The 57,671-nt window shown below is 52.7% G+C and carries 53 protein-coding genes and 2 pseudogenes (1 of these 55 running past the window's edge); 36 read left to right on the forward strand and 19 right to left on the reverse strand.

The window, feature by feature from the left end; translation table 11 throughout:
• A pseudogene (locus tag J4613_RS06090) lies at nucleotides 1-229 on the forward strand (IS110 family transposase); the annotation flags it as partial.
• 45 nt (nucleotides 230-274) lie between these two features.
• On the opposite strand, the gene J4613_RS06095 reads toward J4613_RS06090, so the two are convergent.
• Nucleotides 275-712 carry an acetyltransferase gene (locus tag J4613_RS06095; RefSeq protein WP_000973246.1) on the reverse strand — a complete coding sequence of 146 codons (438 nt, stop codon included), beginning with the start codon at nucleotides 710-712 and terminating at the stop codon, nucleotides 275-277.
• 156 nt (nucleotides 713-868) lie between these two features.
• Here J4613_RS06095 and metA point away from each other — a divergent pair, with 156 nt between their 5' ends.
• The 4 genes from metA (at nucleotide 869) to aceK (ending at nucleotide 6,857) form a co-directional block, all read left to right on the forward strand.
• On the forward strand, nucleotides 869-1,798 hold the full coding sequence (gene metA, locus J4613_RS06100; RefSeq protein WP_001122767.1) for a homoserine O-succinyltransferase: 930 nt from the start codon (nucleotides 869-871) through the stop codon (nucleotides 1,796-1,798).
• A gap of 268 nt (nucleotides 1,799-2,066) precedes the next feature.
• A complete protein-coding gene (gene aceB, locus J4613_RS06105) occupies nucleotides 2,067-3,668 on the forward strand; it encodes a malate synthase A (protein WP_001069371.1) in 1,602 nt (533 codons plus the stop codon).
• A gap of 31 nt (nucleotides 3,669-3,699) precedes the next feature.
• Entirely contained in the window at nucleotides 3,700-5,004 is a 1,305-nt protein-coding gene (aceA, locus tag J4613_RS06110) for an isocitrate lyase (RefSeq protein ID WP_000857884.1), read from the forward strand.
• Nucleotides 5,005-5,105: 101 nt separating this feature from the next.
• A complete protein-coding gene (gene aceK / locus J4613_RS06115; protein ID WP_001137259.1) occupies nucleotides 5,106-6,857 on the forward strand; it encodes a bifunctional isocitrate dehydrogenase kinase/phosphatase in 1,752 nt (583 codons plus the stop codon).
• On the opposite strand, the gene J4613_RS06120 is transcribed toward aceK, so the two are convergent.
• Complete coding sequence (locus J4613_RS06120; protein ID WP_010989091.1) at nucleotides 6,821-7,228, reverse strand: ASCH domain-containing protein; 408 nt, start codon at nucleotides 7,226-7,228, stop codon at nucleotides 6,821-6,823. The two genes, aceK and J4613_RS06120, sit on opposite strands and share 37 nt — an antisense overlap.
• 10 nt (nucleotides 7,229-7,238) lie before the next feature.
• A complete protein-coding gene (iclR, locus tag J4613_RS06125; protein ID WP_000226434.1) occupies nucleotides 7,239-8,063 on the reverse strand; it encodes a glyoxylate bypass operon transcriptional repressor IclR in 825 nt (274 codons plus the stop codon).
• Between the two features lie 304 nt (nucleotides 8,064-8,367).
• On the opposite strand from iclR, the gene metH reads away from it, so the two are divergent.
• Nucleotides 8,368-12,051, forward strand: a complete 3,684-nt coding sequence (gene metH / locus J4613_RS06130) for a methionine synthase (RefSeq protein WP_080083378.1) — start codon at nucleotides 8,368-8,370, stop codon at nucleotides 12,049-12,051.
• A 266-nt stretch (nucleotides 12,052-12,317) separates the two neighbouring features.
• On the forward strand, nucleotides 12,318-13,949 hold the full coding sequence (locus J4613_RS06135) for a Na/Pi cotransporter family protein (protein ID WP_023237622.1): 1,632 nt from the start codon (nucleotides 12,318-12,320) through the stop codon (nucleotides 13,947-13,949).
• An 89-nt stretch (nucleotides 13,950-14,038) separates the two neighbouring features.
• On the opposite strand, the gene pepE is transcribed toward J4613_RS06135, so the two are convergent.
• On the reverse strand, nucleotides 14,039-14,728 hold the full coding sequence (gene pepE / locus J4613_RS06140; protein WP_000421791.1) for a dipeptidase PepE: 690 nt from the start codon (nucleotides 14,726-14,728) through the stop codon (nucleotides 14,039-14,041).
• Between the two features lie 71 nt (nucleotides 14,729-14,799).
• Between pepE and J4613_RS06145 the strand changes: the two genes are divergently transcribed.
• The 3 genes from J4613_RS06145 to rluF are packed head-to-tail and all read left to right on the forward strand — an operon-like array spanning nucleotide 14,800 to nucleotide 16,391.
• Entirely contained in the window at nucleotides 14,800-14,901 is a 102-nt protein-coding gene (locus J4613_RS06145) for a hypothetical protein (RefSeq protein ID WP_001541281.1), read from the forward strand.
• 34 nt (nucleotides 14,902-14,935) lie between these two features.
• Nucleotides 14,936-15,475, forward strand: a complete 540-nt coding sequence (locus J4613_RS06150) for a DUF2058 domain-containing protein (protein ID WP_001096724.1) — start codon at nucleotides 14,936-14,938, stop codon at nucleotides 15,473-15,475.
• 46 nt (nucleotides 15,476-15,521) lie between these two features.
• Nucleotides 15,522-16,391 carry a 23S rRNA pseudouridine(2604) synthase RluF gene (gene rluF, locus J4613_RS06155; RefSeq protein ID WP_000954619.1) on the forward strand — a complete coding sequence of 290 codons (870 nt, stop codon included), beginning with the start codon at nucleotides 15,522-15,524 and terminating at the stop codon, nucleotides 16,389-16,391.
• On the opposite strand, the gene J4613_RS06160 is transcribed toward rluF, so the two are convergent.
• The 8 genes and pseudogenes from J4613_RS06160 to J4613_RS22595 all read right to left on the reverse strand — a co-directional run.
• Nucleotides 16,388-16,660, reverse strand: a complete 273-nt coding sequence (locus J4613_RS06160; RefSeq protein ID WP_001207628.1) for a DUF3811 domain-containing protein — start codon at nucleotides 16,658-16,660, stop codon at nucleotides 16,388-16,390. The genes rluF and J4613_RS06160 overlap by 4 nt on opposite strands.
• Before the next feature lie 62 nt (nucleotides 16,661-16,722).
• A complete protein-coding gene (locus tag J4613_RS06165; RefSeq protein WP_001068171.1) occupies nucleotides 16,723-17,481 on the reverse strand; it encodes a DeoR/GlpR family DNA-binding transcription regulator in 759 nt (252 codons plus the stop codon).
• Complete coding sequence (locus J4613_RS06170; protein ID WP_000924640.1) at nucleotides 17,468-18,331, reverse strand: Cof-type HAD-IIB family hydrolase; 864 nt, start codon at nucleotides 18,329-18,331, stop codon at nucleotides 17,468-17,470. The genes J4613_RS06165 and J4613_RS06170 overlap by 14 nt, the downstream gene beginning before the upstream one ends.
• A 16-nt stretch (nucleotides 18,332-18,347) precedes the next feature.
• Nucleotides 18,348-19,187 (reverse strand): hypothetical protein, encoded by an 840-nt coding sequence (locus tag J4613_RS06175; protein ID WP_001621518.1) that lies wholly within the window; start codon nucleotides 19,185-19,187, stop codon nucleotides 18,348-18,350.
• Nucleotides 19,188-19,210: 23 nt separating this feature from the next.
• Complete coding sequence (locus J4613_RS06180) at nucleotides 19,211-20,800, reverse strand: PTS sugar transporter (protein WP_198871437.1); 1,590 nt, start codon at nucleotides 20,798-20,800, stop codon at nucleotides 19,211-19,213.
• Nucleotides 20,801-21,229: 429 nt separating this feature from the next.
• Nucleotides 21,230-21,958, reverse strand: coding sequence for a hypothetical protein (locus J4613_RS06185; protein ID WP_000587744.1), 729 nt, complete (start codon nucleotides 21,956-21,958; stop codon nucleotides 21,230-21,232).
• A gap of 578 nt (nucleotides 21,959-22,536) precedes the next feature.
• A complete protein-coding gene (locus J4613_RS06190) occupies nucleotides 22,537-22,824 on the reverse strand; it encodes a DapH/DapD/GlmU-related protein (protein WP_001675416.1) in 288 nt (95 codons plus the stop codon).
• A gap of 30 nt (nucleotides 22,825-22,854) precedes the next feature.
• Nucleotides 22,855-23,081 (reverse strand): annotated as a pseudogene (locus J4613_RS22595) (hypothetical protein); the annotation flags it as partial.
• A 322-nt stretch (nucleotides 23,082-23,403) separates the two neighbouring features.
• On the opposite strand from J4613_RS22595, the gene J4613_RS06195 reads away from it, so the two are divergent.
• Nucleotides 23,404-23,751, forward strand: a complete 348-nt coding sequence (locus tag J4613_RS06195) for a Mor transcription activator family protein (RefSeq protein WP_000615248.1) — start codon at nucleotides 23,404-23,406, stop codon at nucleotides 23,749-23,751.
• Between the two features lie 130 nt (nucleotides 23,752-23,881).
• Here J4613_RS06195 and lysC read toward each other — a convergent pair whose 3' ends face one another.
• A complete protein-coding gene (gene lysC, locus J4613_RS06200) occupies nucleotides 23,882-25,231 on the reverse strand; it encodes a lysine-sensitive aspartokinase 3 (protein ID WP_000136400.1) in 1,350 nt (449 codons plus the stop codon).
• Nucleotides 25,232-25,575: 344 nt separating this feature from the next.
• Here lysC and pgi point away from each other — a divergent pair, with 344 nt between their 5' ends.
• From pgi to psiE, 6 genes are all read left to right on the forward strand, one after another.
• Nucleotides 25,576-27,225 (forward strand): glucose-6-phosphate isomerase, encoded by a 1,650-nt coding sequence (gene pgi / locus J4613_RS06205; RefSeq protein WP_000790028.1) that lies wholly within the window; start codon nucleotides 25,576-25,578, stop codon nucleotides 27,223-27,225.
• 443 nt (nucleotides 27,226-27,668) lie between these two features.
• Nucleotides 27,669-27,911: an exopolysaccharide production protein YjbE gene (yjbE, locus tag J4613_RS06210; RefSeq protein ID WP_001541297.1), complete on the forward strand. Its 243-nt coding sequence runs from the start codon at nucleotides 27,669-27,671 to the stop codon at nucleotides 27,909-27,911.
• A gap of 63 nt (nucleotides 27,912-27,974) precedes the next feature.
• Nucleotides 27,975-28,613, forward strand: a complete 639-nt coding sequence (locus J4613_RS06215; protein ID WP_000824802.1) for a YjbF family lipoprotein — start codon at nucleotides 27,975-27,977, stop codon at nucleotides 28,611-28,613.
• Complete coding sequence (locus J4613_RS06220) at nucleotides 28,610-29,347, forward strand: capsule biosynthesis GfcC family protein (protein WP_000977968.1); 738 nt, start codon at nucleotides 28,610-28,612, stop codon at nucleotides 29,345-29,347. The genes J4613_RS06215 and J4613_RS06220 overlap by 4 nt, the downstream gene beginning before the upstream one ends.
• Nucleotides 29,347-31,443 (forward strand): YjbH domain-containing protein, encoded by a 2,097-nt coding sequence (locus J4613_RS06225; protein WP_000750811.1) that lies wholly within the window; start codon nucleotides 29,347-29,349, stop codon nucleotides 31,441-31,443. Before J4613_RS06220 ends, J4613_RS06225 begins: the two co-directional genes overlap by 1 nt.
• A gap of 142 nt (nucleotides 31,444-31,585) precedes the next feature.
• On the forward strand, nucleotides 31,586-31,996 hold the full coding sequence (gene psiE / locus J4613_RS06230) for a phosphate-starvation-inducible protein PsiE (protein WP_000982749.1): 411 nt from the start codon (nucleotides 31,586-31,588) through the stop codon (nucleotides 31,994-31,996).
• 165 nt (nucleotides 31,997-32,161) lie between these two features.
• Here the strand turns inward: psiE and malG are convergent, their stop codons facing one another.
• The 3 genes from malG to malE all read right to left on the reverse strand — a co-directional run bounded on the left by malG (nucleotide 32,162) and on the right by malE (nucleotide 35,934).
• On the reverse strand, nucleotides 32,162-33,052 hold the full coding sequence (gene malG, locus J4613_RS06235; RefSeq protein WP_001252081.1) for a maltose ABC transporter permease MalG: 891 nt from the start codon (nucleotides 33,050-33,052) through the stop codon (nucleotides 32,162-32,164).
• Between the two features lie 14 nt (nucleotides 33,053-33,066).
• Nucleotides 33,067-34,611, reverse strand: a complete 1,545-nt coding sequence (gene malF, locus J4613_RS06240; RefSeq protein WP_111742516.1) for a maltose ABC transporter permease MalF — start codon at nucleotides 34,609-34,611, stop codon at nucleotides 33,067-33,069.
• A 132-nt stretch (nucleotides 34,612-34,743) separates the two neighbouring features.
• Complete coding sequence (gene malE, locus J4613_RS06245) at nucleotides 34,744-35,934, reverse strand: maltose/maltodextrin ABC transporter substrate-binding protein MalE (protein WP_000695415.1); 1,191 nt, start codon at nucleotides 35,932-35,934, stop codon at nucleotides 34,744-34,746.
• Nucleotides 35,935-36,295: 361 nt separating this feature from the next.
• Here malE and malK point away from each other — a divergent pair, with 361 nt between their 5' ends.
• The 5 genes from malK (at nucleotide 36,296) to ubiA (ending at nucleotide 41,497) form a co-directional block, all read left to right on the forward strand.
• Entirely contained in the window at nucleotides 36,296-37,405 is a 1,110-nt protein-coding gene (gene malK / locus J4613_RS06250; protein ID WP_000179176.1) for a maltose/maltodextrin ABC transporter ATP-binding protein MalK, read from the forward strand.
• Nucleotides 37,406-37,493: 88 nt separating this feature from the next.
• A complete protein-coding gene (locus J4613_RS06255) occupies nucleotides 37,494-38,852 on the forward strand; it encodes a maltoporin (protein WP_000973642.1) in 1,359 nt (452 codons plus the stop codon).
• 163 nt (nucleotides 38,853-39,015) lie between these two features.
• Nucleotides 39,016-39,933 carry a maltose operon protein MalM gene (malM, locus tag J4613_RS06260; RefSeq protein WP_000782497.1) on the forward strand — a complete coding sequence of 306 codons (918 nt, stop codon included), beginning with the start codon at nucleotides 39,016-39,018 and terminating at the stop codon, nucleotides 39,931-39,933.
• A gap of 180 nt (nucleotides 39,934-40,113) precedes the next feature.
• A complete protein-coding gene (ubiC, locus tag J4613_RS06265) occupies nucleotides 40,114-40,611 on the forward strand; it encodes a chorismate lyase (RefSeq protein WP_000019219.1) in 498 nt (165 codons plus the stop codon).
• Between the two features lie 13 nt (nucleotides 40,612-40,624).
• The gene (ubiA, locus tag J4613_RS06270; protein ID WP_000455249.1) at nucleotides 40,625-41,497 is read left to right on the forward strand and encodes a 4-hydroxybenzoate octaprenyltransferase; all 873 of its coding nucleotides are present in this window, start codon (nucleotides 40,625-40,627) and stop codon (nucleotides 41,495-41,497) included.
• Nucleotides 41,498-41,595: 98 nt separating this feature from the next.
• On the opposite strand, the gene plsB is transcribed toward ubiA, so the two are convergent.
• Nucleotides 41,596-44,016: a glycerol-3-phosphate 1-O-acyltransferase PlsB gene (gene plsB, locus J4613_RS06275; protein ID WP_000017360.1), complete on the reverse strand. Its 2,421-nt coding sequence runs from the start codon at nucleotides 44,014-44,016 to the stop codon at nucleotides 41,596-41,598.
• Between the two features lie 170 nt (nucleotides 44,017-44,186).
• Between plsB and J4613_RS06280 the strand changes: the two genes are divergently transcribed.
• The 5 genes from J4613_RS06280 to J4613_RS06300 all read left to right on the forward strand — a co-directional run bounded on the left by J4613_RS06280 (nucleotide 44,187) and on the right by J4613_RS06300 (nucleotide 47,117).
• Nucleotides 44,187-44,555, forward strand: coding sequence for a diacylglycerol kinase (locus tag J4613_RS06280; RefSeq protein ID WP_000002900.1), 369 nt, complete (start codon nucleotides 44,187-44,189; stop codon nucleotides 44,553-44,555).
• Between the two features lie 108 nt (nucleotides 44,556-44,663).
• Entirely contained in the window at nucleotides 44,664-45,272 is a 609-nt protein-coding gene (lexA, locus tag J4613_RS06285) for a transcriptional repressor LexA (protein ID WP_000646079.1), read from the forward strand.
• A gap of 178 nt (nucleotides 45,273-45,450) precedes the next feature.
• On the forward strand, nucleotides 45,451-46,776 hold the full coding sequence (dinF, locus tag J4613_RS06290) for an MATE family efflux transporter DinF (protein WP_111742515.1): 1,326 nt from the start codon (nucleotides 45,451-45,453) through the stop codon (nucleotides 46,774-46,776).
• Complete coding sequence (locus tag J4613_RS06295; protein WP_001575282.1) at nucleotides 46,773-46,886, forward strand: hypothetical protein; 114 nt, start codon at nucleotides 46,773-46,775, stop codon at nucleotides 46,884-46,886. The genes dinF and J4613_RS06295 overlap by 4 nt, the downstream gene beginning before the upstream one ends.
• Before the next feature lie 21 nt (nucleotides 46,887-46,907).
• Nucleotides 46,908-47,117, forward strand: a complete 210-nt coding sequence (locus J4613_RS06300; protein WP_001030592.1) for a CsbD family protein — start codon at nucleotides 46,908-46,910, stop codon at nucleotides 47,115-47,117.
• Between the two features lie 99 nt (nucleotides 47,118-47,216).
• On the opposite strand, the gene zur is transcribed toward J4613_RS06300, so the two are convergent.
• Nucleotides 47,217-47,732, reverse strand: coding sequence for a zinc uptake transcriptional repressor Zur (gene zur, locus J4613_RS06305; protein WP_000416271.1), 516 nt, complete (start codon nucleotides 47,730-47,732; stop codon nucleotides 47,217-47,219).
• A gap of 246 nt (nucleotides 47,733-47,978) precedes the next feature.
• On the opposite strand from zur, the gene J4613_RS06310 reads away from it, so the two are divergent.
• The 3 genes from J4613_RS06310 (at nucleotide 47,979) to pspG (ending at nucleotide 50,785) form a co-directional block, all read left to right on the forward strand.
• Nucleotides 47,979-49,289, forward strand: coding sequence for a conjugal transfer protein TraF (locus J4613_RS06310; RefSeq protein ID WP_001039335.1), 1,311 nt, complete (start codon nucleotides 47,979-47,981; stop codon nucleotides 49,287-49,289).
• Nucleotides 49,290-49,376: 87 nt separating this feature from the next.
• Complete coding sequence (gene dusA, locus J4613_RS06315) at nucleotides 49,377-50,375, forward strand: tRNA dihydrouridine(20/20a) synthase DusA (protein WP_001182233.1); 999 nt, start codon at nucleotides 49,377-49,379, stop codon at nucleotides 50,373-50,375.
• A 167-nt stretch (nucleotides 50,376-50,542) separates the two neighbouring features.
• Nucleotides 50,543-50,785 carry an envelope stress response protein PspG gene (gene pspG, locus J4613_RS06320; protein ID WP_000891414.1) on the forward strand — a complete coding sequence of 81 codons (243 nt, stop codon included), beginning with the start codon at nucleotides 50,543-50,545 and terminating at the stop codon, nucleotides 50,783-50,785.
• Between the two features lie 174 nt (nucleotides 50,786-50,959).
• On the opposite strand, the gene J4613_RS06325 is transcribed toward pspG, so the two are convergent.
• Nucleotides 50,960-51,943: a quinone oxidoreductase gene (locus J4613_RS06325; protein ID WP_000235555.1), complete on the reverse strand. Its 984-nt coding sequence runs from the start codon at nucleotides 51,941-51,943 to the stop codon at nucleotides 50,960-50,962.
• Nucleotides 51,944-52,007: 64 nt separating this feature from the next.
• On the opposite strand from J4613_RS06325, the gene dnaB reads away from it, so the two are divergent.
• The 6 genes from dnaB to J4613_RS06355 all read left to right on the forward strand — a co-directional run.
• The gene (dnaB, locus tag J4613_RS06330; protein ID WP_000918353.1) at nucleotides 52,008-53,423 is read left to right on the forward strand and encodes a replicative DNA helicase; all 1,416 of its coding nucleotides are present in this window, start codon (nucleotides 52,008-52,010) and stop codon (nucleotides 53,421-53,423) included.
• A gap of 31 nt (nucleotides 53,424-53,454) precedes the next feature.
• Nucleotides 53,455-54,534 carry an alanine racemase gene (gene alr / locus J4613_RS06335; protein ID WP_001147297.1) on the forward strand — a complete coding sequence of 360 codons (1,080 nt, stop codon included), beginning with the start codon at nucleotides 53,455-53,457 and terminating at the stop codon, nucleotides 54,532-54,534.
• 185 nt (nucleotides 54,535-54,719) lie between these two features.
• On the forward strand, nucleotides 54,720-55,913 hold the full coding sequence (tyrB, locus tag J4613_RS06340) for an aromatic amino acid transaminase (protein WP_000486910.1): 1,194 nt from the start codon (nucleotides 54,720-54,722) through the stop codon (nucleotides 55,911-55,913).
• A 186-nt stretch (nucleotides 55,914-56,099) separates the two neighbouring features.
• Nucleotides 56,100-56,813, forward strand: coding sequence for an acid phosphatase AphA (gene aphA, locus J4613_RS06345; RefSeq protein WP_000724435.1), 714 nt, complete (start codon nucleotides 56,100-56,102; stop codon nucleotides 56,811-56,813).
• A gap of 128 nt (nucleotides 56,814-56,941) precedes the next feature.
• Nucleotides 56,942-57,358 carry a secondary thiamine-phosphate synthase enzyme YjbQ gene (locus J4613_RS06350; protein ID WP_000270392.1) on the forward strand — a complete coding sequence of 139 codons (417 nt, stop codon included), beginning with the start codon at nucleotides 56,942-56,944 and terminating at the stop codon, nucleotides 57,356-57,358.
• Nucleotides 57,359-57,360: 2 nt separating this feature from the next.
• Nucleotides 57,361-57,671, forward strand: partial view of an MmcQ/YjbR family DNA-binding protein gene (locus J4613_RS06355; protein WP_000155663.1) — the 5' portion only. The gene runs 46 nt beyond the window's last position; 311 of the gene's 357 nt are visible here — the first part of the coding sequence; the start codon lies at nucleotides 57,361-57,363; its stop codon lies off the right edge, out of view.

Consider the following 57,671-nt stretch of genomic DNA (forward strand, 5'->3'; position numbering starts at 1 on the left):
ACATATGTCAAAAACAGGACCGTCAGGAGTGCGGGCTAAGCTGTACGTTGCAGCGCTGACCGCGAGCCGCTGGAACAAACAGGCGAAGGCTATCTATGAAAGGCTGGTCGCAAAGGGCAAGGCGAAGCAAGCCGCGCTGGGAGCTGTGATGCGCAAACTGGTACATTTATGCTTCGGCGTGTTGAAAACGCGGCTTCCGTGGGATGAAAATTATGTAGCTACCGCTTGACGTTCAAGACGGTAGCTACATGCACTTATCAGACAGCGCCGCTACTCACGGATAAATTAAATTCAACAATGGATACGGTTTCCCAAGATCGTCGACCTCCGAACGTCCCGTCACCTTAAATCCCATTTTCTTATAAAATCCAACAGCTTGTGTATTCTGCTCGTTAACATTGGTTGTCAACCTTGGTGCCAGTGTTAACGCATGTTCAACCAGCATCTTACCGATACCCTGACCACGCACGTCCGGATCGACAAACAGCGCATCCATATGTTCGCCGGTAAGCAGCATAAATCCTACCGGCTCATCCTGATCGGTCACGGCAACCCATAGTGGCGCTTCTGGCAGAAAATCGCTCACCAGTTCTTCCAGTTCGGCCCGATAAGCGTTTGACAGAAAATCGTGCGTAGCATCGACTGAGCGACGCCAGATCGCAATCAGTTTTTCCCCTTCCTCATGCCTTGAACGGCGAATGTTAATCATCATCTTCACTCCTTTTTTGCTTACTTCTATTCTAATGCAAATGCTGTCGTGAAACTTTCTCACCTTGAACTTGCAGACTCGACATTCGCCTGATTTCTGAGTATCTTCAGCTATCTGGATGTCTAAACGTTTAAACGTATGTCGTGAGGTTATCAGGTTATGCCGATTCGCGTGCTGGACGAGCTACCCGCCGTCAATTTTTTACGTGAGGAGAATGTCTTCGTCATGACGACTTCTCGCGCATCAGGTCAGGAAATTCGCCCGCTAAAGGTACTTATCCTTAACCTGATGCCGAAGAAGATTGAAACGGAAAATCAGTTTCTGCGTTTGCTATCGAACTCGCCATTGCAGGTCGATATTCAACTACTGCGGATAGATGCCCGCGAGTCGAGGAACACGCCAGCCGAGCATCTGAACAACTTTTACTGTAACTTCGACGATATCTGCGATCAGAACTTTGATGGGCTTATCGTGACCGGAGCGCCGCTGGGTCTGGTGGAGTTTAATGACGTGGCTTACTGGCCGCAGATTAGGCAGGTGCTGGAATGGGCGAAAGATCACGTTACTTCGACGCTATTTGTCTGTTGGGCCGTCCAGGCTGCACTCAATATTCTGTATGGTATCCCTAAGCAGACCCGTACAGATAAACTTTCCGGCGTCTATGAACATCACATCCTCCATCCTCATGCTCTGTTGACGCGTGGTTTTGATGATTCGTTTCTTGCGCCACACTCACGCTATGCCGATTTCCCGGCGGCGCTGATACGGGATTATACGGATCTTGAAATTCTGGCCGAAACAGAAGAAGGGGATGCGTACCTGTTTGCCAGCAAAGATAAACGTATTGCGTTTGTCACCGGTCATCCTGAATATGACGCTCATACGTTAGCGGGTGAATATTTTCGTGACGTTGAGGCCGGGTTAAATCCGGAGGTTCCGTACAACTATTTCCCAAAAAACGATCCGCAAAACATACCGCGCGCAACCTGGCGCAGCCACGGTAATTTACTGTTTACTAACTGGCTCAACTATTATGTCTACCAGATTACGCCATATGATCTGCGTCACATGAATCCAACCCTGGATTAATCTTCTGCTTCTGACGATCCTAAAGCGTTTCAGCATGTTGAATCAGGCACCTTCGGGTGCCTTTTTTATTTCCGAAACGCACCTCATCATGTAATTAAATTTAATTTATATTGTTATCAATAGGTTAATGCATAATTAAATTAAAAATGGAAATTGTTTTTGATTTTGAAATTTAATTGAGTAGTCTTAGTTGTGTTGAACGAAAAGCGCACAGTGATCCTTCGTTCGCATTGGGGATGTATCTGGATCAACAACGAGGAGCTGCATGATGAATCCACAGGCAACCACAACTGATGAATTAACCTTTACCAGGCCGCAAGGCGAGCTGGAAAAGCAAGTCCTGACCGCTGAAGCAGTCGAGTTTTTGACGGAGTTAGTCACCCGTTTTACGCCAAAACGCAATAAACTCCTGGCTGCACGTATCCAGCAACAGCAGGATATTGATAACGGTAAGTTGCCTGATTTTATTTCGGAAACCACTTCCATTAGAGAAAGTAATTGGCAGATTCGTGGTATTCCGGCGGATTTACAGGATCGCCGAGTAGAAATTACCGGGCCGGTTGAACGTAAAATGGTGATTAATGCCCTGAACGCAAACGTGAAAGTGTTTATGGCGGATTTTGAAGACTCGCTGGCGCCGGACTGGAATAAAGTTATTGATGGTCAAATCAACCTGCGTGATGCGGTGAACGGCACCATTAGCTATACCAACGAAGCCGGAAAAATCTATCAGCTCAAGCCCGATCCGGCCGTATTGATTTGTCGTGTACGCGGTCTACATCTGCCAGAAAAACATGTTACCTGGCGGGGGGAAGCCATTCCCGGCAGCCTGTTTGATTTTGCTCTGTACTTTTTCCACAACTATAAAGCGCTGCTCGCTAAAGGTAGCGGCCCGTATTTTTACCTGCCGAAAACGCAAGCCTGGCAGGAAGCAGCCTGGTGGAGTGAAGTTTTCAGCTACGCCGAAGACCGCTTTAACCTGCCGCGCGGTACGATCAAAGCGACCCTGTTGATTGAAACGCTGCCGGCTGTTTTCCAGATGGATGAGATTCTTCATGCGCTGCGTGATCATATCGTCGGTCTCAACTGTGGTCGCTGGGATTATATTTTCAGCTATATCAAAACGTTGAAAAATCACCCGGATCGCGTCCTGCCGGACAGGCAGGTGGTAACGATGGACAAACCGTTTCTGAGCGCCTACTCGCGCCTGCTGATCAAAACCTGTCACAAGCGCGGCGCGTTCGCGATGGGCGGTATGGCGGCGTTTATCCCGAGCAAAGACGTTGAACGCAACAATCAGGTCCTTGCCAAAGTGAAAGCGGATAAAGCGCTGGAAGCGAACAACGGCCACGACGGCACGTGGATTGCGCATCCCGGGTTGGCGGATACCGCAATGGCCGTCTTTAACGAGGTACTGGGCGAGCACAAAAATCAGCTGTTCATTACCCGTGATGAAGATGCGCCGATTACCGCTGAACAGTTACTGGAGCCATGTGAAGGCGAACGCACAGAAGCGGGAATGCGCGCCAATATTCGCGTGGCAGTGCAGTACATTGAAGCGTGGATCTCCGGCAATGGCTGTGTACCGATTTACGGTCTGATGGAGGATGCCGCGACGGCGGAAATCTCACGAACCTCTATCTGGCAGTGGATTCACCATGAGAAAACACTGAGCAATGGAAAACCCGTAACGAAAGCGCTTTTCCGCGAAATGTTGGCGGAAGAGATGCGGGTAATCCAGGACGAGCTGGGCGAGCACCGCTACAGCAGCGGGCGCTTCGACGATGCCGCACGTCTGATGGAGCAAATCACCACCTCAGATGACTTAATCGACTTCCTCACCCTGCCGGGCTATCGCTTACTGGCTTAATTCACCACATAACAATATGGAGCATCTGCACATGAAAACCCGTACTCAACAAATCGAAGAATTACAGAAAGAGTGGACACAACCGCGCTGGGAAGGCATCACCCGCCCGTACAGCGCGGAGGAGGTGGTGAAATTACGCGGCTCGGTTAACCCGGAGTGCACGCTGGCGCAGCTCGGCGCCGCGAAAATGTGGCGGCTGTTGCACGGTGAAGCGAAAAAAGGCTATATCAACAGCCTTGGCGCGCTGACCGGCGGTCAGGCGTTGCAGCAGGCGAAAGCTGGTATTGAGGCGATTTATCTTTCAGGCTGGCAGGTGGCGGCAGATGCCAACCTGGCATCCAGCATGTATCCGGATCAATCGTTGTACCCGGCAAACTCTGTTCCGGCGGTAGTGGATCGGATCAACAACACTTTCCGTCGTGCAGATCAGATCCAGTGGGCATCCGGTATTGAACCCAACGATCCGCGCTATGTGGATTACTTCCTGCCGATCGTTGCTGATGCGGAAGCCGGTTTTGGCGGCGTTCTGAATGCCTTCGAACTGATGAAATCGATGATTGAAGCCGGTGCAGCGGCCGTTCACTTCGAAGATCAGCTGGCGTCGGTGAAGAAATGCGGCCATATGGGCGGCAAGGTGCTGGTCCCCACGCAGGAGGCGATTCAGAAACTGGTTGCTGCGCGTCTGGCCGCTGATGTGATGGGCGTCCCGACGCTGGTGATTGCGCGTACCGATGCGGATGCGGCAGATCTGATCACCTCCGACTGCGATCCCTATGACAGCAGTTTTATTACCGGCGAACGCACCAGCGAAGGTTTCTACCGCACCCATGCGGGCATTGAGCAGGCGATCAGCCGCGGTCTGGCGTATGCCCCGTATGCCGATCTGGTGTGGTGCGAAACCTCTACGCCGGATCTCGAACTGGCGCGTCGTTTTGCCGATGCTATCCACGCGAAGTATCCGGGCAAACTGCTGGCCTATAACTGTTCACCATCCTTCAACTGGCAGAAGAATCTGGACGACAAGACCATTGCCAGCTTCCAGCAGCAGTTGTCGGACATGGGTTACAAATACCAGTTTATTACCCTGGCGGGCATCCACAGCATGTGGTTCAACATGTTTGACCTGGCGCATGCATACGCTCAGGGCGAGGGCATGAAACACTATGTTGAGAAGGTTCAACAACCCGAGTTCGCCGCGGCGAAAGACGGCTACACCTTTGTTTCCCACCAGCAGGAAGTGGGCACTGGTTACTTCGACAAAGTCACCACCATTATTCAGGGTGGCGCGTCATCCGTTACCGCGTTAACGGGTTCCACCGAAGAATCGCAGTTTTGATTGATGCCCGGTGGCGCTGCGCTTACCGGGCCTACAGATAGCGTAGGCCGGATAAGCGAACGCGCCATCCGGCAGGACGTGGTGCCGGATGAGGGGAAAAAATGCCGCGTGGCCTGGAATTACTGATTGCTCAAACCATCCTGCAAGGCTTTGACGCGCAGTATGGTCGATTTCTGGAAGTGACTTCCGGCGCGCAGCAGCGTTTTGAACAGGCCGACTGGCACGCCGTCCAGCAGGCGATGAAAAGCCGTATCCACCTCTATGATCATCATGTGGGTCTGGTGGTGGAGCAACTGCGCTGTATTACCGATGGCAAAAGTACCGACGCGGATTTCCTTTTACGCGTTAAAGAGCATTACACCCGGCTGTTGCCGGATTACCCGCGCTTCGAGATTGCGGAGAGCTTTTTCAACTCCGTTTATTGCCGGTTATTTGACCACCGCTCGTTAACACCCGAGCGGTTGTTTATTTTCAGTTCGCAACCGGAGCGTCGCTTCCGTACTATCCCGCGCCCGCTGGCCAAAGACTTCTTTCCCGATCACGGTTGGGAGCTGCTGTTGATGCGCATACTCAGTGACTTACCGCTGCGTCTGCCCTGGCAGAATAAAAGCCGGGATATCCGCTATATTATCGCGCACCTGACTGAAACACTGGGCGAGGACGCGCTACCTCGCTGCCATGTCCAGGTGGCGAACGAGTTGTTTTACCGTAATAAAGCGGCCTGGCTGGTAGGTAAATTAACCACACCTGACGGTACGCTGCCGTTTTTATTGCCGATTCATCGCACTGATGAGGGTGAACTATTTGTCGATACCTGCCTGACCACCACGGCAGAAGCGAGCATTGTGTTTGGTTTTGCCCGCTCTTATTTTATGGTGTATGCGCCGCTGCCTGCCGCGCTGGTTGAGTGGTTGCGTGAAATCCTGCCGGGTAAAACCACTGCCGAACTGTATATGGCGATTGGCTGCCAGAAACATGCGAAAACCGAAAGCTACCGCGAATATTTATGTTATCTGGCTGAAAGTGATGAGAAATTCATTGAGGCGCCTGGTATCCGCGGCATGGTGATGCTGGTGTTTACCCTGCCAGGTTTCGACCGGGTATTTAAAATCATTAAAGACAAATTCGCCCCGCAGAAAGAGATGTCTGCCGCCCATGTGCGTGCCTGTTATCAACTGGTAAAAGAGCATGATCGCGTCGGTCGTATGGCGGATACCCAGGAGTTTGAGAATTTCGTACTGGATAAACGGCAAATCGATCCGGCGCTGATGGCGCTGTTACGGCAAGAAGTGCCAGAGAAGATTACCGATCTTGGGGAACATATCGTCATTCGCCATCTCTATATTGAACGTCGCATGGTGCCGCTCAATATCTGGCTGGAACAGGTAGAAGGCCAGCAGTTGCGCGATGCGATAGAAGAATATGGTAATGCGATTCGCCAGCTTGCCGCCGCTAATATTTTCCCCGGCGATATGTTGTTTAAAAACTTTGGCGTTACCCGTCATGGCCGCGTGGTGTTCTACGACTACGATGAAATTTGCTACATGACGGAAGTGAATTTCCGCGATATTCCGCCAGCGCGTTATCCGGAAGACGAACTGGCCAGCGAACCCTGGTATAGCGTCTCGCCGGGTGATGTTTTCCCGGAGGAGTTTCGCCACTGGCTGTGTGCCGATCCGCGTATCGGGCCATTGTTTGAAGAGATGCATGCCGACCTGTTTCGCGCCGATTACTGGCGCGCGCTACAGACGCGTATTAAAGAAGGGCATGTAGAAGATGTGTATGCCTATCGACGTCGCCAGCGCTTTAGCGTGCGTTACGGCGCGATCTCAAGTACGGCGAACTCTTCGTAAACCAGTTCCATCTCCGGCGACCAATTACCCTCGCGCTCAAAAAAGGCCCGGTGTGCCGCTTGCCAGTACGCCAGGCTAAGATCGCCTTCGCCTTCCAGTGCGGCGAGATCGGCGCTCATCTCGTTAAAACGGATCAGCCTGAGCGCCAGCGTGCGTATGACGCACACGGCGTCGCCTGTGCCGTTGAGCACAATGTGATATGACCCGGGCGTGACAGGGGGTTGCTCTTTCTGATAGCTAACCAGCGAGCTACAGGTGCCACGCTTTTTACCGGCGACCACTAGCGCCGCCAGCTCGTCGGCCAGCGCCGGCGAATCACCGAAAGACCAACAGAAGGCCTGTGGGTACTTCTCCTGCCAGTATAATTTCAGGCTGCTCATTTCAGCGAGTTCCACCATAGGCCAGCGTCACCTCTTTCGCCGCTTTAATCACCATGGCGCCAAGTTCGGTGACGCGATCGTCGGTAATGCGTGAGCAGGGGCCGGAAATAGAGAGGGCCGCAAACGGTTCGCGGTGTTCGTCATAAATACACGAGGCCACGCAGCGCAGACCGAGCGCATGTTCTTCGTCGTCAAAGGAATAGCCGCGCTTGCGTGTTTGGGCGAGGTCATCTTTCAGATGCAACGGCGACACCAGCGTCGCATGGGTATAAGCGTGCAACCCCTTGCGGTGCAGCAGACTGGTAACCTGTTCCTCACTGAGCTGTGATAAAAACGCCTTGCCCGCGCCAGAGGCGTGCATGGGCAGCTTGCCGCCAATAGGGGCGGACATGCGCATCAATTGTGTGCACTGCACCTGGTCGATAATAATGGCCTGATGGTCGCTCTGGTCGAGTACGGCAAGGTTTACCGTTTCGCCGGAATCCTCCATCAGCTTGCGCAAAATCGGATGGACAATCGCCAGCAGATTACGGCTCTGTAAGAAGCTGCTGCCGACGATAAACGCGTGTGCGCCTACGGCCCAGTGGCCCAGCTCACCAACCTGGCGGACAAAACCCTGCTGCTGCATGGTGGTGAGTAGACGGTGAGTCGTGGAATTAGGCAAACCCGCCTGTTGCGCCAGTTCGGTCAGCGCGACGCTGCCGTTGGACTCGGCAATCCACTCCAGCAGCTTCAGACCACGGGTTAATGACTGAACCTGCCCGGTTACGGGTGCAGTGGTAGCGGCAGGTTTTCTCCCGCGTTTCGCGGGAACAGGGGCAACCATGGCAGACTCCTTTTTCTGTATCGTGGAAATCATTTTCGTTTTATTCAATTATAATGCAAGAGTTCCTGAACTGATCGGATGAGTGACATCACAGGATGCCCGATGGCGCTGCGCTTATCAGGCCTACGCTTTGGGAGCCGCCAAAGTAATTTGTAGACTGGATAAGGCGCTTGCGTCGCCATCCGGCAAAGCGACAGAAGTGGGTGGCAAGCTGAACATGTCTCATGTTGCCCGTTGTTCTCTTTTCCGCCAGCACGCTTTGTGCCAGTATGGCTCGTTACGTGGAGCGTTGTCGGGAGCGAGTGTGAGCAGCAAAGTTGAACAACTGCGTGCGCAGTTAAATGAACGTATTCTGGTGCTGGACGGCGGTATGGGCACCATGATCCAGAGCTATCGTCTACATGAAGAAGATTTCCGCGGGGAGCGCTTTGCCGACTGGCCCTGCGACCTGAAAGGCAACAATGACCTGCTGGTCCTCAGCAAGCCGGAGGTGATCGCCGCTATCCACAACGCCTACTTTGAGGCGGGCGCGGATATCATCGAAACCAACACCTTTAACTCGACAACCATTGCGATGGCGGATTACCGGATGGAATCCCTGTCGGCGGAAATTAACTATGCGGCGGCCAAACTGGCGCGCGCCTGCGCCGATGAATGGACGGTGCGTACGCCGAACAAACCGCGCTACGTCGCGGGTGTGCTCGGCCCAACCAACCGCACGGCCTCCATTTCGCCGGACGTCAACGACCCGGCGTTTCGTAATATCACCTTCGATCAGCTGGTGGCGGCCTACCGTGAATCCACCAAAGCGCTGGTGGAAGGCGGGGCGGACCTGATCCTGATTGAAACCGTCTTCGACACCCTCAACGCCAAAGCGGCGGTGTTTGCGGTGAAAGAAGAGTTTGAAGCGCTGGGCGTTGATCTGCCGATCATGATTTCCGGCACCATCACCGACGCCTCTGGCCGTACGCTTTCCGGCCAGACGACCGAAGCCTTTTATAACTCGCTGCGCCACGCCGAGGCGCTCACTTTTGGCCTTAACTGCGCGCTGGGGCCTGATGAGCTGCGCCAGTACGTCCAGGAACTGTCGCGGATTGCCGAATGCTACGTCACCGCGCACCCGAACGCCGGCCTGCCGAACGCTTTCGGCGAGTACGACCTCGACGCCGACACCATGGCGAAACAGATTCGCGAATGGGCGGAAGCGGGCTTCCTGAATATTGTTGGCGGCTGCTGCGGCACCACGCCGGAGCATATTGCGGCGATGAGCCGCGCCGTTGCCGGTTTGCCGCCGCGCCAGCTGCCGGATATCCCGGTGGCCTGCCGCCTTTCCGGCCTGGAGCCGCTGAATATCGGCGACGATAGCCTGTTTGTCAACGTCGGCGAACGTACTAACGTCACCGGCTCGGCCAAATTTAAGCGCTTGATCAAAGAAGAGAAATACAGCGAAGCGCTGGATGTCGCCCGTCAGCAGGTAGAAAGCGGCGCGCAGATTATTGATATCAATATGGATGAGGGGATGCTCGACGCCGAAGCGGCGATGGTGCGTTTCCTCAGCCTGATTGCCGGTGAGCCGGACATTGCCCGTGTACCAATCATGATTGACTCCTCCAAATGGGAGGTTATCGAAAAAGGGCTGAAGTGCATTCAGGGTAAAGGCATCGTCAACTCTATTTCGATGAAAGAGGGCGTGGAAGCCTTTATCCATCATGCGAAGTTGCTACGTCGCTATGGCGCCGCAGTGGTGGTGATGGCTTTTGATGAGCAGGGGCAGGCCGATACCCGCGAGCGTAAAATCGAAATTTGCCGCCGAGCCTACAAAATTCTCACCGAAGAGGTGGGCTTCCCGCCGGAAGATATTATCTTCGACCCGAACATTTTCGCCGTGGCGACCGGTATTGAAGAGCACAACAACTACGCGCAGGACTTTATCGGCGCTTGTGAAGACATCAAACGCGAGCTGCCGCACGCGCTGATCTCCGGCGGCGTGTCTAACGTGTCCTTCTCGTTCCGCGGCAACGACCCGGTACGTGAGGCTATCCACGCGGTATTCCTCTACTACGCCATCCGCAACGGCATGGACATGGGCATCGTCAACGCCGGGCAACTGGCGATTTATGACGATCTGCCCGCCGAGCTGCGCGATGCGGTTGAAGATGTCATTCTTAACCGTCGCGATGACGGCACCGAGCGTTTGCTGGAACTGGCGGAGAAATATCGCGGCAGTAAAACCGACGAGGCTGCCAACGCCCAGCAGGCGGAATGGCGTAGCTGGGACGTGAAAAAGCGTCTCGAATACTCGCTGGTGAAAGGCATTACCGAATTTATCGAACAGGATACCGAAGAAGCCCGCCAGCAGGCCGCCCGCCCGATTGAGGTGATCGAAGGCCCGCTGATGGACGGCATGAACGTGGTCGGCGACCTGTTCGGCGAAGGGAAAATGTTCCTGCCGCAGGTGGTGAAATCCGCTCGCGTGATGAAACAAGCGGTGGCCTACCTGGAGCCGTTTATTGAAGCCAGCAAAGAAAAAGGCTCCAGCAACGGCAAGATGGTGATTGCCACCGTGAAGGGCGATGTGCACGACATTGGCAAGAACATTGTCGGCGTGGTGCTGCAATGCAACAACTACGAAATCGTCGATCTCGGCGTGATGGTGCCAGCGGAGAAAATCCTCAGAACGGCGCGTGAAGTGAATGCCGATCTGATTGGTCTTTCCGGGCTGATTACCCCGTCGCTGGACGAAATGGTCAACGTGGCGAAAGAGATGGAGCGTCAGGGCTTTACTATCCCGCTACTGATCGGCGGCGCAACCACTTCGAAAGCGCATACGGCGGTGAAAATCGAGCAGAACTACAGCGGTCCGACGGTCTACGTGCAGAATGCTTCGCGTACCGTGGGCGTGGTGGCGGCGCTACTCTCCGACACCCAGCGTGATGACTTTGTCGCCCGTACCCGCAAAGAGTACGAAACCGTGCGTATTCAGCACGCCCGCAAAAAACCGCGCACGCCGCCGGTCACGCTGGAAGCGGCGCGCGATAACGATCTGGCATTCGATTGGGAACGCTACACCCCGCCGGTAGCCCACCGTCTGGGCGTGCAGGAGGTGGAAGCCAGCATCGAAACTCTGCGCAACTACATCGACTGGACGCCGTTCTTTATGACCTGGTCGCTGGCAGGGAAGTATCCGCGTATCCTCGAAGATGAAGTGGTGGGTGAAGAGGCGCAGCGTTTGTTTAAAGACGCCAATGATATGCTGGATAAACTGAGCGCCGAGAAACTGTTGAATCCGCGTGGCGTGGTGGGCCTGTTCCCGGCGAACCGCATCGGCGATGACATCGAAATCTATCGCGACGAAACCCGTACTCATGTTCTGACGGTCAGCCACCACCTGCGCCAGCAGACCGAGAAAGTCGGTTTTGCCAACTACTGCTTGTCTGACTTTGTTGCGCCGAAACTGAGCGGCAAAGCGGACTACATCGGCGCGTTTGCAGTCACCGGCGGTCTTGAAGAAGACGCCCTGGCTGATGCTTACGAAGCGCAACACGACGACTATAACAAGATCATGGTGAAAGCGATTGCCGACCGTCTGGCGGAAGCGTTCGCGGAATATCTGCATGAGCGTGTACGTAAGGTTTACTGGGGATATGCGCCGAACGAGAGCCTGAGTAACGACGAATTAATCCGCGAAAACTACCAGGGGATTCGCCCGGCGCCGGGTTATCCTGCCTGCCCGGAACATACCGAAAAAGGCACTATCTGGCAGCTACTGGATGTCGAAAAACACACCGGGATGAAGCTCACCGAATCTTTCGCCATGTGGCCTGGCGCGTCGGTCTCCGGCTGGTACTTCAGCCATCCTGAGAGCAAATACTTCGCGGTAGCGCAGATCCAACGCGATCAGGTGACAGATTATGCTTTTCGTAAAGGAATGAGCGTTGAGGACGTTGAGCGATGGCTGGCGCCGAACCTGGGTTACGATGCGGACTGATTCATAAAATCGTCACTTTTCCTTACAACATACAAGGCACTCATTGGGTGCCTTGTCTCTTTCTTACAATTAAACCCTTATACTGAAGGAAGGCTCTACGCTGAATTTGCCGGATGGCGGCGTAAACGCCTTATCCAGCATACCGTATTACGTATGGTAAGCCCGGTGGCGTGCAACGCCAGCAGGCCTTAACGCTGTGCGCCATCAGGCAATTTATCGCAAGTGAGCTTCAGGAAAACGTATAACGATAAGGAGAACCTGACGCCGTGTTAACTTTGCTCCATCTACTTTCTGCCGTTGCGCTGTTGGTATGGGGAACACATATCGTTCGTACTGGCGTAATGCGCGTGTTTGGCGCGCGTCTACGTACTGTCCTCAGCCGCAGCGTGGAAAAGAAACCGCTCGCCTTTTGTGCGGGTATCGGTGTTACCGCGCTGGTACAAAGCAGTAACGCCACCACTTTATTGGTAACGTCGTTTGTCGCCCAGGATCTTGTCGCCCTGACGCCAGCTCTGGTGATTGTGCTGGGCGCTGATGTGGGTACTGCGCTAATGGCGCGTATTCTCACCTTTGATTTGTCGTGGCTGTCGCCGCTGCTGATTTTTATCGGCGTGATTTTCTTTTTAGGACGTAAGCAGTCCCGCGCCGGGCAGCTGGGGCGCGTCGGTATCGGGCTTGGCCTGATTCTACTGGCGCTGGAGCTGATTGTGCAGGCAGTGACGCCGATCACTCAGGCTAATGGCGTGCAGGTCATTTTCGCGTCGCTGACGGGCGACATTATGCTGGATGCGCTGATTGGCGCGATGTTCGCTATTATCAGTTATTCCAGCCTGGCGGCGGTGTTGCTGACGGCGACCCTGACGGCGGCGGGGATTATATCGTTCCCGGTGGCGTTGTGCCTGGTCATCGGCGCCAATCTGGGATCGGGGCTGCTGGCGATGCTCAATAACAGCGCCGCCAATGCTGCCGCGCGTCGCGTAGCGCTCGGCAGCCTATTGTTCAAATTGATCGGCAGCCTGGTCATCCTGCCGTTTGTCCATCCGCTGGCGAATCTGATGGATGAGCTACCGCTACCGAAATCAGAGCTGGTGATCTATTTCCACGTTTTCTATAACCTGGTGCGCTGCCTGGCGATGGTGCCATTTGCCGAGCTGATGGCGCGTTTTTGTAAACGAATTATTCGTGATGAGCCTGAACTAGATACCCATCTGAAGCCGAAACATCTGGATGTCAGCGCGCTGGATACGCCAACGCTGGCGCTGGCTAATGCTGCCCGTGAGGTGTTGCGCATTGGCGATGCGATGGAACAGATGATGGAAGGGCTAAAAAAGGTCATGCACGGCGAACCGCGTGAAGAGAAAGCGCTGCGCAAGCTGGCGGATGACGTTAACGTGCTCTACACCGCGATTAAGCTTTATCTGGCGCGAATGCCGAAAGACGAGCTGGCGGCGGAGGAGTCCCGCCGGTGGGCGGAGATTATTGAGATGGCCCTGAACCTCGAACAGGCGTCGGATATTATCGAGCGAATGGGCAGTGAGATTGCCGACAAGTCGCTGGCGGCGCGTCGGGCATTTTCAGAAGAAGGATTGAAAGAGCTGGATGCGCTTTACGATCAACTGCTCAGTAATCTGCAACTGGCGATGTCGGTCTTTTTCTCCGGCGATGTCACCAGCGCCCGTCGGTTGCGCCGCAGTAAACATCGCTTCCGTATACTTAATCGCCGATACTCACATGCGCATGTCGACCGCCTGCACCAGCAGAACGTGCAAAGTATTGAAACCAGCTCGCTCCATTTAGGGCTGCTGGGCGATATGAAGCGTCTTAACTCACTGTTCTGTTCGGTCGCCTATAGCGTACTGGAACAGCCGGATCAGGACGAGGAACGGGGCGAGTATTAAGTGAAATGCCGGATGGCGGTGTAAACGTCTTCCGGCCTACGGAGAACATGCGTGTAGGCCCGTCATTCGGCATTCAATGTGGCCAGAGATTAAAAGCGATGACCCGCTTCCAGCGCCACGGCCTCCTCGCCCGCTTTAAACACCCAGGTGGTATTCGGGCCGCCGAGAACCGCCTGGCCGTTGCTCACCTGAATCCAGTTACCTTCCGGCAAACCAATCACTGCCAGTTCCGGCGCGACCACCAGCAGTTCGCGAATACGCTGCTCGCGGGTCTCGCCCTTATGACCTTCCGGCAAGGCGTTAGTGAAGTGAGGATTAATTTGCAGCGGGAACAGATCCAGCGCGTCGAAACCGTTTGGATCGACGATCGGCATATCGTTGGTCGTGCGGATAGTCGGGCAGGCAAGGTTGGCGCCCGCGCTCCAGCCGATATACAGCGCGCCGCGTTTTACCCTGTCCGCCATCGGTGCCAGCAGCCCGCGTTCACGCGATTCTTTCAGTAGCTGGAAGGTATTTCCGCCGCCGACAATAATGATTTCCGCTTTCTCAATCGCCGCAAGCGGATCGGCGACACGATGAATCCCTGTGACGTTTACCCCTAATGGCGCAAGCACCTCTGCGGTTTTATCCGTGTACTCGTCCCATGTTTGCGTGACGCCGGCAAACGGAATAAACACGGCTGAGCGTCGACCGTTCAACTGATTCGCTATCAGCGGCAGAGCGTGTTCCAGCCAGGCTTTACCCGGCAGCGTCGAGTTACTTAATAAAAGCAGTTCCATTACTTCTCCACCTCATCAGGAAATGTCAAAACGTAATAATGCTACCATTATCCATTTAATGTCTTACTGATATGGCTCATGATGTTACGCGTGTCACAGGCAAAGCGCGGTCGCTAAAAGTGACGACAGGCCAGATCTGCCATCTGGTATCGCCTGAAAAATTACAGGTATAATCCGCAAAATTATTTAACACGTTTAGAGACGAAAATGGCAAAACTGACCTTACAAGAGCAACTGCTACAAGCGGGATTAGTGACCAGCAAAAAAATGGCCAAAGTCCAGCGCACGGCTAAAAAATCACGCGTTCAGGCTCGTGAGGCCAGAGAAGCGGTGGAAGAAAATAAAAAGGCGCAACTTGAGCGTGATAAACAACTCAGTGAACAGCAAAAACAAGCGGTTTTAGCGAAAGAGTTTAAAGCTCAGGTTAAGCAACTTATTGAAATGAATAGAATCAATGTATCTAAAGGCGATATTGGTTTTAACTTCACCGATAATAACGTCATCAAAAAAATAGACGTGGATAAGCTCACTCAGACGCAACTGATTAATGGGCGTCTCGCGATTGCGCGTCTGGTTATCAATAACAGCGGTGAATGTGAATATGCGATTATTCCCGCGAGCGTCGCCGATAAAATCGCACAACGAGATGCGGACAGTATTGTCGTAAACAGTGCGCTGAGTCAGGAAGAGCAGGACGAAGATGATCCGTATGCCGATTTTAAAGTTCCTGACGATTTGATGTGGTAAGTCACATTCCCGACGTTTATGTAGAAAAATTTCTCAGAGAGTAAATATGCTGACCGACACATCTACCCGGCTTAATAAATATATCAGTGAAAGCGGCATCTGTTCGCGTCGCGAGGCGGACCGTTTTATCGAACAGGGCAATGTTTTTATCAACGGCAAACGCGCCGCCATTGGCGATCAGGTGGTCGCCGGGGATGTTGTTAAAGTAAATGGTCGGTTGATTGAGCCGCGAGAAGCGGATGATTTAGTGCTGATTGCGCTGAATAAACCGGTTGGCATTGTCAGTACCACTGAAGACGGCGAACGCGACAATATTGTCGATTTTGTGAACCACAGCAAACGTATCTTCCCGATTGGTCGTCTGGATAAAGACTCGCAGGGGCTGATATTTCTGACTAACCACGGCGATCTGGTCAATAAGATTCTGCGTGCCGGTAACGATCACGAAAAAGAGTATCTGGTGACGGTGGATAAACCGATTACCGACGAGTTTATTCGCGGTATGGGCGCTGGCGTGCCGATTCTGGGTACCGTCACCAAAAAATGTAAGGTGAAAAAAGAGGCGCCGTTTGTCTTTCGCATCACCCTGGTGCAGGGATTAAACCGTCAGATCCGTCGTATGTGTGAATACTTTGGTTATGAAGTGACGAAACTGGAGCGTACGCGCATTATGAACGTCAGCCTGAGCGGGATTCCGCTGGGCGAGTGGCGCGATCTGACGGACGATGAGCTGATCGATCTGTTTAAGTTGATTGAGCGTTCCTCTTCCGAAGCCAAACCAAAGGCCAAAGCGAAGCCGAAGACCACGGGTATTAAGCGACCGGTCGTGGCGATCGAAAAAAGCAATGAGAAAGCACGCCCGACATCAAGCGGTAAGCGCTTTACCTCGCCGGGACGAAAGAAGAAAGGACGTTAACGTCTGCCGCGCGTCGGCGTATTCGCCGACCAGGAGAATGACGCTTCCGTATCGGGTTTATACGCCTGCTTTTTCTTCAACTGGCGGGCTTTTTTCGCTTCAGCCTCACGCAGCGCCATCAGCTTATCGATGTACTCCTTTTTTACGCTGTTGGTCTCAGAATTGGTCAGCGGACGACCGTGCGCAATACGGGCGCGGTCCAGCAACGTTTTCAGTTCGCGCTGTTCGCGCTCGGTCATCTCTTTTTGGGTAATGCGGGGGAGTGCCATACGGGTGCCCTCAGTTAGCCGATGCATTTAGTCTACGGCAATACGCAACGGGCGGATAGCGCTCAGTCAGCAATCCGCAGCTTTCCAGCGAAATCCTGTGGCGTATAACCCGTTGACGTAAATCCTTTATCCGTGATGATGTTATCGATTTCTTTTACGCTTGCGATGCACATCACACCGTCCTGACCAAATTTGGTATGGTCAGCGAGAATCACTGATTTTTTGCTCATCGCAATCATGGCTTTGGCAACGTAGGCTTCTTCAAAGCTCTTCACCAACACGCCATGCTGGGGAGAAATGCCGCCAGCGCCAATAAAACAGATATCCGCGTGAATTGCGTTAATCTGCTGACACACCGAGACGCCGAGGTTGGCGCGAAAATGGTAATCATATTCGCCGCCTAATACATACACGCGGGCCTGCAGGTTATGCTCTTTAATTTTATCGGCAATCAGGGCTGAATTGGTAATCACGGAAAAAGCGAGAGGCGGTAATTGCTCGGCCAGAATAAGGTTAGTTGTACAGGAATCAATAAACAATGTATCCCGTTCACTGACCATTTCGGCGGCAAGTTTGCCAATCGCTATTTTCTCTTCGCGATGCGCCTCTATTCTTGCGCTAAACGCATCCTCCTGGACAACTTGCTTTTTGACTGCGCCCCCATGAATCTTAGTGATTTTGCCTTCAGATTCCAGTAAGGAGAGATCGCGACGAATGGTTTCTGAGGTGACGTTGAGCATTTCCGATAATTTAATAACGGTGACTTCACCGAATTTGTTTAATTCATCAAGAATATGTTTTCGTCTTTTAATTGGATTCATTATCTTTCGCCGCCGTCAACCTTTGGCGCATGGTAACTGGATGCGTAAGGCAACGCAACCACTCCAACGCATGGACGATACCCTCCTCATCATTCGTGGCAGTCACATAGCCGGCCTGCCGCTTTACTGCATCCGGCGCGTTGCCCATTGCGATGCTGATTCCGGCGGCGGCAAACATGCTGACATCATTCTGCTGATCGCCAATCGCGACCACCTTGTCAGAAGATATATTTAAATAATGAATTAATTGTTCTATTATGCACCCTTTATTTATATCGGATCTTTGAATATCAATATAATTCTCTCCCGTGACAACCGCATAATATCCACAAGGCAGGTGATTATTCACTTCTGTACACAGATTATCTATCTCCGGAGATGCGGCAACAAGGGTAATTTTATATATGTTGCGACGATTAAAGATATTTTCTGCAGTTTCAGTTATAAGCGGTAATCCAAATAAGCGAGCCTCATATGTTGTCCAGTGCGCAATCAGTCTATCGTCACGATGGTGAATTGCTTCGGCACTAAAAAAATGGTGGTGATAGCGGGAAAGAGAAATATGCTGGTCAATATTCCACAGGTCTGTGGCGGTCAGAGGGGCAGCATGAATAATGCGCTGTCCCGCCATCTCCAGAAGGTGTCCGCAGTTAAAACCGGCGCACCAGCTAAACAACCTATCAACCTGTTGTTGGCGTAGCAGGCGTACCATTGAGGAGACCGGTCTGGCGGAACATGCCGCCAGTAGACCACCGTCCTGGCGGAACGCAATCAGCGCCTGACGCGTGCGCGGGCTGATTGTTTTCTGCGAGGTGAGTAATGTTCCATCCAGATCGGTGATTAACAACATCTCTCGTTCCCTGATATCAATGAACAATAAACGGCGTAACGGCTTCTTTGGCGGCGTTGCACACCATGTTGTCGATAGCCGTACCGACCACCAGAATATTGACTCCGGTATCTTTAAACGCTTTCGCGTTGGCGAGGTTAATCCCGCCTTCCGCCAGCGTCGGAACATCCACCGCGCCGACCAACGCCCGCAGGCGATCTTTAATCATCTGCGGGATATCGCCTGCCGCTACGCCTTCATAGCTCATGCCGGTCATCAGACCAATCATATCCACACCGATATCCTGCATCCGCTTCGCCACGCTGGCGACCTCTTCCGGCGTGCGTGCAGGAATACCGAAAGTATGCAGATCGTCAGGATGGCCAATGTAGGCATCGACGGTCAGACCATATTGATGGGCGAGATTAACGATGTCCTGCAGATCGTCCCAGTCGGATTTATGCGTATGTAAACCATCGGCTCCAGCGCGGACAATCTCCAGAATTTCCGTTTCGCTGAGCGGCACCGGTAAGGTTTCGGTAAAACCGCCGGCGATACCAACGGTGATAAAAATATCGTCCGGGACCACATTACGAACACCGTGTACGGCCTCAGCCATCTGGCTATTGGTGATTTCGTGACGAATCTGCTCCGCCGCGTGCATGTTGCTCACGCCTTTGTGTCCACGCGCCAGCGCCAACGCGGGGTGGTTCGGCTCCAGAAGCTTAACGCCAGCCTCACACACGGCTTTCGCCAGGCGCGCATCGTCGCCGGTTATTCCTGTGCTGAGGATGGTTTGCCCACCGTGAAGCGTGATGGCTTCTTTCACTTTCTGTAACGCTTTGGCGCGTTTTTTATTCATATCGCCTTTAAACATGGTGTACCTCTGGTGTTGGTGCATTAATTAACGGCTGTCGTTGTTGATTCGCTCTGTACGACAGGTTTGAAACGGTTAGCAATAATGGTGGTAAGGCAGGTCATCGCCATTGTGGCAATCATTACGATGGCCATCTGTAGCGCATTGCTGGATAAGAACGGTGAGGCGAAAGCCGGAACATAGGCCACGCCTTTGACGTTAAAAAAGCCCAGCATCATGCCGCCCATCCCGGCCCAAAAAATGGCGGAGCCAAAAACAATTTTGTTGGCGAACATGAAGGGATAGGCGGATTCAACAAAGGTGCCAAAACCCAGGTTAATGAGCAGGCCCGGCGTAGCAACGGCAGCTTCGCTTTTTTCACGCGGGGCGATCACATTGGCAAGGTTAATACCTGCGGCCACCATCACCAGACCGACCATATCGACCGCGCCGAGGAAGCTGACGCCGGATTTTTCCATCTCCAGCAGCACCAACGGCAGGATCACCGCGTGATAGACGCCGCCGAGAATGGCAGGCCAGATAACCAGACCAGCCAGCAGCCCGGCAAGAATTGGGCTGAATGCCAGCGTGCTTTCGATAGCCAGTTTGATGTAATTACCCGCAGATAGCGCCAGCGGACTCAGCAGATAGTGCATGACTAACCCAGCGGCAAGGCCCGATATCCCACCGGCGACGATGTTGACGGTAGTCATTGGGAAGCGCCAGTTCAGGCACAGCTCGAACAGCCAACGGACGAAAATCCCCGCCATTACACCGCCGATAATGCCGCCGATCAGTCCGCCCTCTACGGAAAGCACGCCAGCGACGACCCCGGCCACAATTGAAACTTCATCCAGTTCGGAAATCTGTTTTGCCGCCAGTACCGCGACTAACACTGGCAGACCTTTTAATAAGATTTCAAAGATATCGTTAAGTTTTTCCAGTCCTGGTATGTGGCTCAGGGCGAGTACAATCGCCATGGCGATAAAGCCTGGTAGAGCAGGGATCATGATGCTACGAATGTTAAAACGTTTGAGCAGGCTTTTTCCGGAACCGCTCTGCGAGGGCGAAGCGCTACCCAACTGTGGTTTGTACTTGATACCCCAATGGTTACACAGCGACGCCACGAAGGAGACGGCGCGGGTACGGCTGGTGGTGCCAGTTGTTCCGGAGGTCGCGACCACATTCGCCCCCTTTGCCGCCACCAGCGCCATGGAGGTTCCCCCGGTGCCGACAATCGGTGTTTTCATCTCAACGGCGGCGGCAAAAACGGCCTGGTTCGCCTTTACCGGATCAGCGCTCATTACCACGATCCCATCGATCTCACCGCGGCGGATCATCTCAGCGATTTGGCGATCGCTTTCTACTACCGAGGTGTTTACCTCCGAAAGTTTGCCCTGAAATATGCGCTGTGGTTTTTGTTGGTTTTCTGTGGTTAATGCATAAACCGATGCCGAGGTATCCGGTTTGGCGACGTCCATCGAGGCTTCTGCCGCGATAAACTGTACGGCGGCCACATTCACGCCCGCAGCCTCACACTGCTGATAAATTTCCTGGAGTAACTTCTCTGGCTCGGCGCCACCCAGGTTGTAGAGGTTGCCTCCACTGCTTCCAATAATCGCAATTTTTTTCATAGCGGCCTCAAATAGGGTAAAGGGGGTTATCTGTGTTGTAGTGCAATCATAATTCCAACTAAAACAAAATAAAGCAACAATGAAAAGGTGGTTTTATACCAAATGATATCAATTTTCAAATGTAACTCACTAAAATATAATGATTAATTTGTGTTTTTGCTTTGTGTTGTTTCGTGTGGTTTTGTGACGAGGTTCAAAATGAGGAGTGCATAAATAGGGGAAAGCTGCCCATGTTGATGGGACGAGTAGGGTGTTGCGGATTCCTGAGCAGTATTCCGCCGGCAGCGCCTGGCGCGGGAACCGCCGGATGACGCGCCTGCGTCGCCATCCGGCAACGCATCGCCCGATGGCGCTTACGCTACCGTATTAGAAACATATAGAGGTTCTGGTGGCGCAAAGAAAAGCGCCGGCATTGAAGAGAAGGAAGCTTTAACGCAGTGATAACTTATATTGTTTCACTTTGCTTTGGATTGTGTTTTTTAAACTAAAATAAGGCACCCAAGGCAATGCTGTGTTCCAGGGGCGAGGGGAACCATGAAAACAGACTATGCTTACTCCGTCAGGTAATTTTCCATTACCTGTCCCATCGTATAGTTCAGGGTTAAAACCAATCATTTTTGGTGTTGCTATATTAGCTTTGTAACTAATAATTCTTCCGGGTAAGATGTTTTGCCATCTTTCAGCATCTTGACATATTCTGCCGATAAATCCTTGATCGCCATGATAGGGCGGGGTTCTTATGGCATTGATTTCCTTTTCAGGATTTTTCATAAATTCATCCCACACATTTTTTTTTGCGGGTGCAGGAATAAACATAATACCTGTTGCTGGCGCAACTGAAGCACCATGCTGAGAAAAGTCATTAAGTAATGTTATTTTTTTCATAGTTGTCAGAGGAGTAATATCTCCCACAACAACGCTATCTATATCAATATAGAGAATATCCTCATTACCAAGAACAGGATGCAGTGGATTGAAAAGTTCTAGTTTTGCCCACCATCCTGGCCAATCATACAAAAGAGGCGCTGTATTTACCCCTTTTATCTTTAGCGCATCTGTTAAACAAACAGAATCATAACCTTTGAGCTGCTTATGTAACCATTGAGCATGTTTTGTGGTGAAGTCTTTGCTTTGTCTGAGCACAGAAACAATAATCATTATATTCCCCGGTGAATATTAGGTGTTTTTAGCCATGTTCCACTATATTTAATGTGCTTTATATTGCAACAAAATTAGTGTTCATATGGTTATTGAAGTTTAATTACATTCAAGATGTGAATGTAATTAATTTGTTTATAATGTTATTAATATATGTAATGTAAGTTGATAAATGTTTTGATGATTGTTTTGTCTTTTATATTTCCATGGGGAGATATAAAATAAGAGTTGGGATGGGAGTGATCTTATTTCCCCTTTTTGTTTCTGGTGGTTTTTATGTTGCTGAATTGGATTAAACACTTCAGTGTTTAAAGCGCGAGGTCCGCAGTATTTTTATCCATCTTCTCAGGCAACCGGGAGGCAGGTATCCCGGAGTTGGACAGACTGCAGTGATGTTACGAGAACGATGCCCGATAGCGTTTACGCTACCGGGCCTTACTAAACGCTCTATCAGAATAGTGATGTAGACATCAGGTCAGAGAATGAACTTAACAATCATTCACAAAAGAAATGTTTTATTTTTAGTCTATTAACCTGACGAGAAAAGTCTATAAAATATTGCAATCTTAAGATTTAGATTAATCCCATTTTTTGTGATTTATTACTGGGATTACTTCTGATGTTTTTTTTGTAATATATATGCTATTTGCTGGAATGCTCTTATTTACAAATGACATTGCTCCAATAGTAACATTATCACCGATAGTAATAGAGCCTATAATGCAGGTGTTGGCTCCTATATCTACATTATTGCCAATAATAATGAAATCATCTTCTTTTAAACCTTGCTTGTTCCCTACTGTTGTATTTTGCTTAAGCGATAAATTACAACCGATACGAGCCTTTTTCGTGATGACGATCCCCATGTGATGCGGAATATCCAAACCATAGCCGATTACTGCTCCCAGCTCTATATCAATTCCAAATTTGGAATTTAGTTTGCGATTAATCCATAATCCAGTTTTTTTCTGTTTTTTTGAACCATAGATATACATCTCATTTGCCAGACGCCACTAAAATAAAAAATTACGTCGGCGATTGTTATTGGCCTGCATAAGTAATCGACATAATGAAAATTCATTCCTGCGAATAATCTCATGCCGCCAGTATTCCCGTAATCCACTTCCTTTTTTAGATATGGAAAATAATAAGCAATGTAAGAGTTTGATTTTTTCTTCCTCCAATGAAGAAAGCTAACTTGTTAAATAAATGTTATTATCGTAGGAGGTTCACGTATCAATTGGTAAAAATACTATAAGATGGTTTTTTATAATACTTCATTTGCTATGCAAACTGAACATTCTTTTAATTTATAATTAAATGCCGTTGATAGTAAATATTTATATATATTTTGAATGTATTGATAGGTAGTTATTGCACCGTTTTTTACGCTTCCCTTTTTGGTGCCGTCACGGGGAGCATGGTGCTGGATATGGAGATAAAATATGATTCAGAAATCAAAAGAAATGGTTCGGCTTCCGGAGATTATTAACGATCTGGCGTTTCATGCGTCGCAGGTACTTATTGAAAGCATGAATATTGATAGCGCGTCAGCCGAAAATGCCGGTCAGGCAATTGCTGACAGAATGATGCGCAACTGGGGCGGGCAAAGCATTTATTTTCCCAAAGGTATCTCTGGTCGGGCTTCGGAACGGGATTATCAGATTTACAGCGAGTGCGATGGGCGTAATTATGCGGAGCTGGCCAAAAAGTACAATTTGACACTGCAGTGGATCTATAAAATCGTTAAGCGGGTCCACACGGAAAAACAGCACCAGCGGCGTATGCTGTAAGCGATATCGGGTATGGCGTATAGCGACAAGCGCTATACGCCGGGAGCAGCGACAGGCCGGATAAGGCGCCTGCGTCGCCATCCGGCAGCGTATTGCCTGATAGCGCTCACCCGCTGCCGTGTCAGGGCGATTATTCAAATAAGTTCTGATGTAGCTTTTGCACCACTTTCTCGGCATCGTCTCCCGGCACGAGGAAGCACAGATTGTGGCTGGAGGCGCCGTAACAAATCATGCGAATGTTGAACGGTTCCAGGACGCCAAACACTTCTTTACCAACACCGCAGGCTTTTGACAGGTTGTTGCCAATCAGCGCGACCAGCGCCAGTCCTTCTTCAACTTCGACCCGACACAGCGCGGAAAGCTCCATCAATAAGGATTGGGTCAGTAACGTATCGCCCGTGGAGGTGGAGCCGGTAGTATCCAGCGTCAGCGCGACGCTCACCTCCGAAGTGGTAATCAGATCTACCGAAATATTATGCCGCGCCAGAATGCCGAACACCTCTGCCAGGAAACCTCGCGAGTGCAGCATATTCAGGCTGTGCAGCGTCAATAGCGTTTGATTGCGGCGCAGCGCCAGCGCGCGGAACAGCGGCGGGTTTTGGGTTTTATTGCACACCAGCGTACCGCCCGCTTGCGGATCTTTACTGGAGCCAACGAAGACCGGGATATCGCTACGCACGGCCGGGAGTAAGGTGGCTGGATGCAGTACTTTTGCGCCGAAGGTTGCCATCTCCGCCGCTTCTTCAAAGTCGATTTCATCAATTCGCTGCGCGACAGGCACTACGCGCGGGTCGGTGGTGTAAATACCGGGCACATCTGTCCAGATATCAACCCGCGCGGCGTGGAGCGCTTCAGCCAGCAACGCTGCCGTATAGTCGCTGCCGCCGCGGCCTAATGTCGTGGTGCGGCCTTTGCTTTCACTGCCGATAAAACCCTGAGTAATGACCAACGTTTCGCTCAGGCGCGGGAGCAACTGCTGCGCGGCCAGTTCCGCAAGCGCTGCGACGTCCGGTTCCGCACGGCCAAAGCGATCGCTGGTACGCATCACTTTGCGCACGTCGAACCAGTGGGCCTGTACGTCGCGTTCACGCAGGATCTCAACAAATAGCAGGGTAGACATCAGCTCGCCGTGGCTGACCAGTTCATCGGTCAGGGCTGCCGATGTCGCCAGCGATGCCGCCTCCGCCAGAATAGTGATGTTTTCCAGCAGGCGTTCAATCTCTTCGCGAATGACATTCGGATGACGCAGACGATCAAGGATATCGAACTGGATTTTACGGATGGCGTCGAGCGTAGCGAAACGTTCGCCGGGCTCCATCCCTTCGGCCAGCGCCACCAGCAGGTTAGTGATGCCGGCAGACGCGGAAAGCACGACTAAACGAACATTGGTGTCGGAAAGTACGATATCCGCGCTACGGTTCATGGCGTCAAAATCAGCGACGCTGGTACCGCCAAATTTGGAAACAACGATCTCTGTCATATCAACCTCGTGTCAGGAAATGAAAAACGCGACCATGGCACAAGGGCAGAACAGAAACCGGTGCAGGCGCAAATGCAAGTAACGTATTTATAAATAAAAGTTGTGGCCTGGACTGTCAACGTTGGGATTATGCGGATTTTTTATGCTGAGTTTAGGCTCAGTAACAGCGCTTATAACCCCGATACCCATTTGCCGCCTTTCTGCACCTCGAATTATTTAGGGTATATACTTTTTATCCTCATTCGACAGTGCCTGGGGCAACGGCACTAAAACAATCACACTTTTCTGTGACTGGCGTTACAATCGATCCCAGTCACAATTCTCAAATCAGAAGAGTATTGCTAATGAAAAACATCAATCCAACGCAGACTTCTGCCTGGCAGGCGCTCCAGAAACACTACGATGAAATGAAAGACGTTACGATCGCTGAGCTTTTCGCGAACGATAGCGACCGTTTCGCTAAATTTTCCGCGACGTTTGACGATCTGATGCTGGTGGATTTCTCCAAAAACCGCATCACCGAAGAGACGCTGGCAAAATTACAGGATCTGGCGAAAGAGACCGATCTGGCCGGCGCGATTAAATCCATGTTCTCCGGCGAGAAGATCAACCGCACCGAAGACCGCGCCGTGCTGCACGTGGCGCTGCGTAACCGTAGCAATACGCCGATCATCGTGGACGGCAAAGATGTGATGCCGGAAGTGAACGCCGTGCTTGAGAAGATGAAAACTTTCTCGCAAGCGATTATCTCCGGTCAGTGGAAAGGCTACACCGGTAAGGCCATCACCGACGTGGTGAACATCGGTATCGGCGGTTCCGACCTCGGCCCGTTCATGGTGACCGAAGCGCTGCGTCCGTATAAAAACCATCTGAACATGCACTTCGTCTCTAACGTCGATGGCACCCACATCGCTGAAGTGCTGAAGAAAGTGAACCCTGAAACCACGCTGTTCCTGGTCGCTTCTAAAACTTTCACCACCCAGGAAACCATGACCAACGCCCACAGCGCGCGCGACTGGTTCCTGAAAACTGCAGGCGATGAAAAACACGTGGCGAAACACTTTGCTGCGCTCTCCACCAACGCCAAAGCGGTCGGCGAATTTGGTATCGACACGGCCAATATGTTCGAGTTCTGGGACTGGGTCGGTGGTCGTTACTCGCTGTGGTCTGCCATCGGGCTGTCCATTATTCTGTCCGTCGGTTTCGACAACTTTGTCGAGCTGCTTTCCGGCGCGCACGCGATGGACAAGCATTTCTCCACCACTCCGGCGGAGAAAAACCTACCCATTCTGCTGGCGTTGATTGGCATCTGGTACAACAATTTCTTCGGCGCGGAAACCGAAGCCATTCTGCCGTACGACCAGTATATGCACCGTTTCGCCGCCTACTTCCAGCAGGGTAACATGGAATCCAACGGTAAATACGTTGACCGTAACGGCAACGCCGTGGATTACCAGACAGGCCCAATTATCTGGGGCGAACCAGGCACCAACGGTCAGCACGCGTTTTATCAATTGATTCACCAGGGTACTAAAATGGTGCCGTGTGATTTTATCGCCCCGGCTATCACCCATAACCCGCTATCCGATCATCATCAGAAGCTGCTGTCTAACTTCTTCGCGCAGACCGAAGCGCTGGCGTTTGGTAAATCCCGCGAGGTGGTTGAGCAGGAATATCGCGATCAGGGGAAAGATCCGGCGCAGCTTGAACACGTTGTGCCATTCAAAGTGTTTGAAGGCAACCGCCCGACCAACTCTATCCTGCTGCGCGAAATTACGCCGTTCAGCCTGGGCGCACTGATTGCGTTGTATGAGCATAAAATCTTTACGCAGGGCGTCATCCTGAACATCTTTACTTTCGACCAGTGGGGCGTTGAGTTGGGTAAACAGTTGGCTAACCGTATTCTGCCGGAGTTGGGCGATGATAAAGCTATTTCGTCCCATGATAGCTCTACTAACGGTCTGATTAACCGTTATAAAGCCTGGCGCGCCTGATGGCACTGCGCTTATCCGGTCTACGTAATGCATAGCGTCTGTAGGCCGGGTAAGGCGTTTCGCCGCCATCCGGCAAAAAGAGAATAAGATAATAAAAAGGCCGATATTCACATCGGCTTTTTTTATAAGATAATTCCGCTTGTCCGTCTTTATCCCCAAAATTTTATATTGAGCTTAATCCTAAAATAAGCAATAACCAGAAAATCACTCTGCGTTATTTTCAGATTATACGGATGCTGATGTCTTTTAGTTTAATTTTAACTTATTGATTTTATTTGTTTGTTAATTAAATAATGTAGGCGTTACTTCTTTAAAGTTTAATTATCCTAAAACTTCGATGTTATTTCTCCCGGGCATAATCCGCCTGCTTTGGTTGTGTATACTCGGTAGCGCCCGAAATTCTTTTGGGTAAATCTCCATTCATTCAATGAAGGGAAATTATGATGAAAAAAGTACTGTATGGCATTTTTGCCATAACCGCGCTTGCGGCGACATCTGTCTCGGCAGCCCCCGTTCAGGTGGGTGAAGCGGCAGGGTCGGCAGCGACGTCGGTATCGGCGGGAAGCTCCTCCGCTACCAGCGTTAGCACCGTAAGTTCGGCGGTGGGCGTCGCGTTAGCGGCAACCGGCGGCGGCGATGGTTCCAATACCGGAACCACGACCACCACGACCACCAGTACCCAGTAGTATCGGTACGTTTAACCATAACCACACTCCGGTGTGGTTATTTTGCCCCTCTGGAGAAGCGTCGTGAAGCGACTCGCACTTATCCTGATTTGCCTGCTATTACAGGCGTGTTCGGCCACCACCAAAGGCCTGGGCGATTCACTGTGGGACAGTTTGTTCGGTACGCCAGGCGTACAGCTAACGGATGACGATATTCAAAACATGCCTTATGCCAGCCAGTACATGCAGCTTAACGGCGGTCCTCAACTGTTTGTGGTGCTCGCTTTCTCGGAAAACGGGCAGCAGAAATGGGTGACGCAGGATGGCGCGACGATCGTGACGCAGCATGGCCGTCTGGTCAAAACTCTGCTCGGCGGCGACAACCTGATCGATGTGAATAATCTGGCGACCGACCCGCTGGCGAAACCAGGACAGATTATCGATGGCGCGACCTGGACTCGCACCCTGGGCTGGACCGAACATCGCCAGGTGCGTTACGCCACCGCCCGTTCCGTTTTTACATGGCGAGGGACCGATAGCGTTAGCGTCGGCAGTGAAGAGACCGCCGTGCGGGTGCTGGATGAAGAAGTGACGACCGATCAAACGCGCTGGCGTAATCGCTACTGGGTTGATAGCGAAGGCCAAATTCGCCAGACGGAACAGTATCTGGGCGCGAATTACTTTCCGGTGAAAACCACGCTGATTAAGGCGGCAAAATCATGATGAAAAGGACGATAAGCGCGCTGGCGCTGGCCTTTGTCGCGTCATCCGCCTTTGCCAGCGGCACTGTTACCGTTTTTACCCAGGGTAATAGCGAGCCTAAAACGCTGACAGACGCTGAGCGTCTGCTCGATTTAGTCGGACAGCCGCGCCTGGCAACGAGCTGGTGGCCTGCGGCGGTGATAGGCGAAGAACAGGCGACCGTGACGGCGCGTCAGCAGCAGCAGGAACTTCTCGGGCGACTGGCGGCGCTCGGCGCTGAGGAAGACGGCGATGCGGCGGCGGCGATAAACACACTGCGCCGACAGATTCAGGCGGTGAAGGTGACGGGCAGACAATTCGTGAATCTTGATCCTGACGTGGTGCGGGTGAGCGAACGTGGTAACCCGCCGCTGCAAGGTCACTACACGCTCTGGGTCGGGCCGCAACCCACGCAGGTGACGCTCTTTGGCTTGATTAGCCAGCCGGGCAGCCAGCCGTTCGTCCCTGGGCGGGACGTCGCCAGTTATCTTGAGGATCAGCGCTTACTCAGCGGCGCGGATCGTAGCTATGCCTGGGTGGTTTACCCTGATGGACGCAGCCAAAAAGCGCCGGTGGCTTACTGGAATAAGCGTCATATCGAGCCGATGCCCGGCAGCATTATTTTTGTCGGTTTTGCCGATTCCCTTTGGCGCGGCACGCCGGAGGCGATAAATGCCGACATTCTTCATACCCTGACGCAGCGGATACCGGAATAATGAAAAAAACACATCTGCTCAGCGTGCTGGCGCTGGGTATTAGCGCGGCCTGCCATGCCGAAACATATCCAGCCCCTGTTGGGCCTTCACAATCTGACTTTGGCGGCGTGGGCCTGCTGCAAACGCCGACAGCGCGTATGACGCGTGAAGGGGAGATGAGCCTGAACTATCGCGATAACGATCAGTACCGCTACTACTCGGCTTCGGTTCAGCTTTTCCCGTGGCTGGAAACCACGTTGCGCTATACCGATGTCCGTACGAAAAAGTACAGCAGCGTGGAATCATTCTCCGGCGACCAGACTTACAAAGATAAAGCGTTTGATGTGAAACTGCGGTTGTGGGAAGAGAGTTACTGGATGCCGCAGGTGGCGGTTGGCGCGCGCGATATCGGCGGGACGGGGCTGTTTGATGCGGAATATATTGTAGCGAGTAAGGCCTGGGGGCCATTTGATTTTTCATTAGGTCTCGGCTGGGGCTATCTTGGCACCAGCGGCAATGTGTCTAATCCTTTCTGTTCGTATAGTGATAAATTCTGTTCGCGTGATAACAGCTATAAAGAGGCAGGTTCCGTCGACGGTAGCGATATGTTTCACGGCCCGGCCTCACTGTTTGGCGGCGTAGAATATCAGACCCCGTGGCAACCGCTACGCCTGAAGCTGGAGTATGAAGGCAATAACTATCAGCAGGATTTTGCGGGTAAACTGGAGCAGAAGAGCAAGTTTAACGTCGGCGCCATTTACCGCGTCACCGATTGGGCCGACGTTAACCTCAGCTACGAGCGCGGCAATACCTTTATGTTTGGCGTTACGCTGCGCACCAATTTCAACGATTTACGTCCCGCGTATCATGACAATTCACGCCCGCAATACCGACCACAGCCGCAGGATGCCATCCTGCAACATTCGGTAGTGGCTAATCAATTAACGTTATTGAAATATAATGCTGGTCTGGCGGACCCGAAAATCCAGGTCAAAGGCGATACGCTGTACGTTACCGGCGAACAGGTGAAGTACCGCGACTCCCGTGAAGGGATCGTGCGCGCTAACCGGATCGTCATGAACGATCTGCCGGAGGGGATCCGCACGATCCGCGTGACGGAAAACCGCCTTAATCTGCCGCAGGTCACCACTGAAACCGATGTCGCCAGCCTGAAACGCCATCTGGAAGGCGAACCGCTGGGACATGAAACCCCGCTGGCGCAAAAACGCGTGGAGCCGATCGTGCCAGAGAGTACTGAACAGGGTTGGTATATCGACAAGTCGCGCGTTGATTTTCATCTTGATCCCGTGCTGAATCAGTCGGTAGGCGGCCCGGAAAACTTCTATATGTATCAGCTGGGCGTAATGGGAACTGCGGATCTGTGGGTCACGGATCATCTGCTCACCACGGGCAGCGTGTTTGCCAATATCGCCAACAACTACGACAAATTTAACTACACCAATCCGCCGAAGGACTCGCATCTGCCGCGGGTGCGTACGCATGTCCGTGAGTATGTGCAGAACGATGTTTATGTGAATAACCTACAGGCCAACTACTTCCAGTATTTTGGCAATGGTTTCTATGGGCAGGTCTATGGCGGTTATCTGGAGACCATGTTTGGCGGTGCCGGGGCGGAAGTCCTGTATCGCCCGGTAGACAGCAACTGGGCGTTTGGTCTGGATGCCAACTACGTGAAACAGCGTGACTGGCGTAGCGCGCAGGATATGATGAAGTTTACCGATTACAGCGTGAAGACCGGACATTTGACCGCATACTGGACGCCGTCGTTCGCCCAGGATGTGCTGGTGAAAGCCAGCGTTGGTCAGTATCTGGCGGGCGATAAAGGCGGTACGCTGGAGATCGCCAAACGCTTCGATAGCGGCGTCGTTGTCGGCGGTTACGCGACGATTACCGATGCGTCGCCGGATGAATATGGGGAAGGGGATTTTACCAAAGGCGTATATGTTTCCGTGCCGCTGGATCTCTTCTCGTCCGGCCCAACCCGAAGTCGTGCGGCAATTGGCTGGACGCCGCTGACGCGTGACGGTGGTCAACAGCTTGGGCGTAAGTTTGGCCTGTATGATATGACCAGTGACAGGAACGTAAATTTCCGTTAATACTCAGGCCGGATAAGGCGTTCACGGCGCTATCCGGCAAATTATCTTATTGAACAAAATATAAACATAAATAAAAAATATAGATGCTCGTCACATTTGTGCGTTATACAGAAACCTCGCCGCAGAGAAAGAGGGGGCTGTTATGATGCCATTATCGCGCTCACGTCTTGAGTTTATCGCCACGATTTTACAAAACGTACTAAATTTGGGGCTGCTTACCCTCGGTCTGATCCTGGTTGTTTTTCTCGGTAAAGAGACGGTTCATCTGGCGGATGCATTATTCGCGCCTGAGCAAGCCAGCAAATATGAACTGGTGGAAGGGTTGGTGATCTACTTTCTTTATTTCGAATTTATTGCGCTGATTGTGAAGTACTTTAAGTCTGGCCTTCACTTTCCGCTGCGCTATTTCGTGTACATTGGGATCACGGCGATTGTGCGTCTGATCATTGTCGATCATAAAACGCCAATGGATGTATTACTCTATTCGGCGGCGATCCTCCTGTTGGTTATCACGTTGTGGTTATGTAATTCGAACCGACTACGGCGAGAATAGGCGTCGCCACACCGTAACGGACGTATGGCGTGGCAATAAATTAGCCGCTGTCTATAACGCATAAAAAAAGCGCTCCGAAGAGCGCCAAAATACGACCATAAGTGGGGATAACATAAGTTGAGGGCAGTGGCATTGCCCGTTGCCGGGCAGGTACTTCGATAAAACTTAACCTTTCACACCCCCAGCCGTCAGGCCGTTGACCAGCCAACGTTGCGCCAACAGGAACACCAGGGTGATAGGAATAGCAGAAAGGACGGCGGCGGCGGCAAAGTCGCCCCACAAATAGTTTTGCGGGTTGAGATATTGCTGCATACCCACGGCCAGCGTATAGCTGTCCACATCGCGCAGTAACAACGAGGCGACCGGAACTTCGGTAATCGCCGCGATGAACGACAGAATAAACACCACCGCCAGAATCGGTACGGAAAGCGGCAGCAGCACCAGGCGAAATGCCTGCCACGGGGTTGCGCCATCCAGCGCAGCGGCCTCTTCCAGCGAGCTGTCGATAGTTTCGAAGTAGCCTTTAATCGTCCAGACATGCAGCGCAATGCCGCCAAGATAGGCGAAGATCACGCCGCCATGCGTATTCAGACCGATAAATGGAATGTATTGTCCCAGGCGATCAAATAACGCATACAGCGCTACCAGAGACAAAACCGCCGGAAACATCTGGAAAATCAGCATCCCTTTGAGCAGTGTTGCTTTACCTGGAAAACGCATTCGTGCGAAAGCGTAGGCGCAGGTGGTGGAGAGCGCCACGATGCCGATGGCGGTAATACCGGCGATTTTCACCGAGTTCCACAGCCACAGCAGGACCGGGAAGGGAGGCGGCGTTACCCGACCATCCGCATGTTCCACGCTGAAACCCAGCGCCAGCCGCCAGTGTTCCCAGGAGATTTTGTCCGGGATCAGGCTTCCGGTGGCGAAGTTCCCTTCACGTAGCGAGATAGCGATGACCATCAGCAGCGGGAACATAATCGCCGCGATGAAAATCAGCAGCCCCAGGTGCGTGATGAAGAGACGCAGTTTCTGAGATTTGGGTTGGACCATAGCCATTGTTATTATCTCCCTTAATCAAACTTCATACGCGTGGCTTTCAGGTTCACTATTGCCAGCGCGCCTACCAGCAGGAAGATCAGCGTAGCAATGGCCGCCGCCATACCGAAGTCCTGACCGCCGCCGCCTTCAAAGGCGATACGGTAGGTGTAGCTGACGAGCAGATCGGTATAACCGGCAGGCGTGGTGGTGCCGAGACGGTCTGGCCCGCCGTTGGTCAACAGTTGAATCAGGACAAAGTTATTAAAGTTAAAGGCGAAGCTGGCGATCATCAGCGGCGTTAGCGGCTTAATCAGCAGCGGTAAGGTGATCTTAAAGAAATTCTGAAATGGACCGGCGCCGTCCATTGCGGAGGCTTCGTACAGGTCATCCGGAATCGCTTTCAGCAGTCCCATGCACAGGATCATCATGTAGGGATAGCCCAGCCAGGTATTCACGATAATCACCATTGCCCGCGCGGTGTTGGGGTCGCTGAACCAGGCAGGTTTAATGCCAAACAGCGCGCTCAGCATCATATTGATTTCGCCAAAGCTTTGGTTGAATAACCCTTTGAAAATCAAAATTGAAATAAACGACGGTACGGCGTAGGGCAGAATCAGCAGGACGCGGTAGATAGCTTTACCTTTCAGCGCTTCCCACTGTACGAGGCAGGCCAATACCATCCCAACCGCCACGGTTAACACCACAGTGAGGACCGAAAAGACCACGGTCCAGACGAAGATAGCGAAAAAAGGCTTCTGGATCCCTTCGTCGGTAAAGACGCGCGTAAAGTTTTTCGCGCCGATAGTAACGGTATAACCAGGACTGAGTTTTTCATCACCCCAGCTTCCGTCGGCGTTGATCGACTGATAATAACCGCTATCGTTATTTGGCCGGTATTTTACGCCGCTCTGGTTATTGGTAAGCAGGCCGTCATCAGCCAGTGTGTACAGCGGACGGGTACCGGAAAACTGACGCAGCGAGCTCATAATCACTTTACTTTCATCCGGCAGGACGGCGGTTATCTGGTTCAACGCCAGACGGTTCTGGGTGATTATCCGCAGATTGGCGCGTTCGCCGCCCGGCAGGGCATCGGTCTCTTTCAGCTGTAATTTTTGTTCGCCGCCGAAGGAAAATGCGTCAGACAGGTAATGTTTGCCCGTTTCTCCGTCGGTGAGGGCCAGTTGCCACTCGTCGCCGGCCGGGTAAAGACCGAAGTTATAGGTTTTTCCCGCCTGATAAGAACGGTCCATCAGCACTTGCTGGGCGCGTTCAAAGGTGAGCTGGTTGGTGCTGCTGTAGTTAGTAAAGGCGATGGCGATGGTGCACACCAGCGGGAATAGCACAAACAGCCCCATGCCGGCGAGGCCAGGGTAAACGTAGCGCCAGGCGTAGGTTTTACGATTTGCGAAAATATACAGGCCAGCAGAGCTTAAAATCAGCGTCATGATGGCGAACAGATACTCCCCTTGTACGTACATTAAAACTACAAGGTAACCCACCAGCAGGCCCAGCAGACCAATTACTGACCATTTAAGCGGGTCGCTTTGCCACCAGTGTTTCTTTTTAATGACATCCATGGGGGTTTTCCTCTACAGCGTTGAAACTTCCTGGCCGGAGATGTGCCTGATGGCGCTGCGCTTATCAGGCCTACGGTGTGTTTGTAGGCCGGATAAGGCATTTATGCCGCCATCCGGCACAGGCTCGCGGCATTACTTGGTGATACGGCTTTGTGCATCTTTCAGCGCGGCATCCACGGTTTGACGGCCGCTGGCGGCGTTGATCACAGCCGTACGTACTGCATACCAGAAGGCGGACATCTGCGGAATATTCGGCATGATCTCGCCTTTCTGGGCGTTATCCATGGTGGCGGCGATACGGGGGTCTTTCGCTAACTGCTCCTGGAAAGATTTCAGCGCCACGGCGCCCAGCGGTTTATCTTTGTTCACCGCTTCCAGACCCTGATCGGTCAGCAGGTAGTTTTCGAGGAACTCTTTCGCCAGCTCTTTATTCGGGCTGGCAGCGTTAATCCCCGCGCTCAGCACGCCGACGAACGGTTTCGAGGGTTTGCCTTTGAAGGTCGGCAGCAGGGTGACACCGTAGTTGACTTTGCTCTTGTCGATGTTCGACCATGCCCACGGACCGTTGATGGTCATTGCCGTTTCGCCTTTATTGAAGGCCGCTTCGGCGATGGAGTAATCGGTATCGGCGCTCATATTTTTGTTTTTGATCATATCGATCAGGAAAGTCAGGCCCGCTTTCGCGCCGGCGTTATCGACGCCAACGTCTTTCACGTCATACTTGCCGTTTTCAAATTTGAACGCGTAACCGCCGTCAGCGGCGATCAAAGGCCAGGTGAAATACGGCTCTTGCAGGTTGAACATTATCGCCGACTTCCCTTTCGCTTTTAGTTCTTTATCCAGCGCCGGGATCTCTTCCCAGGTTTTCGGCGGGTTCGGGACGAGGTCTTTGTTATAAATCAGGGAGAGGGCTTCAACGGCGATGGGGTAGGCGATCAGCTTGCCGTTATAACGTACCGCATCCCAGGTGAACGGATAGAGTTTGTCCTGAAACGCTTTATCCGGAGTGACCTCCGCCAGCAGACCAGACTGCGCGTAGCCGCCAAAACGGTCGTGCGCCCAGAAGATAATGTCAGGACCGTCGCCGGTGGCTGCCACCTGCGGGAATTTCTCTTCCAGCTTATCCGGGTGCTCAACGGTCACTTTAATGCCGGTGTCTTGCTCAAATTTTTTACCGACCTCGGCCAGACCGTTATAGCCCTTGTCGCCGTTGATCCAGATAACCAGTTTACCTTCTTCAATTTTGGCGAGAGCCGGGGCGGAAATCATCATCGTCGTAAGTGCGGATAATGCGAGGATGCCTACGCCAGTTTTAATCTTCATATCTCCCATCCTTTTTGGTGATGTACACAGAGGTGGTTTAACGGTCTCTAGTTTCTTTATACGACAACCTCTTTCCATCCTCCCCGCCCCTACGCCCCACCCCGGCTTTATGTGATCTGTGTTGCATAAATGTGAGTAATGCGTGCTGGCGCACACAAAAACACGCCGATTTTTGCGGGCGGCATCACGAAATTCCTTTTCTGCCCGCACTCGTGGTCTCAGGCGCTGTGTCCTCATCCTCCCGCCTCCTCCCCCATAAAAAAGCCGGGGGGTGGAGGATTTACCCCAGTCAGGGATCGCGCATAGTCAGGCCATCATGAATGTTGCTGTCAATGACAGGTTGTAACGAAGGGAGAAAGGCATGGCGAGCGTACAGCTACGAAATGTAACGAAAGCCTGGGGTGACGTGGTGGTATCGAAAGATATTAACCTCGATATCCATGACGGGGAGTTCGTGGTGTTTGTCGGACCGTCAGGCTGTGGTAAATCGACCTTGCTGCGTATGATCGCCGGGCTTGAAACCATCACCAGTGGCGACCTGTTTATCGGGGAAACCCGTATGAATGATATTCCGCCTGCCGAGCGCGGCGTGGGCATGGTATTCCAGTCTTATGCGCTCTATCCCCATCTCTCCGTTGCAGAAAACATGTCTTTCGGCCTCAAGCTGGCGGGCGCCAAAAAAGAGGTAATGAATCAACGCGTCAACCAGGTGGCGGAAGTGCTGCAACTGGCGCATCTGCTGGAACGTAAGCCAAAAGCGCTTTCCGGCGGGCAGCGTCAGCGCGTAGCGATTGGCCGCACGCTGGTGGCGGAGCCGCGTGTGTTTTTGCTGGATGAACCGCTCTCTAACCTGGATGCCGCGCTACGCGTGCAGATGCGCATTGAAATTTCTCGCCTGCATAAACGTCTGGGCCGCACGATGATTTACGTCACCCACGATCAGGTCGAGGCGATGACGCTGGCCGACAAAATCGTGGTGCTGGACGCCGGTCGCGTCGCGCAGGTCGGTAAGCCGCTGGAGCTGTACCACTATCCGGCGGACCGTTTTGTCGCGGGCTTCATCGGCTCGCCGAAGATGAACTTCCTGCCGGTGAAAGTGACCGCCACCGCGATTGAACAAGTCCAGGTCGAACTGCCGAATCGCCAGCAAATCTGGCTGCCGGTCGAAAGTCGCGGCGTGCAGGTCGGCGCCAATATGTCTTTAGGCATTCGGCCGGAACACCTGCTGCCGAGCGATATCGCCGATGTCACCCTGGAAGGCGAAGTCCAGGTGGTCGAGCAGTTAGGGCACGAAACACAAATTCATATCCAGATCCCCGCCATCCGTCAAAACCTGGTTTATCGCCAGAATGACGTGGTGTTGGTAGAAGAGGGCGCCACATTCGCTATCGGCCTGCCGCCAGAGCGCTGTCATCTGTTCCGCGAGGATGGCAGCGCATGTCGTCGTCTGCATCAAGAGCCGGGTGTTTAAGGCCTCCATAAAAAAACGAAACGCAAAACCATTCGCAGTTTTAGAAGGTGGCAGCGTTTAAAGAAAAGCAATGATCTCAGGAGATAGAATGATGATTACTCTGCGCAAACTCCCACTGGCGGTTGCTGTCGCAGCGGGCGTAATGTCCGCTCAGGCAATGGCTGTCGATTTCCACGGTTACGCCCGTTCCGGTATTGGCTGGACGGGAAGCGGCGGCGAACAACAGTGTTTCCAGGCAACGGGTGCCCAAAGTAAATACCGTCTTGGTAACGAATGTGAAACCTATGCGGAATTGAAACTGGGCCAGGAAGTGTGGAAAGAGGGCGATAAGAGCTTCTATTTCGACACCAACGTCGCCTATTCGGTTAATCAGCAGAACGACTGGGAATCGACCGATCCCGCCTTCCGCGAAGCGAACGTGCAGGGTAAAAACCTGATTGAATGGCTGCCGGGCTCTACCATCTGGGCCGGTAAGCGCTTCTATCAGCGTCATGACGTACACATGATCGACTTCTACTACTGGGATATTTCAGGTCCTGGCGCAGGTATCGAAAATATCGATCTGGGCTTCGGTAAGCTTTCACTGGCGGCGACCCGCTCTACTGAAGCGGGCGGCTCTTACACCTTCAGCAGCCAGAATATTTATGATGAAGTGAAAGATACCGCTAACGACGTCTTTGACGTACGTCTGGCTGGTCTGCAAACGAACCCGGACGGCGTACTGGAGCTGGGCGTTGATTACGGTCGCGCCAATACGACCGATGGTTATAAGCTGGCGGATGGGGCATCGAAAGACGGCTGGATGTTCACCGCCGAACATACGCAAAGCATGTTGAAAGGCTATAACAAGTTTGTCGTGCAATATGCCACCGATGCCATGACCACGCAGGGTAAAGGCCAGGCGCGCGGTTCCGACGGTTCTTCATCTTTCACTGAAGAATTACCTGATGGAACCAAAATTAATTATGCCAATAAGGTCATCAATAATAATGGCGATATGTGGCGTATTTTGGATCATGGCGCCATCTCGCTTGGTGATAAATGGGATTTGATGTACGTCGGTATGTACCAGAATATCGATTGGGATAATAACCTGGGTACTGAGTGGTGGACCGTGGGCGTACGTCCAATGTACAAGTGGACGCCAATCATGAGTACCCTGCTGGAAGTCGGCTACGACAACGTGAAATCTCAGCAGACCGGTGATCGTAACAATCAATATAAAATCACCCTGGCGCAACAGTGGCAGGCGGGCGACAGCATCTGGTCGCGTCCGGCTATCCGTATTTTCGCCACCTACGCAAAATGGGATGAGAAGTGGGGCTATATCAAAGACGGCGATAACATTTCCCGTTATGCCGCAGCGACTAACTCCGGCATTTCCACCAACAGCCGTGGCGATAGCGATGAGTGGACCTTCGGCGCCCAGATGGAAATCTGGTGGTAATACGATGGTCATCTGACGTAACGAGGGGCGCAAGCCCCTCTGAAACATCAGGTCTGATGATGCTTGTAAGCCGAATAAGGCGCCAGCCGCCATTCGGCGATATGTTTGGGTTGGCGCGCTATTGCCTGGCTACCGCTGAACCCGCCTTATTGAGGTGAGAATAATGAAAATGAAGAAAAGTCTCGTCGCCCTCTGTTTAACCGCAGGGCTGTTCGCCAGCGTGCCGGGTATCAGCCTGGCGGAAGTGAACTATGTACCGCAAAATACCAGCGCCGCGCCCGCTATTCCTGCTGCTGCGCTACAGCAATTAACCTGGACGCCTGTAGATCAGTCAAAAACGCAGTCTACCCAACTGGCGACTGGCGGCCAGCGCCTTGACGTCGCCGGCATTACCGGCCCGGTCGCCGCTTATAGCGTTCCGGCGAATATCGGCGAGCTGACATTAACTCTGACCAGCGAGGTCAATAAGCAAGCCAGCGTTTTTGCGCCAAACGTGTTGATTCTTGACCAAAATATGACACCTTCGGCGTTCTTCCCCAGCAGTTACTTTACTTATCAGCAGCCGGGCGTCATGAGCGCAGACCGGCTGGAAGGCGTGATGCGCCTGACGCCTGCGTTGGGGCAGCAGAAACTCTATGTTCTGGTGTTTACGACCGAAAAAGATCTTCAGCAAACCACTACGCTGCTCGATCCGGCAAAAGCCTATGCCAAAGGCGTCGGTAACTCTATCCCGGATATTCCCGATCCAGTTGCTCGCCATACCACTGACGGCGTGGTGAAACTGAAGGTAAAAACCAACAGCAGCTCCAGCGTATTGGTCGGGCCGTTGTTTGGCTCGTCCGGTACCGGGCCGGTAACGGTAGGCAATACCGCCGCGCCGGTCGCTGCGCCAGCGCCAGTCGCGCCGAAGAAAAGCGAACCGATGTTGAACGATACGGAAAGCTACTTTAATAAAGCGATTAAGGATGCCGTAGCGAAAGGCGACGTCGATAAAGCGCTGAAACTGCTTGATGAGGCCGAACGTCTGGGATCGACATCTGCCCGTTCCACCTTTATCAGCAGTGTAAAAGGCAAGGGGTAATTATTTCCCCACAGTGCTGATTTTGCAGCAACTGGTGCGTCTCCTGGCGCACCTTTTTTTATCATTTCATGCGAATTGTTATTTTTTTGTTGCGCAACAGATCACTTAATTGTGATTGCGCCCCCCGTAATGTCTTTTCTGAGATACAATGACTTTAGGTTATGAATCGGAGAGTAAGGCATGTCACACCCTGCGTTAACGCAACTGCGTGCGCTGCGCTATTTTGATGCGATTCCTGCGCTTGAACCCCATTTGCTGGACTGGCTGTTGCTGGAAGATTCTATGACTAAACGTTTTGAGCAGCAGGGAAAGCGGGTAAGCGTGACGCTGATTCGGGAAGCGTTTGTCGGCCAAAGTGAGGTCGAGGAAGCATCAGGTTTACTGCCATCAGAATCCCGCTACTGGTTACGTGAGATACTGCTTTGCGCTGACGGCGAGCCCTGGCTTGCCGGACGTACCGTGGTACCGGAATCCACGCTGTGCGGACCTGAACAGGTCTTACAACATCTGGGTAAAACCCCGCTTGGACGTTATCTATTTACATCATCGACACTGACCCGCGATTTTATTGAAATTGGACGCGATGCAACGCTGTGGGGGCGCCGCTCTCGACTGCGGTTGAGCGGAAAACCGCTGTTGCTTACCGAGCTTTTTTTACCTGCATCGCCGCTGTACTGAGAGGAAGATAAAGATGGAGTGGAGTCTGACGCAGAGTAAGCTGCTGGCGTTTCACCGTTTGATGCGTACAGATAAGCCTATTGGCGCGTTGCTGCTGCTCTGGCCGACGCTTTGGGCACTATGGGTGGCGACGCCGGGTATGCCTCAGCTGTGGATTTTGGCAGTTTTTGTCGCTGGCGTGTGGTTAATGCGCGCGGCGGGCTGCGTGGTGAATGATTATGCCGATCGTAAATTTGACGGACATGTAAAACGTACGGTCAACCGACCTTTACCCAGCGGCGCCGTGACAGAGAAAGAAGCGCGCAACCTGTTTGTGGTGCTGGTGCTGCTGGCGTTTCTGTTGGTGCTGACGCTGAACGCCATGACGATTCTGCTTTCCGTGGCGGCGCTGGCGTTGGCCTGGGTTTATCCCTTTATGAAACGCTACACCCACCTGCCGCAGGTCGTGCTGGGGGCCGCTTTCGGCTGGTCAATCCCCATGGCGTTCGCCGCGGTGAGCGAATCCCTGCCGTTGAGCTGCTGGCTGATGTTCCTCGCCAATATTCTCTGGGCGGTGGCTTACGATACGCAATATGCGATGGTCGACAGAGATGATGATATCAAGATAGGCATTAAATCGACTGCGATCTTGTTTGGTCGTTATGACACATTGATTATCGGGATTCTGCAGCTTGGCGTCATGGCGTTAATGGCGCTGATCGGCTGGTTGAATGGTCTGGGATGGGGATATTACTGGGCTGTGCTGGTGGCGGGCGCGCTGTTTGTCTACCAGCAAAAACTGATTGCGAACCGTGAACGTGAAGCCTGCTTTAAAGCCTTTATGAACAATAACTACGTTGGCCTGGTGCTATTTTTAGGGCTGGCGATGAGTTACTGGCACTTCTGATGTCATGCCGGGCGAACCCGGCCTACAAAACCAAAATTTTCAATACGTCATATCAGTTGCCCGATGAGCTTGCACTATCGGGCATTTCAGGCACTGGCTTACTCGCCCTGCGTCGCGCTTTCAATCGTCAGACGGACATCAGAGGTAATTAGATCGGCAAGCATCTGATATATCTTCATCGTTTCTGCCGGTTCGGCATCGCCCGTATCACTGATATAACCCTCATCCCGTAGCGTCAACACGAGTGAACTGAACACCGCTTTGTCGAAAAACTCCGGCGCGTTAATACCGTGCAGGACAGACAGACGTTGCGCCACGGTACGGCTTTCTTTCTCCAGCGTACTGCGGTTGATGGACGGATTGGCGCTCAACAGCCAGAACGTAATGGCATAACGCTGTAGCGTTTCGCGCGCGCCTGCCGCCAGCAGCTGCAGCGTACGGGAATGCGTCGGGTTGATATGCAGTTCATCATCCTGCAGGGTAATTAGCCCCTGACGCTGCATTTCACTGGCCAGCGCGTCAATGACCGAGGCTAACTCCTCGCGCTCCCAGCGCAGGAACAGCTCCGCTTTTAACATCGGATAGAGCGCTTCAACATGCTGCTGCAACGCATCACGCGAAATGCGACGATGCTGGGTGATAATCGCCGCCATCAGCGAAGGCATAATCAACATATGCGCGATATTGTTACGATAGTAGGTCATCAACACCGCCTGCTCGCGCGGCAGAATGATGATATCGCCAATGGTGTCTTTCTCGACCTCAAACTTATTCATCTGCAGCGCGTGAGCGATAAGCTCGCCAGCGCTGGCGGCAGGAACGGTTGAGTCTGTGGAATAAGGGACATTGCGCATCAGATCGAGATAGCAATCAAGCTGCTCGGTGAGTTGCTCGCGGGTGAGCGAGCGCTGACGCGACGCTAACAGCGCGGTACAACACAGGTTCATCGCGTTTGCCGCGCCAGCGTTGTTAATACGCACCATCAGATCGGCGGCGATACTATTTACCGTCGGCGTCAGCCAGGCTGGGCGTATGGCCTCTATAGGGTCGATAGATTCGCGCCACTCCGGCACATGCTGGTTCAGGTACGTCATGAGCGGCATCGGTTCGCCAAAGTTAACGTAGCCCTGACCCAGATTGCGCAGCTTGCTCAAGCCTTTCAGCATCTGCGGCAGGCTCTCTTTCTCTTTTGTCGCGCCGCGCAGTTCTTTCGCATAGGTGCCCACTTCCATGACGTGCTCATAGCCGATGTAAATAGGCACTAACGTAATTGGACGGGTACCGCCGCGCAGCATCGCCTGGATAGTCATCGACAGGGTGCCGGTTTTCGGGTCTAACAAACGTCCGGTACGCGAACGTCCTCCTTCGACAAAATACTCAACCGAGTAACCGCGGCTGAACAGCTCGCCCAGGTATTCGCGAAAGACGGTGGAATAGAGTTTATTCCCCTTAAAGGTGCGACGAATAAAGAACGCGCCCAGACGACGGAAAATCGGGCCAGCGGGCCAGAAATTAAGGTTAATACCGGCGGCAATGTGCGGCGGAACCAGTCCCTGATGGTACAGCACATAAGAAAGGAGCAAGTAGTCCATATGGCTGCGGTGACAGGGTACATAGACGATTTCATGCCCGTCGTGCGCCAGTTGGCGTACGCGCTCGGCGTTATGCACGTTAATTCCCTGGTAAAGACGGTTCCAGGTAAACCCCAAAATCCTGTCGGTCAAACGAATCATCTCGTAAGAGAAGTTCGCCGCGATCTCTTCCATCAGCGCAATGGCGTTTTGCTGCGCTTTTTCATGAGAGATTTTCTTACTGCGCGCTTCGTCTTCTACTGCGCGGGCGATCGCTTTCGAGGCCAGCAGTTTGTTAAACAGATCCTGACGGGCGGGCAGGCGTGGGCCAACCGCCGCCAGGCGCTGGCGAGCAAAGTGCATACGCGCCACGCGAGCCAGCTTCTGCGCGATGATTTTATCGGTGCCGTGTTCATCAGCCATGCGACGCAATGAGACGGACGGCGAGAATCGGACAAAGCTATCGCGACCCAGCCAGGAGATGGCAAAGAATTTCTGTACGCCGTTCAGCATACGTAAAGGCGGGTTATCTTCTCCCTTTTCACGACCCGGCGCGCGGCCAAACATCACGGAAACGGGCACCATCTGCACGTCCAAAGCCGGATTACTCCGATGCAGATCGAGATAATCGTGAAAAAGTTTCACCGACTCTTCTTTTGGCGTGTAATAGGTAAAGACACGCGGTCCGCCGTGAATAAATACATAGCGTGGCAGCAACGCGCCGTCGATCTCCAGCGGCTCCAGCGGATCCGGGAGATCGTGCGCCAGACATTGCGCCCGCAGCGTCAGTAAGTCCGCTTTTGAGTTGTATGGCAAGACATACATAATGGGGCGAGAAGTATCGAGCCCCAATTCCTGGGCGGGTTCCGCCGGAATAGACTTGCTTTTTACCAGTATGCTTAATGGTAAATTCAGTAATTTGTAGTAAATTCGTGGCCAGCCGGACATAAACGATGTAAAGCCTCTGGTTAATAATGCAAATGCGGTGCAAGGATATCAGAAAGTTTAGCGAATTTCTGTTGTATCCCGTCATACTTCGCGCTGCGTTACGGCAGTCCGAATCGTGCAGGGCAACCGTATAATGTCATTGACGTTAATAATGTAAAAAGGTTCTTTTGATGGCCAATAATACCACTGGATTCACCAGAATTATCAAAGCGGCAGGATATTCCTGGAAAGGATTTCGCGCCGCATGGACTCACGAAGCGGCGTTTCGCCAGGAAAGTATCGCGGTATTGCTGGGCGTCATCATCGCCTGCTGGCTGGATGTGGATGCGATTACCCGTGTGTTATTGATAGGTTCCGTTTTACTTATCATGATTGTTGAAATCCTCAACAGCGCTATTGAAGCGGTCGTGGACCGCATCGGTTCTGAATACCATGAGCTTTCCGGCCGTGCGAAAGATATGGGATCGGCTGCGGTGCTACTGTCTATTTTCGTTGCCCTGATGACCTGGGGCATCCTGTTATGGTCACATTTTCGATAAAGGTTCCAAATTTTATAAATCTCTTGTTTTTTGCGCCGTTTGTGGTTCCAAAATCACCTTTAACTGTATATACTCACAGCATGACTGTATATACACCCAGGGGGCGGAATGAAAGCGTTAACGGCCAGGCAACAAGAGGTGTTTGATCTCATCCGGGATCACATCAGCCAGACAGGTATGCCACCGACGCGTGCGGAAATCGCGCAGCGTTTGGGGTTCCGTTCCCCAAACGCGGCGGAAGAACACCTTAAGGCGCTGGCGCGCAAAGGGGTGCTTGAAATCGTTTCCGGCGCATCGCGAGGTATCCGTCTGTTACAGGAAGAAGAGGACGGATTACCGCTTGTCGGGCGTGTCGCGGCGGGTGAACCGCTTCTGGCGCAGCAGCATATTGAAGGCCATTACCAGGTCGATCCTTCACTGTTCAAACCCAGCGCCGATTTCCTGCTGCGCGTGAGCGGTATGTCGATGAAAGACATCGGTATTATGGATGGGGATTTGCTGGCGGTACATAAAACGCAGGACGTCCGTAATGGCCAGGTGGTTGTCGCTCGCATTGACGATGAAGTGACAGTAAAACGCCTGAAAAAGCAGGGCAATAAAGTGGAGCTGCTGCCGGAAAACAGCGAGTTTACACCGATAGTGGTGGATCTGCGCGAACAAAGCTTTACGATTGAAGGGTTGGCGGTAGGCGTCATTCGCAACGGGGAATGGTTGTAATCTCTTTTTAATCTCCTTGTAAGCCGTCATCCGGCAATCGTGCAGCCTGATGGCGCTGCGCTTATCAGGCCTACGGGAATGCAGTTCCTGAGATGATTAATTTGTAGGCCGGATAAGGCGTTACGTCGCCATCCGGCAATGCGCTCGTTTCGTTTAACTCCTTGTCAGGCTTTTCTCCATGCCGCTTTTTACCTCCTCTGATAAAGCTCTCTGGCATCTCGCGCTGCCGATGATTTTTTCTAACATCACCGTCCCCTTGCTGGGGCTGGTCGATACGGCGGTGATTGGTCATCTGGACAGCCCGGTTTTCCTGGGCGGCGTGGCGGTGGGCGCGACTGCCACCAGCTTTCTTTTCATGCTGCTGCTATTTCTACGTATGAGCACCACCGGCCTAACGGCGCAGGCATTTGGCGCCAAAAATCCGCAGGCGTTAGCCCGGGCGCTCATTCAACCGTTATTACTGGCGCTGGGCGCTGGCGTGATGATTGTGCTATTTCGCACGCCGCTTATCGAGCTGGCTTTACATATTGTCGGCGGGAACGACGCTGTCCTGGTGCAAGCGAGACGCTTCCTTGAAATTCGTTGGCTAAGCGCTCCCGCGTCACTGGCGAATCTGGTGCTGCTCGGTTGGCTGTTAGGCGTTCAGTATGCGCGGGCGCCGGTTATCTTGTTGGTCGTGGGCAATATCCTCAACATCGCGCTCGACCTGTGGCTGGTGATGGGGCTTCATATGAACGTGCAGGGTGCTGCCCTGGCGACGGTCATCGCAGAATATGTCACGTTACTGATCGGCCTCATGATGGTACGTAAAGTTCTCCATCTCCGCGGTGTGTCGCTGGATATGCTAAAACAGGCCTGGCGCGGCAACGTGCGCCGCCTTTTGGCGCTCAATCGCGATATCATGCTGCGCTCATTGCTCCTTCAGCTTTGTTTTGGCGCAATCACGGTGTCAGGCGCGCGGCTGGGCAGCGATATTATCGCGGTAAATGCAGTCCTGATGACCTTACTCACCTTTACGGCCTATGCGCTGGACGGTTTTGCTTATGCGGTGGAGGCGCACTCCGGTCAGGCTTACGGCGCGCGTGACGGTAGCAAGCTACTGGACGTCTGGCGAGCGGCGTGTCGTCAGTCAGGAATTGTGGCCTTGTTGTTTTCCACAGTCTATGCCCTGGCAGGCGAACATATTGTCGCGTTACTGACCTCATTGCCGCAAATACAGCTACTGGCGGATCGGTATCTTATCTGGCAGGTGGTATTACCGCTGGTGGGCGTATGGTGCTATCTGTTCGACGGTATGTTTATTGGCGCGACGCGCGCTGCCGAAATGCGCAATAGCATGGCTGTCGCCGCGGGAGGATTCGCGCTGACGCTCTTCGCCCTGCCGGTATTAGGAAATCATGGTTTATGGCTGGCATTAACCGTGTTCCTGGCGCTTCGCGGTCTGTCGTTGAGCCTTATCTGGCGTCGTCACTGGCGCGAGGGTACATGGTTTGCCAGATCGTGACGGTTAAAAATTCTGAATATAAAACCGAAGGCCGAATTCCTGCCTACAATTATTATCACGTCCAGCAGAAATTGCAGTGCATTTGGGCGAATAACACCTGCTATTCCTAACCGAATGATGAGGACAAGATGATGAATAAAGACGAAGCCGGCGGTAACTGGAAACAGTTTAAAGGTAAAATGAAAGAACAATGGGGCAAACTGACCGATGACGATATGACCGTTATCGAAGGTAAACGCGACCAACTGGTAGGTAAAATCCAGGAGCGTTACGGTTACCAGAAAGATCAGGCGGAAAAAGAGGTTGTTGACTGGGAAACCCGTAACAACTATCGCTGGTAATATGTTTTCCCCTACCAGGAGTACATGGATGTGCTTCCCACTGTTTGCTTATGAATGCGGGCGTGCCCCTCTCTCATTGCCGCCCGTTTTCCGTTCAGGCTAACGCGGTTTTTTCTTCACCAGCACCGAGTGATCGTGACCACAGTCGCCCGGATGGCGACACGCTTCTACTTCTACGCACGCAGGGCACAGACCGTGCGCCTCAATAACGTTATGTCGTAGCGCAAAGCCCATTTTAGCCGCCAGCGTATGCATGATGTCTTCCACGCCCTCGGCACACTCTTCCTTCACCACGCCGCAACGATCGCAGATAAACATGGCCGAGCTGTGCGTCGGCTGGTCGAACAGGTGGCAAACCACATAACTATTGGTGGATTCCACTTTATGGACAAAACCCTGTTCGAGCAAAAAATCCAGCGCGCGGTAAATGGTGGGCGGTTTGGCCTGTGGTTCCGTTTCGCGCAGCAAATCGAGCAAATCGTATGCGCTGATGGCACCCTGTTGCAGACTCATCAGGCGCAGCACTTCGAGGCGCTGAGGCGTCAGGCGCACGTTGCGCTGCGCGCAGAGTTTTTCAGCTTGCGCCAGTAACTCTTGCGTTGTGGTCTTTTCCATGTAGCACCTCGAATGGCATGAAAGTCTAATCCGTTACTTTACCACGAGCTGCTTAAAACTCTGAAATTACCCCGCGACAATATATCGCCTGCTAAGCTTTTCCGCGCCAGTATTCTCATCTATACCTAATGAGGGTCGATATTATAACAACAGGATTTAACATCACTATTTCACAGCAATAGTTCGCCTCTGTCCGGTAAAGCGTGGCGGAGGAATTACTTCACCTGATAATAAGATGGGCTAACTGTGAACAAAAACGTCAAACTTTCACTGATTGCTATCGCGGTCTCGCTTTTTATGGCAAAGCAGGCGAGCGCCGCCAATACCTGGACGGAAGCGCGTAATGACGCAATGGGCGGGACGGGCGTTGCGTCCGCGAATTATGGCAGCGGAGTACTATTAAATCCGGCGTTACTGGCAAAAGCCAAACCGGAAGACAATATCACTGTTGTCCTTCCTGCGGTCGGCGTCCAGATTACGGATAAAGACAATCTCCAGGATGAAATTGACGATATCAGCGATAAAGTGGATTACTACGATGAGGTCGTCGATAACCTTACGCTGGGGCAAATTCTGCTCAATCCGCGAGGCGTGCTGAATCAATTTCAGGGCGCCGCGCGCGACCTGGCCGATGAGCTGGAATATCTCAACGGAAAAACCGCCCGCGCCAATGCCGGCGCCGGGTTGGCGGTAAGTATTCCAGGGCAAACGCTTTCCGTGGCGTTTATCGCCAAAGGTTATGCGCATGGGCGCGTGAGTTCGTCCATTGATCAGAACGATATTCAGTATCTGCGCGATATCCAGCATGATGAACGTGTCGCGCTTCGTGAAGCAGGACGCGCTGCTTTGCTGGGGTCTGACGAAATTACAAAGCATTTAAACTCTACCGCGTCGGGGCGGGTAGCGATTGTATCTGACTACGGTATTGCGCTGGCGAAGCAGTTTGTGGTGGGCGAGGTGCCTGTTTCCATTGGCGTTACGCCAAAACTGCAAAAAACCTGGCTCTATAACTACACCACCTCAATTTATAACTACGACAGTAGCGACTGGAATAGCAGCCGTTATCGCAATGACGATACGGGTTTTAACATTGATGCGGGGCTTGCTGCCGATATCGGTGAAAACTGGACGCTGGGGCTGAGCGGGCAAAATCTGGTATCTCGCGATATCGATACGAAAGATATTTACATCACTAATGGTATGACGGGAGAAACCACCAACTACAAAGATACATACCAAATCCGCCCCCTGGTTACCGCGGGCATCGCATGGCATAACGATTTGCTGACCGTAAGCGCCGATGGCGATCTGACGGAAACGAAAGGCTTTAAGAGCGAAGACAATTCACAGTACGTTGGCGTCGGCGCTGAAGTTCGACCGTTGTCATGGCTGGCGGTGCGCGCAGGGTATCGTGCGGATGTGAAAAATAACGATAGCAATGTGGTTACCGGCGGTCTTGGCTTTGCGCCCTTTAACCGTGTGCATCTCGATTTAATGGGACTGTACGGCGAAGATGAAACCTGGGGGGCAGGCGCGCAGCTTACAATGACATTCTGAGGTGCTTTCACCGGAGGCGCTACGCCTCCGGTTTAGCGTTATGCTATAGTAACGCCCCTTTTTTAACCGGATGCTTATTTATTCGCCATGCAGCCTGAAACCCAGTCCTCCGCTTTACCTGCTTATCGCTTCTCCATCGCGCCTATGCTCGACTGGACGGACAGACATTGCCGCTATTTCCTGCGTTTGCTGTCTCGCCAGACGCTGCTCTACACCGAAATGGTGACCACGGGCGCGATTATTCACGGTAAGGGTGACTATCTGGCTTATAGCGAAGAAGAGCATCCGGTCGCTCTACAGCTTGGTGGAAGCGATCCGGCTCAGCTTGCGCATTGTGCAAAGCTGGCGGAAGCGCGTGGCTACGATGAAATTAACCTCAACGTGGGGTGCCCCTCCGATCGCGTGCAAAACGGTATGTTTGGCGCCTGTTTGATGGGCAATGCGCAACTGGTCGCCGATTGTGTTAAAGCCATGCGTGATGTCGTCTCGATTCCGGTAACGGTAAAAACCCGCATTGGCATTGACGATCAGGACAGTTATGCGTTCCTGTGTGATTTCATTAATACGGTTTCCGGTCAGGGCGAATGCGAGATGTTTATTATCCATGCGCGCAAAGCCTGGCTTTCTGGCTTAAGCCCGAAAGAAAATCGTGAGATCCCGCCGCTGGATTACCCGCGCGTCTATCAGCTAAAGCGGGATTTTCCGCACCTGACCATGTCCATTAACGGCGGCATCAAATCGCTGGAAGAGGCGAAGGAGCACCTGCGCCATATGGATGGCGTCATGGTTGGCCGCGAAGCTTATCAGAATCCGGGTATACTGGCCGCGGTGGATCGGGAGATTTTTGGCGCCGATACCACCGATGCCGACCCGGTTGCGGTGGTTCGCGCGATGTATCCCTATATTGAGCGTGAATTGAGCCAGGGAGCGTATCTGGGGCATATCACTCGCCATATGCTGGGGTTGTTCCAGGGCATCCCCGGCGCGCGGCAGTGGCGTCGCTATCTGAGCGAAAACGCCCATAAAGCTGGCGCGGATGTTGCTGTACTGGAGCAGGCGCTAAAACTGGTGGCAGACAAGCGTTAAAAGTTCGCCAAAAATTAGTCAATCTCACCACGCTCTGTGCAGTCTTGCAGGGCGTTTTCTTTATATATCAAAAACATAAATATTGGCATGATTTTTGTAATAGCTTACCTGACCAAACCCGGTAAGCGCCGTGCCGCCGGGCAATGCCATCTTTATGGGGAGCGACTATGCTGGAACTACTTTTTGTGCTTGGCTTTTTTCTGATGTTAATGGTGACGGGCGTCTCCTTGCTGGGCATTCTGGCCGCGCTGGTTGTAGCGACTGCCGTCATGTTCCTGGGCGGAATGTTCGCCCTGATGATCAAGCTGTTACCGTGGCTACTGCTGGCGGTGGCTGTGGTGTGGGTGATCAAAGCAGTAAAAACGCCAAAAATCCCACAGTATCAGCGCAATAACCGTCGGTTTTACTAAGGTATTGAGCGGTTCGTCACAACCTGGAACTTTGCCCTCACAGGCAAATAGGAATCGATTATTAAATCTGTCATTATTGCGCAGGTAACGAATTCATCGCGCTGTACCCTACATACAGCCGAACAAAAAAAGAAAGGGCTTCCCGGGTGGAAGCCCAATTTCTTTGCAGAGCTATTACGGAATCAGCAGGCTTGAGCCCTGTGTGGCCCGGCTTTCCAGCACCTCATGCGCGCGACGGGCATCTTTTAACGCATAGCGTTGATTTTCAGCCACATCAACTTTAATCACGCCGCTGGCGATCAATGAGAACAATTCATTGCTGGCTTCGGTCAGTTCTTCACGTGTCGTAATATACCCCTGTAGTGAAGGTCGCGTGGCATACAGGGAACCTTTCTGATTCAGAATACCTAAATTCACGCCAGTGACGGGGCCGGACGCATTGCCGAAACTGACCATCAGTCCCCGTCGTTGCAGGCAGTCCAGTGAGGCTTCCCAGGTATCTTTCCCCACGGAGTCATAGACCACGCGGACTTTTTTGCCGCCGGTGATCTCTTTTACCCGTTCGACAATGCTCTCCTCACGGTAATTAATTACCTGCCAGGCACCGGCGTCCAGCGCCCGCTGCGCTTTTTGCGCGCTACCGACGGTACCGATAAGCTTCGCGCCCAGCGCTTTTGCCCATTGGCAGGCGATCAGACCGACGCCGCCCGCAGCGGCATGAAACAGGAAGGGTTCGTCGGGTTTCACTTCATAGGTTTTGCGCAACAGGTAAAAAACGGTCAACCCCTTGAGAAAAGAGGCTGCCGCCTGTTCGAAGGAAATGGCGTCAGGTAAAATCGCGGCTTTATCTGCGGGGACGTTATGGACGGAACTGTAAGCGCCGAGCGTTGACTGCGCGTAGACGACGCGATCGCCCACGCGAATGTGCTCCACGCCGTTGCCGACTTTACTGACCACACCCGCAGCTTCGGTTCCCAGGCCCGCAGGCAACGACGGGGGCGGATAGAGTCCGCTACGGATATAGGTGTCGATGAAGTTGATACCAATGGCTTTGTTCTCAACCTGGATTTCGTGTTCCGCCGGTTCCGTTGGCGTAAACTCCACGGTCTGAAGCACTTCCGGACCACCATGCTTGTGAAATTCAATACGCGTTGCCATGCTTCCTCCAAAAGAAATGTGGTAATCTTTCGACCCAATCACTATCTCGGTAACTCCATTCACTATGGCAGGAAATAAACCCTTCAACAAACCACAGACTGATGCCCGCGACCGCGATCCGCAGGTTGCCGGGATAAAAGTGCCGCCGCACTCGATTGAAGCGGAACAGTCGGTGTTGGGCGGTTTAATGCTGGATAACGAGCGCTGGGACGATGTGGCCGAGCGCGTGGTGGCGGAAGATTTCTATACCCGCCCGCATCGCCATATCTTTACGGAGATGGGGCGCTTGCAGGAAAGCGGCAGTCCTATCGACCTGATTACGCTCGCGGAATCGCTGGAGCGGCAGGGCCAACTGGACAGCGTCGGCGGTTTCGCCTATCTGGCGGAGTTGTCTAAAAATACGCCAAGCGCGGCGAACATCAGTGCTTATGCGGACATTGTGCGCGAACGCGCCGTGGTCCGCGATATGATCGCGGTGGCGCATGAAATTGCGGACGCCGGTTACGATCCACAGGGGCGCAATAGCGACGAACTGCTGGATCTGGCGGAGTCGCGTGTCTTCCAGATCGCGGAAAACCGGGCCAACAAAGACGAAGGTCCGAAAAGCATCGACCAGATCCTCGACGCTACCGTGGCGCGTATTGAGCAGTTGTTCCAGCAACCGCACGATGGCGTTACAGGCGTGGATACCGGCTATCAGGATCTCAATAAAAAGACGGCAGGGTTACAGCGTTCGGATTTGATTATCGTCGCGGCGCGTCCCTCCATGGGTAAAACCACTTTTGCGATGAACCTCTGCGAAAATGCGGCGATGTTGCAGGATAAACCGGTACTGATCTTCAGCCTGGAGATGCCCGGCGAACAGATCATGATGCGTATGCTGGCCTCGCTGTCCCGCGTCGATCAGACACGTATTCGTACCGGTCAACTCGATGATGAAGACTGGGCGCGAATCTCCGGCACGATGGGCATTCTGCTGGAGAAACGCAATATGTATATTGACGACTCCTCAGGTCTTACGCCGACAGAAGTCCGTTCGCGCGCGCGGCGTATTTTCCGCGAACATGGCGGGTTAAGTCTGATTATGATCGACTACCTGCAATTGATGCGCGTGCCGTCGCTTTCTGATAACCGTACTCTGGAAATCGCCGAAATTTCTCGCTCGTTGAAAGCGCTGGCGAAGGAACTCCAGGTGCCGGTCGTGGCGCTATCGCAGCTTAACCGCTCCCTGGAACAACGCGCGGATAAACGTCCGGTGAACTCCGACCTGCGTGAATCCGGCTCTATTGAACAGGATGCCGACTTAATTATGTTTATCTACCGTGATGAGGTTTATCACGAGAACAGCGACTTAAAAGGCATTGCTGAAATTATTATTGGTAAGCAACGTAACGGTCCTATCGGTACGGTTCGTCTGACGTTCAATGGTCAGTGGTCGCGCTTCGATAACTATGCGGGACCGCAATACGATGATGAGTAACTCTCCGTCATTCTGTTAACAAGGAATTCAAATGCAAGCGGCAACAGTCGTCATTAACCGCCGCGCTCTGCGACACAACCTGCAACGTCTGCGTGAACTGGCGCCTGCCAGTAAGCTGGTTGCGGTGGTGAAAGCGAACGCTTATGGACACGGTCTTCTGGAGACCGCGCGAACGCTCCCTGATGCTGACGCTTTTGGCGTGGCGCGTCTTGAAGAGGCTCTACGTCTGCGAGCGGGCGGGATCACGCAGCCTATCCTGCTGCTGGAGGGTTTTTTCGACGCCGCCGATCTGCCGACCATTTCCGCGCAATGTCTGCATACCGCCGTACATAATCAAGAGCAGCTTGCCGCCCTGGAGGCGGTGGAGCTGGCGGAGCCGGTAACGGTCTGGATGAAACTGGATACCGGTATGCATCGTCTCGGCGTGCGTCCCGAAGAGGCGGAAGCGTTCTACCAGCGTCTGACGCACTGTAAAAATGTACGCCAGCCGGTGAATATCGTCAGCCATTTTGCCCGTGCGGATGAGCCGGAATGCGGCGCTACCGAACATCAGCTCGACATTTTTAATGCCTTCTGTCAGGGTAAACCCGGGCAGCGCTCTATTGCCGCGTCTGGCGGTATCCTGCTGTGGCCGCAGTCTCACTTTGACTGGGCGCGTCCGGGCATTATTTTGTATGGCGTATCGCCGCTGGAGCACAAACCCTGGGGGCCGGATTTTGGTTTTCAGCCGGTGATGTCCTTAACCTCCAGTTTGATCGCGGTGCGTGACCACAAAGCGGGCGAACCGGTGGGCTACGGCGGGACATGGGTGAGTGAGCGCGACACGCGCCTGGGCGTGGTGGCGATGGGTTATGGCGATGGCTACCCACGAGCGGCGCCTTCCGGTACGCCAGTACTGGTCAATGGTCGTGAAGTTCCGATTGTCGGGCGGGTGGCGATGGATATGATTTGCGTAGATTTGGGGCCAAACGCGCAGGATAACGCGGGCGATCCGGTGGTCTTATGGGGTGAAGGTCTGCCGGTTGAACGTATCGCTGAAATGACAAAAGTAAGTGCTTACGAACTTATCACGCGCCTGACCTCAAGGGTGGCAATGAAGTATATTGATTAAATGCGCGGCGGGCCGGGTGGCGCTTGCGCTTATCCGGCTTGTATCGCGCATGGGCTGCAGGCCGGATAAGACGTTCACGCCGTCATCCGGTAATATGCGCATCCACCACAACATCCTCTCGATCTTCTCGTCCTTCCGGTTTATTGTGTTATTTCCTGCCCTCTGTAAACCTGGAGAACCATCGCGTGTTTCAAAAAGTTGACGCCTATGCCGGCGATCCGATTCTTTCACTGATGGAGCGTTTTAAAGACGACTCCCGTCACGACAAAGTAAATCTGAGCATTGGCCTGTATTACAACGAAGACGGGATTATCCCACAGCTTAAAACGGTGGCCGAAGCCGAAGCCCGGCTTAACGCGCAGCCGCATGGCGCTTCGCTGTACCTGCCGATGGAAGGACTCAATACTTATCGCCATACTATCGCGCCTTTGCTCTTTGGCGCCGATCACCCGGTTCTTCAGCAACAGCGCGTGGCTACTATCCAGACATTAGGCGGTTCCGGCGCGCTGAAAGTGGGCGCGGATTTCCTTAAGCGTTATTTCCCCGACGCAGGCGTATGGGTGAGCGACCCCACCTGGGAAAACCATATTGCGATATTTGCCGGGGCAGGATTCGAAGTGAGTACTTACCCCTGGTATGACGACGCGACTAACGGCATCCGTTTTAACGATCTGCTGGCCACGCTGAATACGTTACCTGCGCGCAGTATCGTGTTGCTGCACCCCTGTTGTCACAACCCGACCGGGGCGGATTTAACGCCTTCGCAATGGGATGCGGTGATTGAAATAGTGAAAGCGCGCGATCTGATTCCGTTCCTTGATATTGCCTATCAGGGGTTTGGCGCAGGCATGGACGAGGATGCTTACGCTATTCGCGCCATTGCCAGCGCCGGGTTACCTGCGTTAGTCAGTAATTCTTTTTCGAAGATTTTCTCGCTGTACGGCGAGCGCGTCGGCGGCCTGTCCGTGGTGTGTGAAGATGCCGAAATCGCCGCGCGGGTTCTGGGACAGCTAAAAGCGACGGTGCGCCGAATTTACTCCAGTCCGCCGTGTTTCGGCGCTCAGGTGGTCGCTACGGTCCTAGGCGATGAGGCGTTAAAAGCGGGCTGGCTGGCGGAAGTCGACGCGATGCGTAACCGCATTATATCGATGCGCCAGACGCTGGTGAAGGAGCTGAAGGCGGAGATGCCTGACCGCAACTTTGATTACTTGTTACAGCAGCGCGGTATGTTCAGCTATACCGGGTTAAGCGAGGAGCAGGTCGAGCGGTTGCGCGATGAGTTTGGCGTTTACCTGATTGCCAGTGGCCGCATGTGTGTCGCCGGGCTTAATGCTTCAAATGTACACCGCGTGGCGAAGGCATTTGCCGCTGTCATGTAATATTCAGGCCGGACGGCGATAACAGTGCCCTCCGGCCTGACAATAGCTGTTGTGATCATCCTCTTTTTTCGTAACAAAACCGCAGATAATCCTTCCTTTTGACCGTTACTGGCGTTATGGTCAGATAGTTTTTTGAGCAAAGACTCATCTTAATAATTATAATATTTTGAATTTTAAGGGAAAAGCATGAAAAAAATAACCCTGGCGCTGAGTGCCGTCTGTTTGTTGTTTACGCTAAACCATTCCGCGAATGCGTTAGTATCTTCCCCTTCGACACTCAATCCGGGCACTAATGTTGCAAAACTCGCGGAACAAGCGCCTGTCCATTGGGTCTCTGTCGCCCAGATTGAAAACAGCCTCACCGGACGCCCGCCGATGGCGGTCGGCTTTGATATTGACGACACCGTGTTATTTTCCAGCCCCGGATTCTGGCGCGGAAAGAAAACCTACTCCCCGGACAGCGACGATTATCTGAAAAATCCGGCCTTTTGGGAAAAAATGAACAACGGCTGGGATGAGTTCAGTATTCCAAAAGAAGTGGCCCGACAGCTCATTGATATGCATGTTCGCCGTGGCGACAGTATTTACTTTGTCACTGGTCGTAGTCAGACGAAAACGGAAACCGTGTCGAAAACGCTGGCGGATAACTTCCATATTCCGGCGGCGAATATGAATCCGGTGATTTTCGCCGGCGATAAACCGGAACAAAATACGAAAGTACAGTGGCTGCAGGAGAAGAACATGCGTATCTTCTACGGCGATTCGGATAACGATATTACCGCGGCTCGTGATTGTGGTATCCGCGGTATTCGCATCCTGCGCGCGGCTAACTCCACCTACAAACCGCTGCCGCAGGCAGGAGCGTTTGGCGAGGAAGTCATTGTCAACTCGGAGTACTAAAAATCAGGAGAGCGTCAGGCTCTCCTTTTTTGCATGATTTTTGCACAAACTTGCCCCGCTGGCTTTTACCTTTTCCAGACTTGCTGCACACTATTCAGGAGACGTTTGTTTTTAGGAAGGAGCAGCCTATGTGGTATCAGCGCACCATTACACTGAGCGAGAAGCCGCGCGGGTTTCATCTGATAACAGATGAAATTATCGATAAATTGTCTGGCTTACCGCCTGTCGAAACGGGTTTGCTGCATCTGTTGTTGCTACATACCTCGGCCTCGCTGACGCTAAACGAAAACTGCGATCCCACCGTGCGCGCTGATATGGAGCGCCATTTCCTGAAAACCGTTCCCGATAATGCGGCGTATGAACATGATTACGAAGGCGCGGATGACATGCCTTCGCATATTAAGTCGTCAGTATTGGGCGTCTCGTTGCTGCTGCCTGTACGCCAGGGGCGTTTACAGTTAGGAACATGGCAAGGTATCTGGTTGGGAGAGCACCGTATTCACGGCGGTCCACGTAAAATCATCGCGACACTACAAGGGGAATGATAATGACCATTTCGGAATTACTGCAATACTGCATGGCAAAACCTGGCGCAGAGCAGAGCGTTCACAGCGACTGGAAAGCGACGCAAATTAAAGTGGAAGATGTACTTTTCGCGATGGTAAAAGAAGTTGATGGGCGCCCGGCAGCCTCTCTCAAAACCAGCCCGGAACTGGCAGAGTTGTTACGCCAGCAGCACAGCGATGTACGACCGAGTCGGCACCTTAATAAAGCGCACTGGAGCACGGTCTATCTGGACGGATCGCTGCCGGATTCACAACTCTATTATCTGGTCGATGCCTCTTATCAACAGGCGGT

This window comes from Salmonella sp. 32020114201800008SM (genome assembly GCF_017572025.1).
Taxonomy (GTDB): Bacteria; Pseudomonadota; Gammaproteobacteria; order Enterobacterales; family Enterobacteriaceae; genus Salmonella; species Salmonella enterica.

Bases quoted from the DNA above. Each gene is read 5' to 3' on its own strand.
- malK (WP_000179176.1), top strand. From the start codon at position 36,296: ATGGCGAGCGTACAGCTACGAAATGTAACGAAAGCCTGGGGTGACGTG.
- aphA (WP_000724435.1), top strand. From the start codon at position 56,100: ATGAAAAAAATAACCCTGGCGCTGAGTGCCGTCTGTTTGTTGTTTACG.
- lysC (WP_000136400.1), bottom strand. From the start codon at position 25,231: ATGACAGAGATCGTTGTTTCCAAATTTGGCGGTACCAGCGTCGCTGAT.
- J4613_RS06165 (WP_001068171.1), bottom strand. From the start codon at position 17,481: ATGAATCCAATTAAAAGACGAAAACATATTCTTGATGAATTAAACAAA.
- J4613_RS06175 (WP_001621518.1), bottom strand. From the start codon at position 19,187: ATGTTTAAAGGCGATATGAATAAAAAACGCGCCAAAGCGTTACAGAAA.
- pgi (WP_000790028.1), top strand. From the start codon at position 25,576: ATGAAAAACATCAATCCAACGCAGACTTCTGCCTGGCAGGCGCTCCAG.
- ubiC (WP_000019219.1), top strand. From the start codon at position 40,114: ATGTCACACCCTGCGTTAACGCAACTGCGTGCGCTGCGCTATTTTGAT.
- J4613_RS06160 (WP_001207628.1), bottom strand. From the start codon at position 16,660: ATGGCACTCCCCCGCATTACCCAAAAAGAGATGACCGAGCGCGAACAG.
- J4613_RS06300 (WP_001030592.1), top strand. From the start codon at position 46,908: ATGAATAAAGACGAAGCCGGCGGTAACTGGAAACAGTTTAAAGGTAAA.
- yjbE (WP_001541297.1), top strand. From the start codon at position 27,669: ATGAAAAAAGTACTGTATGGCATTTTTGCCATAACCGCGCTTGCGGCG.
- J4613_RS06170 (WP_000924640.1), bottom strand. From the start codon at position 18,331: ATGTTGTTAATCACCGATCTGGATGGAACATTACTCACCTCGCAGAAA.
- J4613_RS06325 (WP_000235555.1), bottom strand. From the start codon at position 51,943: ATGGCAACGCGTATTGAATTTCACAAGCATGGTGGTCCGGAAGTGCTT.
- aceK (WP_001137259.1), top strand. From the start codon at position 5,106: ATGCCGCGTGGCCTGGAATTACTGATTGCTCAAACCATCCTGCAAGGC.
- psiE (WP_000982749.1), top strand. From the start codon at position 31,586: ATGATGCCATTATCGCGCTCACGTCTTGAGTTTATCGCCACGATTTTA.
- malE (WP_000695415.1), bottom strand. From the start codon at position 35,934: ATGAAGATTAAAACTGGCGTAGGCATCCTCGCATTATCCGCACTTACG.
- J4613_RS06195 (WP_000615248.1), top strand. From the start codon at position 23,404: ATGATTCAGAAATCAAAAGAAATGGTTCGGCTTCCGGAGATTATTAAC.
- dinF (WP_111742515.1), top strand. From the start codon at position 45,451: ATGCCGCTTTTTACCTCCTCTGATAAAGCTCTCTGGCATCTCGCGCTG.
- J4613_RS06280 (WP_000002900.1), top strand. From the start codon at position 44,187: ATGGCCAATAATACCACTGGATTCACCAGAATTATCAAAGCGGCAGGA.
- J4613_RS06185 (WP_000587744.1), bottom strand. From the start codon at position 21,958: ATGATTATTGTTTCTGTGCTCAGACAAAGCAAAGACTTCACCACAAAA.
- J4613_RS06190 (WP_001675416.1), bottom strand. From the start codon at position 22,824: ATGGGGATCGTCATCACGAAAAAGGCTCGTATCGGTTGTAATTTATCG.
- alr (WP_001147297.1), top strand. From the start codon at position 53,455: ATGCAAGCGGCAACAGTCGTCATTAACCGCCGCGCTCTGCGACACAAC.
- J4613_RS06145 (WP_001541281.1), top strand. From the start codon at position 14,800: ATGGCTCATGATGTTACGCGTGTCACAGGCAAAGCGCGGTCGCTAAAA.
- pspG (WP_000891414.1), top strand. From the start codon at position 50,543: ATGCTGGAACTACTTTTTGTGCTTGGCTTTTTTCTGATGTTAATGGTG.
- plsB (WP_000017360.1), bottom strand. From the start codon at position 44,016: ATGTCCGGCTGGCCACGAATTTACTACAAATTACTGAATTTACCATTA.
- malG (WP_001252081.1), bottom strand. From the start codon at position 33,052: ATGGCTATGGTCCAACCCAAATCTCAGAAACTGCGTCTCTTCATCACG.
- J4613_RS06255 (WP_000973642.1), top strand. From the start codon at position 37,494: ATGATGATTACTCTGCGCAAACTCCCACTGGCGGTTGCTGTCGCAGCG.
- metA (WP_001122767.1), top strand. From the start codon at position 869: ATGCCGATTCGCGTGCTGGACGAGCTACCCGCCGTCAATTTTTTACGT.
- pepE (WP_000421791.1), bottom strand. From the start codon at position 14,728: ATGGAACTGCTTTTATTAAGTAACTCGACGCTGCCGGGTAAAGCCTGG.
- rluF (WP_000954619.1), top strand. From the start codon at position 15,522: ATGCTGACCGACACATCTACCCGGCTTAATAAATATATCAGTGAAAGC.
- J4613_RS06180 (WP_198871437.1), bottom strand. From the start codon at position 20,800: ATGAAAAAAATTGCGATTATTGGAAGCAGTGGAGGCAACCTCTACAAC.
- iclR (WP_000226434.1), bottom strand. From the start codon at position 8,063: ATGGTTGCCCCTGTTCCCGCGAAACGCGGGAGAAAACCTGCCGCTACC.
- aceA (WP_000857884.1), top strand. From the start codon at position 3,700: ATGAAAACCCGTACTCAACAAATCGAAGAATTACAGAAAGAGTGGACA.
- aceB (WP_001069371.1), top strand. From the start codon at position 2,067: ATGAATCCACAGGCAACCACAACTGATGAATTAACCTTTACCAGGCCG.
- dnaB (WP_000918353.1), top strand. From the start codon at position 52,008: ATGGCAGGAAATAAACCCTTCAACAAACCACAGACTGATGCCCGCGAC.
- zur (WP_000416271.1), bottom strand. From the start codon at position 47,732: ATGGAAAAGACCACAACGCAAGAGTTACTGGCGCAAGCTGAAAAACTC.
- J4613_RS06095 (WP_000973246.1), bottom strand. From the start codon at position 712: ATGATGATTAACATTCGCCGTTCAAGGCATGAGGAAGGGGAAAAACTG.
- J4613_RS06220 (WP_000977968.1), top strand. From the start codon at position 28,610: ATGATGAAAAGGACGATAAGCGCGCTGGCGCTGGCCTTTGTCGCGTCA.
- malM (WP_000782497.1), top strand. From the start codon at position 39,016: ATGAAAATGAAGAAAAGTCTCGTCGCCCTCTGTTTAACCGCAGGGCTG.
- J4613_RS06225 (WP_000750811.1), top strand. From the start codon at position 29,347: ATGAAAAAAACACATCTGCTCAGCGTGCTGGCGCTGGGTATTAGCGCG.
- dusA (WP_001182233.1), top strand. From the start codon at position 49,377: ATGCAGCCTGAAACCCAGTCCTCCGCTTTACCTGCTTATCGCTTCTCC.
- J4613_RS06350 (WP_000270392.1), top strand. From the start codon at position 56,942: ATGTGGTATCAGCGCACCATTACACTGAGCGAGAAGCCGCGCGGGTTT.
- malF (WP_111742516.1), bottom strand. From the start codon at position 34,611: ATGGATGTCATTAAAAAGAAACACTGGTGGCAAAGCGACCCGCTTAAA.
- J4613_RS06150 (WP_001096724.1), top strand. From the start codon at position 14,936: ATGGCAAAACTGACCTTACAAGAGCAACTGCTACAAGCGGGATTAGTG.
- ubiA (WP_000455249.1), top strand. From the start codon at position 40,625: ATGGAGTGGAGTCTGACGCAGAGTAAGCTGCTGGCGTTTCACCGTTTG.
- lexA (WP_000646079.1), top strand. From the start codon at position 44,664: ATGAAAGCGTTAACGGCCAGGCAACAAGAGGTGTTTGATCTCATCCGG.